The 57,671-nt window shown below is 53.4% G+C and carries 54 protein-coding genes and 1 riboswitch (2 of these 55 running past the window's edge); of the genes, 41 read left to right on the top strand and 13 right to left on the bottom strand.

What is annotated here, in order from left to right; genetic code table 11:
- Together QMG93_RS02060 and QMG93_RS02055 are read left to right on the top strand one after the other, a co-directional pair.
- On the top strand, nucleotides 1–2,099 hold the end of the coding sequence (locus tag QMG93_RS02060) for an invasin domain 3-containing protein (RefSeq protein WP_281933226.1). Its footprint begins 2,521 nt before the window's first position; the window shows 2,099 of its 4,620 coding nt (coding positions 2,522–4,620); its start codon lies off the left edge, out of view; its stop codon occupies nucleotides 2,097–2,099.
- A gap of 147 nt (nucleotides 2,100–2,246) precedes the next feature.
- A complete protein-coding gene (locus QMG93_RS02055; RefSeq protein WP_281933225.1) occupies nucleotides 2,247–6,896 on the top strand; it encodes a helix-turn-helix transcriptional regulator in 4,650 nt (1,549 codons plus the stop codon).
- 71 nt (nucleotides 6,897–6,967) lie between these two features.
- On the opposite strand, the gene QMG93_RS02050 is transcribed toward QMG93_RS02055, so the two are convergent.
- A complete protein-coding gene (locus QMG93_RS02050) occupies nucleotides 6,968–7,591 on the bottom strand; it encodes an ester cyclase (protein ID WP_281933224.1) in 624 nt (207 codons plus the stop codon).
- Nucleotides 7,592–7,875: 284 nt separating this feature from the next.
- Between QMG93_RS02050 and QMG93_RS02045 the strand changes: the two genes are divergently transcribed.
- From QMG93_RS02045 to QMG93_RS02025, 5 genes are all read left to right on the top strand, one after another.
- Entirely contained in the window at nucleotides 7,876–8,613 is a 738-nt protein-coding gene (locus QMG93_RS02045; RefSeq protein ID WP_281933283.1) for an MBL fold metallo-hydrolase, read from the top strand.
- Between the two features lie 158 nt (nucleotides 8,614–8,771).
- The gene (locus tag QMG93_RS02040) at nucleotides 8,772–9,326 is read left to right on the top strand and encodes a MarR family winged helix-turn-helix transcriptional regulator (protein WP_281933223.1); all 555 of its coding nucleotides are present in this window, start codon (nucleotides 8,772–8,774) and stop codon (nucleotides 9,324–9,326) included.
- 61 nt (nucleotides 9,327–9,387) lie between these two features.
- The gene (locus QMG93_RS02035) at nucleotides 9,388–11,148 is read left to right on the top strand and encodes an ABC transporter ATP-binding protein (protein ID WP_281933222.1); all 1,761 of its coding nucleotides are present in this window, start codon (nucleotides 9,388–9,390) and stop codon (nucleotides 11,146–11,148) included.
- Between the two features lie 41 nt (nucleotides 11,149–11,189).
- Entirely contained in the window at nucleotides 11,190–12,404 is a 1,215-nt protein-coding gene (locus QMG93_RS02030; protein ID WP_281933221.1) for an MFS transporter, read from the top strand.
- Between the two features lie 59 nt (nucleotides 12,405–12,463).
- Nucleotides 12,464–12,602: riboswitch (cyclic di-AMP (ydaO/yuaA leader) on the top strand.
- A 219-nt stretch (nucleotides 12,603–12,821) separates the two neighbouring features.
- Nucleotides 12,822–13,997, top strand: coding sequence for a KamA family radical SAM protein (locus tag QMG93_RS02025; RefSeq protein WP_281933220.1), 1,176 nt, complete (start codon nucleotides 12,822–12,824; stop codon nucleotides 13,995–13,997).
- A 59-nt stretch (nucleotides 13,998–14,056) separates the two neighbouring features.
- Here QMG93_RS02025 and QMG93_RS02020 read toward each other — a convergent pair whose 3' ends face one another.
- Nucleotides 14,057–15,004: a DMT family transporter gene (locus tag QMG93_RS02020; protein WP_281933219.1), complete on the bottom strand. Its 948-nt coding sequence runs from the start codon at nucleotides 15,002–15,004 to the stop codon at nucleotides 14,057–14,059.
- Between the two features lie 158 nt (nucleotides 15,005–15,162).
- Here QMG93_RS02020 and QMG93_RS02015 point away from each other — a divergent pair, with 158 nt between their 5' ends.
- The 3 genes from QMG93_RS02015 (at nucleotide 15,163) to ant(6) (ending at nucleotide 18,279) form a co-directional block, all read left to right on the top strand.
- Nucleotides 15,163–16,503: a PLP-dependent aminotransferase family protein gene (locus tag QMG93_RS02015; protein ID WP_281933218.1), complete on the top strand. Its 1,341-nt coding sequence runs from the start codon at nucleotides 15,163–15,165 to the stop codon at nucleotides 16,501–16,503.
- Between the two features lie 102 nt (nucleotides 16,504–16,605).
- Nucleotides 16,606–17,412, top strand: a complete 807-nt coding sequence (locus tag QMG93_RS02010) for an oxalate:formate antiporter (RefSeq protein WP_281933217.1) — start codon at nucleotides 16,606–16,608, stop codon at nucleotides 17,410–17,412.
- Nucleotides 17,413–17,415: 3 nt separating this feature from the next.
- Nucleotides 17,416–18,279: an aminoglycoside 6-adenylyltransferase gene (gene ant(6) / locus QMG93_RS02005; protein WP_281933216.1), complete on the top strand. Its 864-nt coding sequence runs from the start codon at nucleotides 17,416–17,418 to the stop codon at nucleotides 18,277–18,279.
- A gap of 101 nt (nucleotides 18,280–18,380) precedes the next feature.
- Here ant(6) and QMG93_RS02000 read toward each other — a convergent pair whose 3' ends face one another.
- Both QMG93_RS02000 and QMG93_RS01995 read right to left on the bottom strand, forming a co-directional pair.
- Nucleotides 18,381–19,430, bottom strand: a complete 1,050-nt coding sequence (locus QMG93_RS02000; RefSeq protein WP_281933215.1) for a DUF4179 domain-containing protein — start codon at nucleotides 19,428–19,430, stop codon at nucleotides 18,381–18,383.
- Entirely contained in the window at nucleotides 19,423–19,926 is a 504-nt protein-coding gene (locus QMG93_RS01995; RefSeq protein WP_281933214.1) for an RNA polymerase sigma factor, read from the bottom strand. The genes QMG93_RS02000 and QMG93_RS01995 overlap by 8 nt, the downstream gene beginning before the upstream one ends.
- A 302-nt stretch (nucleotides 19,927–20,228) precedes the next feature.
- On the opposite strand from QMG93_RS01995, the gene QMG93_RS01990 reads away from it, so the two are divergent.
- The 26 genes from QMG93_RS01990 (at nucleotide 20,229) to QMG93_RS01870 (ending at nucleotide 44,328) form a co-directional block, all read left to right on the top strand.
- Nucleotides 20,229–20,954, top strand: a complete 726-nt coding sequence (locus QMG93_RS01990; protein WP_281933213.1) for a hypothetical protein — start codon at nucleotides 20,229–20,231, stop codon at nucleotides 20,952–20,954.
- Nucleotides 20,955–21,224: 270 nt separating this feature from the next.
- Nucleotides 21,225–21,311: a hypothetical protein gene (locus QMG93_RS35295; RefSeq protein ID WP_413789251.1), complete on the top strand. Its 87-nt coding sequence runs from the start codon at nucleotides 21,225–21,227 to the stop codon at nucleotides 21,309–21,311.
- Nucleotides 21,308–21,574, top strand: a complete 267-nt coding sequence (locus tag QMG93_RS01985; RefSeq protein WP_281933212.1) for a hypothetical protein — start codon at nucleotides 21,308–21,310, stop codon at nucleotides 21,572–21,574. The genes QMG93_RS35295 and QMG93_RS01985 overlap by 4 nt, the downstream gene beginning before the upstream one ends.
- A 598-nt stretch (nucleotides 21,575–22,172) precedes the next feature.
- Nucleotides 22,173–22,604: a hypothetical protein gene (locus tag QMG93_RS01980; RefSeq protein ID WP_281933211.1), complete on the top strand. Its 432-nt coding sequence runs from the start codon at nucleotides 22,173–22,175 to the stop codon at nucleotides 22,602–22,604.
- A gap of 1,397 nt (nucleotides 22,605–24,001) precedes the next feature.
- Nucleotides 24,002–25,081, top strand: coding sequence for an LLM class flavin-dependent oxidoreductase (locus QMG93_RS01975; RefSeq protein WP_281933210.1), 1,080 nt, complete (start codon nucleotides 24,002–24,004; stop codon nucleotides 25,079–25,081).
- A 172-nt stretch (nucleotides 25,082–25,253) separates the two neighbouring features.
- Nucleotides 25,254–25,853 carry a nitroreductase family protein gene (locus QMG93_RS01970; protein ID WP_281933209.1) on the top strand — a complete coding sequence of 200 codons (600 nt, stop codon included), beginning with the start codon at nucleotides 25,254–25,256 and terminating at the stop codon, nucleotides 25,851–25,853.
- A gap of 93 nt (nucleotides 25,854–25,946) precedes the next feature.
- Nucleotides 25,947–26,621 (top strand): ribose-5-phosphate isomerase RpiA, encoded by a 675-nt coding sequence (gene rpiA / locus QMG93_RS01965; protein ID WP_281933208.1) that lies wholly within the window; start codon nucleotides 25,947–25,949, stop codon nucleotides 26,619–26,621.
- A gap of 322 nt (nucleotides 26,622–26,943) precedes the next feature.
- The gene (locus QMG93_RS01960; protein WP_281933282.1) at nucleotides 26,944–27,342 is read left to right on the top strand and encodes a DoxX family protein; all 399 of its coding nucleotides are present in this window, start codon (nucleotides 26,944–26,946) and stop codon (nucleotides 27,340–27,342) included.
- A gap of 62 nt (nucleotides 27,343–27,404) precedes the next feature.
- Nucleotides 27,405–28,355 (top strand): ring-cleaving dioxygenase, encoded by a 951-nt coding sequence (locus QMG93_RS01955; protein WP_281933207.1) that lies wholly within the window; start codon nucleotides 27,405–27,407, stop codon nucleotides 28,353–28,355.
- Complete coding sequence (locus tag QMG93_RS01950) at nucleotides 28,352–28,963, top strand: alpha/beta hydrolase (protein WP_281933206.1); 612 nt, start codon at nucleotides 28,352–28,354, stop codon at nucleotides 28,961–28,963. The genes QMG93_RS01955 and QMG93_RS01950 overlap by 4 nt, the downstream gene beginning before the upstream one ends.
- Before the next feature lie 250 nt (nucleotides 28,964–29,213).
- Entirely contained in the window at nucleotides 29,214–30,173 is a 960-nt protein-coding gene (gene pfkA / locus QMG93_RS01945) for a 6-phosphofructokinase (protein ID WP_281933205.1), read from the top strand.
- Nucleotides 30,174–30,283: 110 nt separating this feature from the next.
- Nucleotides 30,284–31,588: an ABC transporter substrate-binding protein gene (locus tag QMG93_RS01940; RefSeq protein WP_281933204.1), complete on the top strand. Its 1,305-nt coding sequence runs from the start codon at nucleotides 30,284–30,286 to the stop codon at nucleotides 31,586–31,588.
- A 68-nt stretch (nucleotides 31,589–31,656) separates the two neighbouring features.
- Nucleotides 31,657–32,541 carry a carbohydrate ABC transporter permease gene (locus QMG93_RS01935; protein WP_281933203.1) on the top strand — a complete coding sequence of 295 codons (885 nt, stop codon included), beginning with the start codon at nucleotides 31,657–31,659 and terminating at the stop codon, nucleotides 32,539–32,541.
- A gap of 14 nt (nucleotides 32,542–32,555) precedes the next feature.
- Nucleotides 32,556–33,389 (top strand): carbohydrate ABC transporter permease, encoded by an 834-nt coding sequence (locus tag QMG93_RS01930; protein WP_281933202.1) that lies wholly within the window; start codon nucleotides 32,556–32,558, stop codon nucleotides 33,387–33,389.
- A 6-nt stretch (nucleotides 33,390–33,395) separates the two neighbouring features.
- Nucleotides 33,396–34,256 (top strand): sugar phosphate isomerase/epimerase family protein, encoded by an 861-nt coding sequence (locus QMG93_RS01925; RefSeq protein ID WP_281933201.1) that lies wholly within the window; start codon nucleotides 33,396–33,398, stop codon nucleotides 34,254–34,256.
- Complete coding sequence (locus QMG93_RS01920) at nucleotides 34,256–35,089, top strand: sugar phosphate isomerase/epimerase family protein (protein ID WP_281933200.1); 834 nt, start codon at nucleotides 34,256–34,258, stop codon at nucleotides 35,087–35,089. The genes QMG93_RS01925 and QMG93_RS01920 overlap by 1 nt, the downstream gene beginning before the upstream one ends.
- 44 nt (nucleotides 35,090–35,133) lie before the next feature.
- Nucleotides 35,134–36,147 (top strand): SIS domain-containing protein, encoded by a 1,014-nt coding sequence (locus tag QMG93_RS01915; RefSeq protein ID WP_281933199.1) that lies wholly within the window; start codon nucleotides 35,134–35,136, stop codon nucleotides 36,145–36,147.
- 32 nt (nucleotides 36,148–36,179) lie between these two features.
- Nucleotides 36,180–36,845: an HAD family hydrolase gene (locus QMG93_RS01910; protein WP_281933281.1), complete on the top strand. Its 666-nt coding sequence runs from the start codon at nucleotides 36,180–36,182 to the stop codon at nucleotides 36,843–36,845.
- A gap of 85 nt (nucleotides 36,846–36,930) precedes the next feature.
- Nucleotides 36,931–37,668, top strand: coding sequence for a GntR family transcriptional regulator (locus QMG93_RS01905; RefSeq protein WP_281933198.1), 738 nt, complete (start codon nucleotides 36,931–36,933; stop codon nucleotides 37,666–37,668).
- Between the two features lie 43 nt (nucleotides 37,669–37,711).
- Complete coding sequence (locus tag QMG93_RS01900) at nucleotides 37,712–38,551, top strand: PfkB family carbohydrate kinase (RefSeq protein WP_281933197.1); 840 nt, start codon at nucleotides 37,712–37,714, stop codon at nucleotides 38,549–38,551.
- A 54-nt stretch (nucleotides 38,552–38,605) separates the two neighbouring features.
- The gene (locus QMG93_RS01895) at nucleotides 38,606–39,439 is read left to right on the top strand and encodes a sugar phosphate isomerase/epimerase family protein (protein ID WP_281933196.1); all 834 of its coding nucleotides are present in this window, start codon (nucleotides 38,606–38,608) and stop codon (nucleotides 39,437–39,439) included.
- Nucleotides 39,440–39,718: 279 nt separating this feature from the next.
- Nucleotides 39,719–40,732, top strand: a complete 1,014-nt coding sequence (locus QMG93_RS01890; protein WP_281933195.1) for an SIS domain-containing protein — start codon at nucleotides 39,719–39,721, stop codon at nucleotides 40,730–40,732.
- A gap of 80 nt (nucleotides 40,733–40,812) precedes the next feature.
- Nucleotides 40,813–42,285: a Na+/H+ antiporter NhaC family protein gene (locus tag QMG93_RS01885; protein ID WP_281933194.1), complete on the top strand. Its 1,473-nt coding sequence runs from the start codon at nucleotides 40,813–40,815 to the stop codon at nucleotides 42,283–42,285.
- Between the two features lie 18 nt (nucleotides 42,286–42,303).
- On the top strand, nucleotides 42,304–42,687 hold the full coding sequence (locus QMG93_RS01880; protein WP_281933193.1) for a VOC family protein: 384 nt from the start codon (nucleotides 42,304–42,306) through the stop codon (nucleotides 42,685–42,687).
- A 156-nt stretch (nucleotides 42,688–42,843) separates the two neighbouring features.
- The gene (locus QMG93_RS01875) at nucleotides 42,844–43,620 is read left to right on the top strand and encodes a Cof-type HAD-IIB family hydrolase (RefSeq protein ID WP_281933280.1); all 777 of its coding nucleotides are present in this window, start codon (nucleotides 42,844–42,846) and stop codon (nucleotides 43,618–43,620) included.
- Nucleotides 43,621–43,725: 105 nt separating this feature from the next.
- The gene (locus tag QMG93_RS01870; protein ID WP_281933279.1) at nucleotides 43,726–44,328 is read left to right on the top strand and encodes a DJ-1/PfpI family protein; all 603 of its coding nucleotides are present in this window, start codon (nucleotides 43,726–43,728) and stop codon (nucleotides 44,326–44,328) included.
- A gap of 130 nt (nucleotides 44,329–44,458) precedes the next feature.
- Here the strand turns inward: QMG93_RS01870 and hcp are convergent, their stop codons facing one another.
- Complete coding sequence (hcp, locus tag QMG93_RS01865; protein WP_281933192.1) at nucleotides 44,459–45,754, bottom strand: hydroxylamine reductase; 1,296 nt, start codon at nucleotides 45,752–45,754, stop codon at nucleotides 44,459–44,461.
- Nucleotides 45,755–45,917: 163 nt separating this feature from the next.
- On the opposite strand from hcp, the gene QMG93_RS01860 reads away from it, so the two are divergent.
- Nucleotides 45,918–46,553 carry a LysE family translocator gene (locus tag QMG93_RS01860; RefSeq protein WP_281933191.1) on the top strand — a complete coding sequence of 212 codons (636 nt, stop codon included), beginning with the start codon at nucleotides 45,918–45,920 and terminating at the stop codon, nucleotides 46,551–46,553.
- A 196-nt stretch (nucleotides 46,554–46,749) separates the two neighbouring features.
- Here the strand turns inward: QMG93_RS01860 and QMG93_RS01855 are convergent, their stop codons facing one another.
- Together QMG93_RS01855 and QMG93_RS01850 are read right to left on the bottom strand one after the other, a co-directional pair.
- Nucleotides 46,750–47,727 carry a quinone oxidoreductase family protein gene (locus QMG93_RS01855; protein ID WP_281933190.1) on the bottom strand — a complete coding sequence of 326 codons (978 nt, stop codon included), beginning with the start codon at nucleotides 47,725–47,727 and terminating at the stop codon, nucleotides 46,750–46,752.
- Between the two features lie 100 nt (nucleotides 47,728–47,827).
- The gene (locus QMG93_RS01850) at nucleotides 47,828–48,718 is read right to left on the bottom strand and encodes a LysR family transcriptional regulator (RefSeq protein ID WP_216794850.1); all 891 of its coding nucleotides are present in this window, start codon (nucleotides 48,716–48,718) and stop codon (nucleotides 47,828–47,830) included.
- A gap of 135 nt (nucleotides 48,719–48,853) precedes the next feature.
- On the opposite strand from QMG93_RS01850, the gene QMG93_RS01845 reads away from it, so the two are divergent.
- A complete protein-coding gene (locus QMG93_RS01845; RefSeq protein ID WP_281933189.1) occupies nucleotides 48,854–49,921 on the top strand; it encodes a branched-chain amino acid aminotransferase in 1,068 nt (355 codons plus the stop codon).
- Between the two features lie 120 nt (nucleotides 49,922–50,041).
- Complete coding sequence (locus tag QMG93_RS01840; protein ID WP_281933188.1) at nucleotides 50,042–50,335, top strand: DUF6509 family protein; 294 nt, start codon at nucleotides 50,042–50,044, stop codon at nucleotides 50,333–50,335.
- A gap of 93 nt (nucleotides 50,336–50,428) precedes the next feature.
- On the opposite strand, the gene QMG93_RS01835 is transcribed toward QMG93_RS01840, so the two are convergent.
- Nucleotides 50,429–50,866: a JAB domain-containing protein gene (locus QMG93_RS01835; protein WP_281933187.1), complete on the bottom strand. Its 438-nt coding sequence runs from the start codon at nucleotides 50,864–50,866 to the stop codon at nucleotides 50,429–50,431.
- A gap of 274 nt (nucleotides 50,867–51,140) precedes the next feature.
- Between QMG93_RS01835 and QMG93_RS01830 the strand changes: the two genes are divergently transcribed.
- Nucleotides 51,141–51,521 (top strand): helix-turn-helix domain-containing protein, encoded by a 381-nt coding sequence (locus QMG93_RS01830; RefSeq protein WP_063182869.1) that lies wholly within the window; start codon nucleotides 51,141–51,143, stop codon nucleotides 51,519–51,521.
- Between the two features lie 130 nt (nucleotides 51,522–51,651).
- Here the strand turns inward: QMG93_RS01830 and QMG93_RS01825 are convergent, their stop codons facing one another.
- Genes QMG93_RS01825 through QMG93_RS01805 form a run of 5 tightly spaced genes read right to left on the bottom strand, consistent with a single transcriptional unit; the run spans nucleotide 51,652 to nucleotide 57,190 of the window.
- On the bottom strand, nucleotides 51,652–53,271 hold the full coding sequence (locus QMG93_RS01825) for a peptide ABC transporter substrate-binding protein (protein ID WP_281933186.1): 1,620 nt from the start codon (nucleotides 53,269–53,271) through the stop codon (nucleotides 51,652–51,654).
- Between the two features lie 47 nt (nucleotides 53,272–53,318).
- Nucleotides 53,319–54,278: an ABC transporter ATP-binding protein gene (locus tag QMG93_RS01820; protein WP_281933185.1), complete on the bottom strand. Its 960-nt coding sequence runs from the start codon at nucleotides 54,276–54,278 to the stop codon at nucleotides 53,319–53,321.
- Nucleotides 54,271–55,290: an ABC transporter ATP-binding protein gene (locus tag QMG93_RS01815; protein WP_281933184.1), complete on the bottom strand. Its 1,020-nt coding sequence runs from the start codon at nucleotides 55,288–55,290 to the stop codon at nucleotides 54,271–54,273. The genes QMG93_RS01820 and QMG93_RS01815 overlap by 8 nt, the downstream gene beginning before the upstream one ends.
- 12 nt (nucleotides 55,291–55,302) lie before the next feature.
- The gene (locus QMG93_RS01810; RefSeq protein ID WP_281933183.1) at nucleotides 55,303–56,259 is read right to left on the bottom strand and encodes an ABC transporter permease; all 957 of its coding nucleotides are present in this window, start codon (nucleotides 56,257–56,259) and stop codon (nucleotides 55,303–55,305) included.
- A 4-nt stretch (nucleotides 56,260–56,263) separates the two neighbouring features.
- Complete coding sequence (locus QMG93_RS01805; protein ID WP_281933182.1) at nucleotides 56,264–57,190, bottom strand: ABC transporter permease; 927 nt, start codon at nucleotides 57,188–57,190, stop codon at nucleotides 56,264–56,266.
- 385 nt (nucleotides 57,191–57,575) lie between these two features.
- Between QMG93_RS01805 and QMG93_RS01800 the strand changes: the two genes are divergently transcribed.
- A protein-coding gene (locus QMG93_RS01800) for a YiaA/YiaB family inner membrane protein (protein ID WP_281933181.1) crosses the window boundary here: on the top strand, nucleotides 57,576–57,671 show its 5' portion. The gene runs 369 nt beyond the window's last position; 96 of the gene's 465 nt are visible here — the first part of the coding sequence; its start codon is at nucleotides 57,576–57,578; its stop codon lies off the right edge, out of view.

Genomic DNA, 57,671 nt, shown 5'->3' with positions numbered 1-57,671 from the left:
GATCCGTTATCGATCATGTTTACGGGTTAACCGATCAGGACGGGCTGGCTACCTTTGCGGTGAGCAATACGGCGGCAGAGAACGTGACTTATTTCGCCAAGGATGAAGCAAGCGGTCTAGCGTTAGACCAAACCGTAAGCATTACGTTTACGTACGACCAGCCGCCGAATATCAAGCTGCAGGCGGACCCTGTCGCCCCAACCTTCGGGAGCGTGACCGTTACCGTAACGGCGTCGGTATACGGCCAGTTTAATCGCGTATCTTCGATCAAGTGGGCAGCAGGAAGCCGTGCCGTCTCGTATTTTGACAAGCAAGGCACGGAAATCACGGACCACCGTTTTACGGTACAAGAAAACGGGATGTATTCGGTCTATGTGGCAGATACGGCCGGCAATGCGAACGTCAGCTTGATCGAGGTGAAGAACATCGTTCCAATGAGCGGCAATGCGGATTTGGCCGGCTGGCAGCTCACAGGCTTGGGCGGGACGGTGAAATTCGATTTTAACCCGGGGATCGCGAATTATACGGTAGATGTCAGTCATGCGGTGTATGGTTTGAAAATGACGCTAACCCCCTCGGATGTGTATTCTGCCGTTTATGTGAACGGATCGCAGGTAACCGGCAATGGGATGACCAGCGAATATTCCCTTGTGACGGGGAAAAACACGTTCGAGGTCAAGGTCAAAGCGCAGAACGGCTCCGCTAAAACGTATACGCTTAGCGCGATTCGATCGGCGGCAAGCGCGGACTCCGGTTCGGGTGGCTCCGACTCCGGTTCCGATTCTGGTTCCGATTCCGGCTCAGGCTCAAGCTCTACGAGCCCTTCGATTGAGGCAAACCCACCTAGCCAGCCGGCACCAAGCAATTCGCTGGCGATTTGGATCAATAATCAAAAGGTGTCCGGGATTGCCACACTTCAAGTCGATGCCAACGGAGCGAAGTCTGTCGAGGCTGTACTGGACGCTGATACGCTAAAGAAGGTGCTTGATTCGCTATCCGCTGCGGCTAAAACGAATCTGGCGATTTCAATTGAGGATGAGGCGGGCAAAGTGACGCTGCGGATTCCCGGTAAAGCTGTTACCCTCCTCGCCGAGAAGGCGGATGCCCTTACTTTGAAAACCCGGCAGGGCCAATATCGCCTGCCTCTGGCTGAATTGATGCGTCAGAAGTCCGATTGGACGAACGATGCGGAAGCTCAGTTGACGATTGAGCTTGGCAAGGGCAAAGCGATATCGGGACTGCAGGATGCGGCGAATAAGGGCGGCTTCCAATTGGCCACTGATCCGGTTCATTTTACCGTTCAAGTGGTGCGCAACGGTGAGAAACGTGAGATTTCCAGCTTCAGCCGTTATGTGGAAAGAGTCCTTTACCTTCCTAAGGACTTCACTGGCAAGGCTTCAACGGTCGTCGTGTGGGACGGGAAGCTCGGTGCGCGCCCGGTGCCGACGAAATTTACTAAAGTCGACGGGCAGCAGGCCGCCGTCATCCACAGTCTCACGAACAGCGCTTACGTTCCGGTATCCAAAACGTCCAATTTAACGGATATTCAAGGGCACTGGGCGGCTGCTGAAATAGGCAGTATGAACAGCCGAATGATCGTCGATGGCGTAGATGAAAGCCGATTCGCTCCTGAAGCGGAGATTACCCGGGCCGAGCTCGCCGCATTGCTTGCAAGAGCGATGGGGCTTCCGAAAGCCGGAGATCAAGCGGGTTTCCTGGATGTAAGCGAAACGAGCTGGTACAGCGGGGCCGTAGCGGCTGTGAAAGCTTACGGCATCATGGATGGCTTCGGGGACGGCGCCTTCGGGCCTGACCGGAAGGTATCGCGGCAAGAGGCGATCGTGACGCTCGTTCGGGCGCTGCGGCTGGCCGATGCCGATTCGGCGGCAAGCCATGGCGCAGGGCAAGCGGATCTTACCGTTTACGCCGACCGCGATCAGATTGGCGGCTGGGCAAGCGACGCGATCCGGACCGCCATTCATGCGGGATTGGTGAACGGGTATGGAGATGAGCTGCGGCCGCAGAAGACATTAACTCGTGCCGAAACGGCGGTGCTCATTTACCGGATGCTGCTACAAGCGGGATTCATCGATGGGTAAGCAGATGAAGAGACGGGCCGGCGGGCCCGTCTTTTTATGCGTTTGGGCGTGCCCTTCCCCCTGCCTATCGGCAGACGAGGGGTTGACTTGCTTCTGCGGAGGTTTCTAAAATAAGGTTTATGAAGGAGTACGCTAGGGGTGTCGGACATGAATCCTAATCTGGAATTCCAAGTGATAGACATAGTGAGTGAAGACAGCCGCATGAGGCTGTACCGGGGGATTCTCTTAGATTACGATCCATTGAACCCTGTACTTATCCGAACGACCAAAAGCGAAGAAGGCGGTGCAGCCGAGCAAGGCCTTCTTCGTCGTGAATTTGAGATCACCGAAAGTTTACAATTGGACGGCATCGTGAAGCCGATCGCTTTGCGGACATTCGGGAGCTCGCTCGCTCTGGTGCTCGCGGACGACGGGAGAATCTCCTTGAGAGAGTACTTGAGCAGGAGCAGCGGCCTCGATCAAGGCACCTTTGTTCAACTGGCCAGCGCGATCGCTTCCATCGTCAAGGGGCTTCATCGACGCCATATTGTTCATCTGGATCTGCGGCCGGACCATATCTTGATTCATCCGGATACGCTGGACGTGTCTCTGACCGGCTTAGGCCATGCTCGACACTTGGTCATGGACAATCCGCTTCGTCCGGATGACTTGCATTTTTTCACCGATCGGCTCCCGTACATTTCCCCCGAGCATACCGGCAGAATGCCGCAGCAGGTTGACGAGCGAAGCGATCTGTATGCTTTAGGGGTCCTATTTTACGAGATGCTGACGGGGCAACTGCCGTATAAGGCTGCAGAGCCGCTGGAGTGGATTCACGCCCATTTGGCGCAAGCGCCGCTGCCGCTCATCCATCCGGGTCAGACCGTGGATTCGACAGTGACTACTATCGTGATGAAGCTGCTGGAAAAAAACGCAGAAAACCGCTATCCCCATTGCGATGCTTTACTAGCCGATCTGAACAAAATCGGAGAGATGTACGAGCCGTTTAGGATGAAAGACGGGCTGTACGGCAGGGAAGACGAGATATCGCTATTGTCCCAAGCTTTCCAATCGACCTGCTTTGGATCGACGGAAATCGTGTATGTCTCGGGTCCGGCGGGAATTGGAAAAACGAGTCTGTTGGAAGAAGTGTTTCTCCGGCAGAACACCCATTTGCGGGGAATGTTCTATATCACGGGGAAGTTCGAGCAAATTTCCAAGGAAAGCCCGTATTACCCGATTATTCAAGCTTTTCGCGGGCTGCTGCGCCATCTGCTGGGAGAAAGCTCGGAACGGGTCGAAGCATGGCGAAGCAAGCTTCGCGACGCCTTAAGCTCGAACGAAGCGATTATTGCTACGATCATCCCTGAAGTCAAGCTGCTGATTGGCGATTTCGCAGCCGCCGAAGAACTGTCCCCGGATGAAGCCAAAAAGCGATTTATTTATGCATTTCGCAAATTCGTTCAAGCTTTGGCTTCGAAAGAGCACCCGCTCGTGCTGTTTATCGACGACTTGCAGTGGGCCGATACCTCGTCGCTGCAGTTGATTCATTCGCTTCTGTGCGACCCGGAAAGCCAGTACTTGATGTTTGTCGGGGCTTATCGCGACGCAGGCCCGGGGCTGAAGAAGCTGCCGGGGTATGAGGAGGACGAAAGCATGACCGAAGAGGTCGCGGTCCGCCATATCCCTCTGCACGCGTTGACCATGGAACAAATGAATCCGATTGTGACGGACGCGCTACACTGCGATGCCGATGAAGCCCTGCCTCTTACTGAAGTGCTGTATCATGAATCCGGGGGCAATCCGTTTCATCTCAAGCAAATGTTTCAACGCTTCCAAGATGACGGGCTCTTGCGCTACAGTCGGGAAGACAGGCGCTGGCACTGGAGCTTGGGGCAAATTATCGAACGCCAGCCGTTCTTTACGGTTCATGAGCTGATGGAGCATAAGCTGCTTCGGATCTCCGGTGAGGCTCAGGAGCTGCTCCGGATTGCGGCATGCACAGGCAGCGAGTTTCACGCTTCTTTTATTGCGAAAGTTTCGGGGCGGTCGCTTGAGACCGTTGGTTCGGAGTTGTCTTCTGCTCTCGATGAAGGCTTAATTGCGTCGTCAAGTCCAGACCGCTATCGGTTCCTTCACGACAACTTCCAGAAAATGTTATACAGCCGGATGGATGACGAAACGCGGCAGCGTACGCATCTTTCGATCGGCAGATGGCTGAGGGACCTGAACGGTGAGCAGTCTGAAGACTTTTTCACGGTTGTCCACCATCTCAATATCGGTTCGGGCGTCATCGAAGACCGGCAAGAAACGGTTCAGCTGATGGAGATGAATCTCGTTGCCGGGAAACGGGCCAAGGCGTCGGCAGCCTTCGATATCGCATTGGTTTTCTTTAGAAAAGGGGCGGCCTTGCTCGGCGCCGGGGATTGGAACCGGCATTATGTACTGTGTTTCGAGCTGTGTGTGGAGCGGGCCGAATGCGAGTATTTGTGCGGGAACCATGAGGATACGGAACGGTTGGTCGGCCAGCTGCTGCTTCAAACGCGCAATCCCATCGAACGGGCCAGAGTATGGATGATTCGGATCACGCAGTGCATTAACTTGGGCAAATATCAAGAAGCTACGGTTCTCGGCTTGCAGGGCTTGAAAGAGTTCCGGATCGACATCGCGCCCGTCCCTTCGAAGGCCACCGTTTTCTCGGAGCTTTTGCGGGTGGAGCTATGGCTCCGGCGGCACAATAAACGGCTTGCCCGCTTGCCGGAAATGACGGATAAAGACCGAGTGGCTGCTATCCATATGATTTTTGCGATCATGGCTTCTACTTTTTTTACCAATAAAAACGTGTTTTTTCTGCTCCTATGCCAAGCGATACGATTGTTGTTGAAGTACGGGAATACCGCTGTTTCTGGCGCCATTTACTCGATGTACGGTATGTTTTTGGGAATTGCGCTAGGGAGGTATGAGAAAGGCTACGAGATGGCTAAGGTCGGTCTGGAGCTGTCCGAGCGCTACAACGTGACTTCGATCAAAGGGATCACGCATATGATTTTCGGAGGGGTGCTCTGCCAGTTCGTAGGAAGTGCGGACGAAGGAGACGTATATTTGGAAAAAGCGCTTCGTTTCGGCATGGAGTCGGGCGATTACGTGTATTCGAGCTATTCGATGGGGGCGCATATCAATTCCTTGTATACGAGAGCTCCGCTAGAGGCGTTGTCCAAGAAGATTACGGAATATTTGGCTGTGCTGGCGGAAACGAAGGATGAGTTTGTGCTGCAAAATTTTCACCTGTACCGGCAATTTATATTGGCGCTGCAAGGGGAAACGGCGGAGCCTTGTTCGTTTAACGATAAAGATTTTGAAGAAGAACGGTTCTTGAAGCACATTTATTCCGAGGAAACCTTCTCGACGACTTTGTTTCAATACAATACGTACAAGACGCAATTATGCTACTTCAACGGCAAGTTCGACGAAGCCGCGCAGTGGGCGCAGCAAGCGGAGAAATTTGCCGCGTACGCCACCCATCTGCCTCATCTGCCGGAATGTTTGTTCTATGAGGCGCTTGCGCTGCTGTCCGATCCCGGTATGCTGCGAAGCGGGAACAATAAGGTGAAACGCGTGAAACGAATTGTCCGCCGATTTAAAACCTGGGTAGGATGGAGTCCGGACAATTTCTCGTCGAAGCTATGTCTAATTGAAGCGGAATGGGCCAAAGTCGCAAAACGTTACGCGGCAGCCGAGGCGATGTATGACAAAGCGATTCGGGAAGCCAAGGAGCAGGGGAATATCCAAATGGAGAGCGTAGCCTATGAATTGGCGGCCAATTATTACGCAAGTCGGGGAAGAGCGAAGATCGCCTCCTTTTATTGGCAAGCAGCCGTGGAAGGCTACAAGCAGTGGGGAATCCGTGGAAAAGCCTGGCTATTGGAGGAGCGTCTTCACTCGCTGCGAGGAGCCGGGAAGGCCGAAAGCGTGCTATCCGACGAGCAGCCGTTCTTCAGCAGTCCTACGGCAGCGGAAGCTGCTCCGCGTGACCACGGCATCCGCCAGGAGGCGCATGCCGCGGAGCGGATGGATCTGGTCGCCATTCTCAAAGCGACGCAAGCCATCGCGGACAAGATGGATCTGGACGCTGTTCTGGTGGAAATTATGAGCACCTTGATGAACTATGCCGGAGCGCAAAAAGGCGCGCTGCTTACGGAATCCCATGGCGAGCTGGTTGTCCGGGTCTATGCGGAAGACCAAGTGAACATCTTGGGCACGCTTACGCCATTGGAGGATAACGAGCTATTGCCCGGCGGGATTGCGCGTTATGTCTCCAGAACGAAGGAATCGGTCCATTATACCGGGACGGAGGACAGCTGGCTGCTGCACAATCCGTACCTGCTGAAGCATCGCCCCAAATCCGCATTATGCATGCCGGTCACCGTTCATGGGGCGTCGGTCGGGGTGCTTTATCTTGAAAATACGCTTGTGGCAGGCGTGTTTTCCCCGGAACGGATCAGCATCTTTCATGCCATGGCCGCCCAGAGCTTATATATTTGCGAACTGTTGCGGTCGCTGGGCCAATTCGACAGCGAGCCGGAGAATGGGAAGGGGAGTTCAAGAACACCGCACCCGATGGAGGAGCCTCTTACAGAGCGCGAGATGGAGGTGCTCGCTTTGCTGGCTACGGGATTATCGAATAAAGAGATTGCGGAGCAGCTAGTTGTGGCGGTCGGTACGGTGAAGGTTCATGTGAAAAATATTTTCACAAAGCTCAAGGTTAACCGGCGAACCAAAGCGATCGCTCAGGCGAAGGAGCTGCAATTGCTTGATTGAATCGGCTTGTGCTTAATAAAGACTGGAAAATCCCTCGGCTTAATGCCGGCGGATTTCCCAGTCTTTTTGCATTAATTTTCGGGCACGACGCCAAGCTGCTGCATGAGCGTTAAATTGTCTTCTAAGTGCCAATCTTCAACGAGCTTCCCATCCTTAATGCGCAGCACATCGATCGCCATGAATTGAATAGGTTTGCCGGTCGGGGTTTTGCCCAAGAACTCGCCATTATGCGTGCCGGTGAAGGAAAGACGGGCGGTCACTTTGTCTCCGACGACCAATAAATCTTCAATTTTGCACTGCAAGTCGGGAACGGCTTTACGAAAATTGCGGGAGGCGAAGGACAAGCCATCCGGCCCTTGAGGCCGTCCCTTGGGCAGCGTGTTGTCAGTAAAGCCGGATGCGACCGCTTGCGAAAGGAACTCCTCATTGCCGGTGTTCCAGAACGCGTAGAAGCGCTGCGCGGTTTGTACCATCGCCGTAGCTTCTTTGGCATCCAACGATGGGTCGATCGTCATCGTAACCGGCTGAGGGAGATCCTTCAACAGCTGAATGTCTTTTTTGGCCGGCGCTTCGGCGGCTTTCGATTCATAATCGGCCGGTTTCGAAATGTTCCCGCACGCCGCCGTCAGCAGCACGGTACCGAGTATGATCGCCATACCGGCGATCGATGAAATTGATTTTTTTGATACTGACATGATAGTTCCTCCAAATCATAAATTGATGTGCAACGGTGAATCGCGTGAATAAAGTGACGGACTCTACAGCGATATTATATATACATAAACTTCATTTAGGGAAGTAGTGATATTAATTTCATATAGTTTCCTAAAATGAATTAATGTGATGTGACTGGATTTTCGGGGGGATTTATATTACCGTCATGACAAGAAGAAAGTGACAACGAAAAGGACAATCTGGTAAGATAAACCTGCATTGTTGGCCAGAGGGGAACATAAAAATGCTGAATCTGGAGGTAGGTATGAACCATTGTCATTTGCTCGATATCGAGTTTGAGTACGGCGGACAAAAGCAAACGATTACCCCGGTGCTGCTTCAAGACGAAGAAGATGTCATTCTCGTCGACTGCGGGTATCCGCACTTTGTGCCTCTTCTTGAACAAGCGGTCATCCGCTGCGGACTTCGGCTCGATTCGATCACCAAGCTGATTGTGACGCATCACGATATGGACCATATGGGTCCGCTGGCCGCGTTGAAGCGGGCTTTTCCACGTATCGAGATTATCGCGCACGAGGTGGAAGCGCCGTATATCGCAGGGACGAAGAAGTCGCTCAGGCTGGAGCAGGCCGAATCGACGCTTGACGTCTTGCCGGAAGAAGCGAAGCCGCAAGCGGAGCAGTTTATTCGCTTCCTGCGGTCGATCGAGCCGACTGCCGTCGATCGGACGGTCGCCGATCAGGAGCAGCTGCCGTGGTGCGGCGGGATCGAGATCGTGCACACACCCGGTCATATGCCCGGGCATATTTCGCTGTATCTTCCCGCGAGTCGGACGCTGATCGCCGGGGACGCCGTCGTCATCGAGCAGGGGAAGCTGGACATCGCGAATCCGCAATTCACGTTAGATTTGGAGGAGGCCGTCCGTTCCGTGCAGCGATTGCTTGATTACGACGTAGAGCGACTTATTTGCTATCATGGCGGATGCTTCCACGGCGATGTGAAGCAGGCGCTGCGGCAGCTTGTTCACGAATATACGTCTTAGCGGGGCCACGCGCCCCGGCTTTCCAGCCGGTAAGGACGGTTCGAGCAACGCCGCAGTGACATAGCCGAAAGAATAAGGCTTGCAGGACGGTGTAAAATAAGCTATAGTCATAGTTAGATAATCTAACTATTAGGAAAGCAACGGTGAAAGGTGAGGGCATGGAACGAAAAACAGGGAATGAATGCACGGCGGATCAACAGCTGCCTGCGCTGGGAATCGGCCCTTATTTGGAGCTTATGGACAAAACGACAGCTCAAGATGCGGACCGCAAATCGATTCGCATGGGACTGGTCATGCTGTGGCTTAGCGACAACATCCTCGACGTGATGGACGTCGATTTGGCTCCATTCGGCATTACCGAGAGCAAGCTGGATATGTTATTGCTGCTTATGCTGCATGAAGGCAGAGAGCTTATTACACCTTCCGGCATCGCAGACCGACTTGGAATCCGCCGGGCTTCCGTCACGGCGCTATTGGATTGGCTGGAAAAGCGCGGCTGGGTTTCCCGCGAACAAAGCGCCAAGGATCGCCGCATGATTCATGTCAGCATTACGCCGGAAGGCCGGGCCTTGGTGAACCAAGTACTGCCGACCTTTTGGTCGACCTGCGGCTCGTTGCTTGACGATCTGGACACCGAGGAACGCAAGGTGTTTGAGAAGATCCTGAGCAAGCTGCATCAGAGCATCGAGAAAAAGGTGGGCGTAGGGAGATAATTTTTTTTGGAATAATAGTTAGATAGTCTTACTATATTGAAAAGGAAATTCGGGTGATGCCATGAAGGGGCGAAAACAGTTTGCGGAAATGGTCAAGGAGCTGTTCGCGCAAGCAAGCGGGCAATGGCCTTTGATCTCGCTCGCGGCGGCAGCGATTGTTGCGATTTCCGTTCTTGAATTTTGGATTCCTCAATTCACCAAAGTCGTCATCGATCAGCTCATACCCAACCGGCGATACGATGCGCTGCTTGAGATGGGAGGCTATATTCTCGGCGCCGCGTTATTGCTGGGAGCTTTTCGTTTTTGCAGCAGCTATATGATGACGCTCGTTAGCCAAAGGGCCATTCTGCGGCTGCGGAATAAGCTGTACCGGCATACCTTGAGCCTGGACTTGAAGTTTTTCGAGCGCAATCGTACCGGCGATCTCATGACCAGGCTCACCGCTGATGTCAACCAGCTGCAGGAATTGGTGTCTGCCGACACGTTATCCATCGCGGCCGATTTTTTCACCTTTATCGCAGTTTGCGGTTATTTGCTTTATGTCGATTGGGAGCTGGCGCTTCTGCTGATGAGCACGTTCCCCTTCCTGTTCTATACGTCGCGGTTTTTCAGCGGCCGCATCAAGTCGGCTTATCGGACGGTACGCCAGTCTTCTGCTGAACTGAGCAATCATCTTCAGGATACGCTGTCCGGAATCCGGATGATTAAATCCTTCGCGAACGAGCACGAGGAGGCACAGAGGTTCGCCGGGTGGAGCGAGCAGAACCGGACCGCTACAGTGGCGGCTTCACGGCTGTCGGCTTTGTTCTCTCCGATCATCGACGTGCTGAATTCCATCGGAATGGTCTTCGTGCTGCTGTTCGGGGCTTGGCAGGCGATGCGCGGACGGCTTACCGTCGGCGACATCGTAGCCTTCCTCGCTTATCTGCGTCTGCTGCAGGGTCCGATTCGGTCCTTCAGCCGCATGGTGAGCCGAATTCAACAATCGGCCGCGGCTTGCGAACGAATTCACGAAGTGTTGAAGACCGTGCCGGAGATTCGCAACAAAGACAATGCGGTCGCTTTACCGGCGATCCGGGGGGATATTTTCTTCGATGACGTGGATTTCGCGTATGAAGCGAATGTGCCGGTTCTGCAAAATTTTCATTTGAGAATCCGCGCCAACCAAGTGACGGCGCTGGTCGGCTCGTCCGGCTCGGGCAAATCGACCGTCGCTCATTTGATCGCCCGTTTATACGATGTGCAGAAAGGGGTGATCTTCATCGACGGTCATCCGCTGGACGAAGTCACCCTTGAGTCGCTTCGCCGGCAAATCGGCATCGTATCCCAGGATGTAATCCTGCTGAACGGGACCATCCGGGACAATATCGCCTACGGCAAGCCGGACGCGTCTTCCGAAGAGATTGAAGCGGCGGCAAGAGCGGCGAATGCGCGGGAGTTTATCGAGGCTTTTCCCCACGGATACGATACGTTGATCGGGGAAAGGGGTGTCAAGCTGTCGGGGGGTCAGAAGCAGCGGCTGTCGATTGCCCGGGCGCTGCTGAAAAATCCGCGCTTGATCATTTTGGATGAAGCGACGGCCGCGCTCGACACGGAATCCGAGCAGTGGATTCAAAAGGCGCTTTCCCGGCTGCTTCCCGGGCGCACCTGCCTGGTTATCGCGCACCGCCTGTCCACGATTCGGCATGCGGACCGGATTGTCGTTTTGGAGAAAGGGCAGGTGGTGGAAACAGGCACACACGAAGCCTTGCTTCGCCGTTCGGGCCGCTACAAGACCTTATACGATATGCAGTTTCCGCAAACGTCCGTCGAGACGGCTTGATCCTAATTTATTTGAAAATCGAAATTCGAAAGAGGTGCTTTATGTTGCAAATGGCCAATTCATCCCTTCCCAAGCGAAACTATTCATTAATGACGGCGGTGCTGTGCTGGTCCGGCATGGCGGTAATGTCCAGCCTGTACGTCACCATTCCGCTGATATCCTTGTTCGCCGATCTGTTCGGTATCACGCCTACACAGGCGGCTGCGGCGGGAAGCGTATTTTCTCTCGGTTTTGCGATCGGTTGCCTGATCTATGGTGCGTTGTCGGACAAATACGGCCGCAAAAAGGTCATCGTGATCGGACTCATGGCGTTAACGCTCATCTCCTTGCTGCTCGGCGTGATCGATAGCTTCTTCTGGATCATCGTGCTGAGGGGCTTGCAAGGCGCTGCGGCAGCCACGTTCTCGCCGGTGGCCCTTGCTTATGCGGTGGAAATGTTCCCTGCGGAAAAACGGGTGACGACGATCGGGTTTATCAGCACGGGCTTCCTGGTTGCCGGAATCGTAGGGCAGGTCGTCAGCGGTTTAATCAGCCAGCAATACGGGTGGAACGCGGTATTTTATGTTCTCGCAGGTGCCTATGTCGTGACTGCGTTTCTCGTTATTCGATTCCTGCCGAAAGGGGAAATTCAACAGGCGCACGCCAACATCTGGGAGCCTCTGAAGCAAATCGGCAGCGTATTTTCGCAAAAAAATCTTCTTCTCAGCTATGCTATCGCTCTGGTGCTGCTCATGTCGTTTGTCAGCATGTACACGGTGTTAGGCAGCTACTTGAGCGGACCGGACTTCGGATTGACGAGGCAGGAAATTTTGTATGTGCGCTCCATCGGCGTGATCGGCATGCTGCTGTCTCCTTTGTCCGGGCGCTTAGCCAAACGTTATGGCGTTCGCGCCGTTCTGCGCGGCGGACTGCTGCTGGCGATGGCGGGCCTCGCTTCGTTGGGGCTGATGTCCAGCCTGCCGCTGCTGGTTATGCTGAGCTTGGTCTTTGTGGCGGGCATTGCGCTCTCCGTCCCGGCGCTCGTATCGCTTGTCGGCCAATTGGGAGGCAAATCGCGCGGGATTGCGGTTTCGGTCTACACGTTCATTTTATTTGCCGGAACAAGCCTGGGCCCCATCCTCTCCATTCGTTTTATGGAAACCGGCAGCTATGTGCTGACCTTTGTGCTGCTGGCGCTCATTCTCGGGATCGGATTGCTGGCCGCATTGCTGATTCGCCGGGAAACGCCTGAGGAACCCGCGGCAGTTAGGCAATAAGGGGGAAATATTTCCCGATCCGTTCCTAACGGTTGACGAACGAAACTTTCGTTGTGTATCATGAAAATACGCTTAATTTCCAACTTCTCCGAGTTGGAAAGCGGGGGAACCATTTTTGTGGGGCGAATCGCCTTGTGCGCGTAGGGAACCATCTTTCCCGAGTCCGTCAGCTAACCTCGTCAGCAGTAGATGGGTCCATGCTTTTCGTGCAGCTTTATTGCATGAATGACCCGTTGTGCGGGTCTTTCGATACGGATAGACCCGCGACAGTCAGCCAAGCTGTGGCACGTTGTGCCCAGAGATGCGCTGCTGTACGGGTCTTTTTGCTTTATTCGCCCATCTGCGGAAAAAGGGAACAAGGAGGTGGCCTGCGGTACTGCTGGTGTAGTTACATCCATGACAAGGAGGGTAAAAGCCATGGCACAGCCGAAATATATCACCGATATGGATAAGATTCCCCAGATCCCGCTTCAGGAGCGGGAGAAGCTTAAACCCATTACGGAGAAATTCGTGTTTCGTGTGAACGATTATTACTTGAGCCTCATTAATTGGAACGACCCGAACGATCCAATTAAAAAACTTGTCATCCCGAACGAGGGCGAGCTGCTGGAATACGGCCGGTGGGACGCTTCCGACGAGGATACGAATTATGTCGTTCCCGGCTGCCAGCATAAATACCGGACGACGGCTTTGCTGCTCGTATCGGAAGTGTGCGGCGCTTACTGCAGGTACTGCTTCCGCAAGCGATTATTCCGCAACGATGTAAAAGAAGCGATGTCCGATGTCGAAGAAGGAATCGCTTACATCGCCCGGCATCCCGAAATTAACAACGTGCTCCTGACCGGCGGGGATAGCCTGATCCTGTCGACGGCACGCTTGGGCAACATATTAAGCAAGCTGCGGGCCATCGAGCACGTGAAGATCATCCGGCTCGGCTCCAAGCTGCCCGTGTTCAATCCGATGCGCATCTACGAGGACGAAGCGCTGCTGGACCTCATTCGCACCTTCTCCTCCGCAGATAAGCGCATCTATGTCATGGCGCACATCAATCATCCCCGCGAAATTACGGAAGAGGCCAAAAGAGGATTCGAGGCGCTGCATCGCGCCGGGGCCATCGTCGTGAACCAGACGCCGGTGCTGAAGGGGATTAACGACGATCCGGCGGTACTCGGAGAGCTCTTGGACAAGCTTTCCTGGGCCGGCGTTACGCCTTATTATTTCTTCGTCAACCGCCCGGTGGCCGGCAACAGCGAGTTTGTTCTGCCTCTGAAGCAGGTATACGCTATTGTCGAGCAAGCGAAAGCCTTGACTTCCGGTCTGGGAAAAAGGGTACGTCTGTCGATGAGCCATACGTCCGGAAAAATCGAAATTTTGGCGATCGAGAACGGTAAGGCTTACTTGAAGTACCACCAATCGCGGGACGGAGAATACGGTAAATTTATGGTGCTGGATTGTCCGGAGGAGGCCGCTTGGTTCGACGATTTGCCGGGGAACGAGCGTTACTGGCGTAAGCCGGAGAAGAAGACGGACGCCGTCGTTTCCGTGAACGAGCTGCCCGAGCTGCCCGCGGCTCGCCGGGCGATCCCAAGTTAAACTAGCGAAAACAGCCAATCCTCCGATCAGGGGGCTGGCTGTTTTTTTGGCATATTGCGTCATGCTTCCGCACGTTTCGTACGAATCCCTTGCGGCGCGGTCTTTTTCCGCCCCAAGAGGTTCGTTCCGAGGACCCCGGCAATAATCAGGACCGACCCGATCAGATGGTACACCGTCACCTCTTCCCCAAGAAACAGAGCCCCGGACGCGATCGAAACGATGGTCGCCAGATTGCTGAACACGCTCATTTTCGAAGCTTCCATTTTGGACAAAATGTAGTTCGCCATCAGGGCCGTGGCAAGCGAGGACACCACGCCCAAATAAAAGATCGAGACGAGAAAGGTTCCGTTAGCCAGCGGCGCGACGAATTGGTCAAGCGTCCCGGCGGATGCGTGGCTGGCAAGCGACACGATCAGAAACACGACGAAGCCGACACCGAGCATAAAATACGTGATTTCCGCAGGGCTGAACTGCTTCGAGAGCGAACGGGCCAGTACGCTGTATCCGGCAAAAGCGACGCACGTCAGGAACAGCAGGAAGATCCCGGTCATGTTCGACAAGTCGATGCGGCTTCCTTTCATGACAAAGATAAAGACGACGCCGAAGACCGACAGGAAAATCGACAGCTTCTGCAGCAAGGTCGTCGCTTCCTTCAAAAATACCGCGGCGAGCACCATCGTCACGACCGGGGTGAACGCGTACAGAATGCCGCCCTCGGCCGAGGTGGCGTGCTGCAGCCCGAACGCTTGCAGCGTGAAGAAGCCGAGCGGATACATCGTGGCCAGCAGCAGCGCCTTCCGGAGCGGCTTGCCGCGGTAGGTCAGCTTCACCCAGCCCAGCGCAACCGGGATTGACATGACCGCAAACGACGCGGCAAAACGGAACGTCAGCGTGTCGAGCGGGTGGGCGTGATCGAGCGCTATTTTGGTAAACAGAAACGAGAATCCGATAATCGCCGCATTCAGTATGGCGAATACATAAGCAAGCTTTAATCCTTTTTGGTTCATGGGGACAACCTTCTCTCCTGGACAGTCGGGTGCGCGTTCGCTAACCCGTTACTTATAAGGTAAGGCCAATGGGGAAGCCGGACAATGTCATTTTGCTGCAACTGTACCGATACAGTTGATCGGATTCGTGTATAATAAGGGGAGCAAGGGGGCGGATTATGAAAAAGTTTGTCGCGATCTTATCCGATATGGAGCATAAAATCCGGGAAGGGCACTTCGGTCCCGGCCGGAAGCTGCCGTCCGTCCGCAGCGCGGCGGAAGAGTACGGCTGCAGCATCAGCACGATTATTCGAGCCTATGCCGAGCTGGAGAAGCGCCACGCGATCTATTCGGTCCCGCAGAGCGGCTATTACGTAGTCGAGAAGTCGGGAGACTGGCGAAGCGGCACGGTCAGCGAGACGATCGATTTTACTTCGGCGTCGCCGGATTTGGACGTGTTTCCGTATTTGGATTTCCAGCATTGCCTGAACAAGGCGATTGATACGTACAAATACCATCTGTTTACTTACGGCGATTCGCACGGGCTGGAAACGCTGCGCCAGACGCTTGTTTCCCATTTGGCCGGCGATCAGGTGTTTGCCAAGGCGGAGCGGATTCTCGTCAGCTCAGGCGTGCAGCAGGCGCTGGAAATTTTGGCAAAGATGCCGTTTCCGAACGGAAAGACGACCATTCTGGTCGAGCAGCCGAGCTACGATTTGTATTTGCGCTTTTTGGAGGCAGAGGGCATTCCGGTTCGCGGCATCGCGCGGACGGCGAAGGGGATCGATTTGCAGGAGCTGGATGAGCAGTTCCGCAGCGGCGGCATCAAGTTTTTTTACACGATGTCGAGATACCACAATCCGCTCGGCACCTCGTACAGCGCAGAGGAGCGGAAGGCGATCGCCCGGCTGGCCGGCAAATACGACGTGTACGTCGTGGAGGACGATTATATGGCGGACCTCGGCGCCGAGCGGTTCGACCCGATTCACGCTTATGACCGGAGCTCGCACGTCGTTTATTTGAAAAGCTTCTCCAAAATCATTTTTCCCGGCCTGAGGCTCGGAGCCGTCGTGCTGCCGGAGCGGCTGCTGAAGACGTACCATAAGTACAAAAATTACCCCGACACCTCGCTGCTCTCCCAGGCGGCGCTCGAAATTTATATCAAGAACGGCATGTATGAGCGGCACAAGCACAAAATCTACGGCTTGTACGAGGAGCGGATGCGCGAGTTGAACGAGGCACTGCGGCGGCATAACGAAGCGGGGCTGATCGAAGCCGCGGATGTCCGCTACGGCGTCTATGTCCAGTTCAAGCTGCCGAAGACGGTCAATATTGAGCGTCTGATGAAGCGGCTTGCAGAGAGGAAGGTCAGCGTCGTTTCCGGCAAGCCGTTTTATTTGGCGGATTACGCGGAGCGGGAGAAGTTCATCCGCATCAGCGTTTCGCGGGCGCAGCGGGAGCGGATCGACGAGGGGATCCGGGCGATTGTCCAGGAAGTGCGGCGGGGGAACGGGTGGTAGAGCGATTGGGACGGAGCTGCATGACAAGTTGATTTTGACAAGAGGTTTGCAAAGTGATATTCTGGCGTAATGCCCAATTTACTGGTAGGAGTGTTTTGAATCATGCTTCTCCGATATGAACATTTTATCGAGACCGTTAAAATGAAATTGATCGAAGATCATCGCATCATCGGGCTCCTTGGGGGCGGTTCCATGATAACGGGTGCCATGGATGAGTACAGTGATTTGGATCTTATCGTGGTATATCATCCCGATTATCGGGACGAAATCATGCAGCAACGCATACATATGGCGGAGAGCCTGGGTACCGTGCTGTCGGTTTTAACCGGCGAACATGTCGGAGAGCCGAAGCTGGTCATCTGCCTATATGATGGTTCCGTGCCGCTCCATGTCGATTACAAGTTTTTGATGCCCAAGGAGCTGGAAGAACGAATTGAGGACCCTGTCATTCTTTGGGAAAGGGGGACGGAAATCCGGGCTATACTTCGCAGTACGGTGCCTTGCTATCCGCACCCCGATCCTCAATGGATCGAAGACCGGTTTTGGATATGGATTCATAGCGGAGCAGCGAAACTGGGGAGAGGTGAGTTGTTTGAAGTGATCGATATTCTTTGCTGCATACGCAGCGCTGTACTGGGGCCGTTGATTTTGGCCGAAAACGGACGGCTCCCCAATGGTACGAGAAGAATCGAGCAATTCGCGGTCCGCGCGGTTGAGGAGTTGCAACAAACCGTGCCTTCTTATCATTTGGAAAGTTGTTACCAAGCCTTGCAATCGTCTATTCTTTTATATCGACGTCTTCGTCTTTCTTCCGATCGTTTGGTGCATCGAACGAAAGCCGAGCAAGTTGCCGTTGCCTATCTCGATAACGTTTACGCATCAGCCGACTCTACGAAAATGGAGGATTAAATCGTGAAAGATGAACAAGAAATGATGGAGATTCTTGTCGGTCTGGCCGCAAATGATAGCAGAATCCGATTGGTTACATTGGAAGGTTCCCGTACGAACCCCAATATTCCCTCCGATCCGTTTCAAGATTTTGATATTGCTTATTTTGTAACAGATATGGATTCTTTTAAAGCAGACGATCAATGGCTAACAAACTTCGGAAAACCGGCTATGATGCAAAAACCCGAAGCTATGGAACTCTTTCCATCCGAATTAGGCAATTGGTTTTCGTACATTATTCTATTCGAAGACGGCAATAAGCTGGACCTTACCCTTATTCCGCTAAACGAAGTAGACGATTATTTTGAACAAAGCGACGGCTTGGTGAAGATCTTGCTCGATAAGGACGGGATCGTTAAACATGAAGTCATCGCAAACGATCGTCAATATTGGATCAAAAAACCGACCGAAAAAGAGTTCGATGATTGCTGCAACGAATTTTGGATGACATCAACTTATGTGGTGAAAGGGCTGGCAAGAAAGGAAATACTTTTCGCAGTCGATCACTTGAATGAAATTGTTCGGCCTAATTTGTTAAGAATGATGTCCTGGGAAATCGGCTCCAAACTTGGCTATTCCTTTAGCGTAGGGAAGAATTACAAATTTATCGACCGTTACCTCCCGGCGGATAGTTGGGAAGATTTGCTTGCTACCTGCTCCGGTAATAGTTACCCCAATATGTGGAAATCGCTATTCATCTGTTACGAGTTGTTCAGAAAATACTCTAGGGCTGTAGCGGAGACTCTGGCATATCCATATCCGGACTACGATAAGGTCATCACCCTGTATACGGAAAATATTTATCGATACCACAATGAGGCAGGATAAATAAATATTCAATGCAAATGAGCTTCCGGTGAGGAAGCTTATTTGCATATGCGGCCAAGCACGCATGAGAGTATTTGACGCTTACTTTAGTGTAATGGAGATTAGTCTTTAATCGGAATTTCTTTATCAAAAAATACGACAGACGCGATTTCCTTATCATTGATAAGATTTTTGAAAGATTTGGTCGTGATCATTTGACCAGTCATTAAATCCTTTATAGTTGAACCGGTTAAAAGGTTTGTCGTTTCTGAGGTGCCGTCTTTGTAGTTTATCGTGATTGGGAAGTGATCCAAATAGGCACCTTCACCATCTTCTTGCCTCAAACCGAGAGTGAAATTGTTAATTTCCTCCAAATAATTGCTGTCAACCTTTAAAGTCATTGAAATGGGCGAGATCGAGATTGTCTTGAATACGGCCTTATACCCATACAGGGTGATGTCTTGATCCATCTGATAAAGACGAGAAGTATCCTTGAAATCCAGCTTAAGCGTTGTTCCCCAATAACCCGGTATAACCGTTTCAAAATTGTTCGTAAGCGGATTGATTGCTTGTAAATTTTCGACTGAGAAATCAACGGTTTTGCCTGCTATGGAATTGTCGGTCCCGATACTCATAACCAAGCTAATTTTATTGTCATTCGGATTGCCATCGTCTAGCACTTGGTACCCGTAACTACTCCATAATTTATCACGTCCCGCCTCATCATAGGTAAGATGGGGAAGCTCAAAACGGTATCGTGCCGCATTTAACACCGTGCCTTTCGGAGCCGTAAAGTCCATTAGGATATAGGTCGTATTACTGTCGCCGATCGCTTGCTTAATGGTAAGCGTTCCATTTTCGTTTTCCACTTGCTTGTTAATCACATAAGCGCCATTTGACAAATATTGTGCCTGCTCCTGATTTACCGGCTTCAGAAATTTTAAAAATGCTTCATCCAATCCCATATATGCCGCTGCCAAAGCTGTTGAAGTTAAACAGCCAATCAGTATGGCACACAGAATCGCAGGTCTCCAACGTTTCACGGGAGCAAGCTCTCTCCGTCTTTTATTTTCATTCTGGCTCTGTACTAAAATGTTCTGTAACATTTTTTCTTTTTGCTCCGTGTTTGGCGCAAATGCTTCAAATAGCCGATTAATATGCTTGTCACTCAAGATAATTCCCTCCCAGGTCAAGTTTAAGGAGTTTTCGGCCTCTGGATAAATGCGTTTGGATCGTGCTTTCCTTGTGTCCTAACATCTCTGATATTTCTCTTACCGAGTACTCCTCGAAATAGTAAAGATACAACACAGTTTTATATTTTTCGGGCAGTGAAAGCAGTCTGGCAAGCACCTTCCCTGACGACTCATGACCATCCCAAGAAGGAACTTCCGGTAAAGTGTCCAAAGCCACACGGCGGATTCTCCACCAATTTTTTAAAATGTCCTTGCAGTGATTTTGGGTAGTTACCGTCAACCACGCTTTTTCATGCTCATGATCGTTAAAAACCATTTGAGATTGGATGAGCTTTATAAATACAGATTGAACAGCGTCTTCTGCATCAACAGGGTTTTTCAAATAGATATAGCACAACCTATAAACTAGATCTGCATGCCGTTGATAGAGTTCAGCCAATTCTTTATCCGTACGCGCTAAAGAATTGCTTTCCATGTTTTCGCCTCCTACATACAACACGATCGGTAACTCGAAAATATCTCGTTTCCGGTTAAATTTTTTTATTTCACCTAATGGTAATATTCGTGTAATCGCTTTTCATGCCATCCATCCTATGTAAAACGAAAACAGCTAGATCTATCAAGAGTGGTTGAAGGGTATGGAAGGATCGAATTTTCCTACAAGTAAACATCAATCTGATTATTTTAACAAATGTAAATTTGTTGTTTTATTGTTATGGAATATTGTGGTAATTTTGTTTAAAACAAAAAGAATCGGAACACTTCTATGAGCTTGTCGTGGAGAATGTCAAAGATAGCTTTTCCGAGATGCTGGCGATGAGTCATTACCGGTTATTTATGGTCACGCAAGGTACGGATGCGGAAAAGAGTTGGAAGGCCATTATCCGTTTTGATCCGTTTAGAAAACGATTGCTGGAGAATTATCGATTAGATGCGTTATTTCAACTAGCTCGAACTTGTTATTCGTTGAAAAAGTGGAATGAGGTTGAAGAATATGCGAGCGAGATGGTGGAGCTGAGCATGATTCAATGCGGAGATAGAGAGGTAACGCCCAAACGGCATCCCGTTTATTATTACGGTATGGGGCTTTTGTATAGAGGAGCTGTGCTTGAAAGGCAAGGGTTATATGAGCAGTCGAAAAAATATATACGAAGCTATGCTGATCTGGAATGGTTCGAACCCCTCGATGCATCTGGTCAGAAAGAAGTGGAGCAGTTTAAGATTTGGGGGAAAGCGAATTTATACACGCTTGAAATGTTAACTGGAAACGAGAGCATGGTTAATGAATATGCCGATTATTTGGAGAGCCTAAACCGGTTAAATGACATTGTGGCCGGGCTGATTGCTATCGTAAAGTCAGCGAATACATATGGGTTCAATGTTGATCATGTGTTGTTGCGCTTTTCCGGCTCCATTGCACGGTTCGATTTATTTAACCATGATCCGATTCTCTCGGATCGACATCTTCAATATCAAATATCGCTATCACAAAGCTATTTATGAGTTTAATAAAGAGCGCTACGAAAGCGGGGTGAAAGAAACGTTACTCTGTATTTCCCTATGCTTGGATATGAAGCGATATGAGGACTTGGCCCGCTGCGTCTCTTTATTTGAAAAACATCGAAAATATGCATCAGAAGAACAAGTCCAGTGTTATGAATCCATCAGGCTTTGGGCTGATTAACCGCAAAAGATGCCAGATCCGGCTATCCATAGAATTGCGGGAATTGGTACGACTAGTTGAGAAAAAAAGGTTCGTTTTCCGACAAGGAGGTGGTGCAGCGCAGCCAGCGTTTAGATCGGTATATTCTGATGGCTCAAAAGTCTTCTTCTAAGCTGAAGCTGAAGGTGTGTGGATGATGCAGTATGAAAAGTTATTGGTCGGGGAAAGTGAGGAGCGGATTGTTTACCTTGCCCGGATCGGCGCAATCTTTGAACGGTTATACGGAATTAAGGATTTACATGACGCGGTATACAGGGCATCGACAGGTGCCGGGTTTGCTGCCCGAAGGCTGGCGGAGCTTGGTTATAGCGAGGAGCAGGTTGAGAAACTTTTACGCGAGCGATTGTTAACGGCCCTGATTACAGGAAGGTCATTGCCGACAACTATTGGTACAAGCTAGTACGCTGTATTTAAGCGTTGAAGGCGCACTAATGCTGAGTGCCAGCGAGTGTGTTTATTTCAACTTCTTGACTAGGTAAACAACAAGATAACCTAGCGCCAATATCCCTACACCTATCAAGCAAATGATTACACCTTTTAATTCTAAGGTTCTTGTGAATAAATATAAAGCAAAAATCCCCAGTAAAAACGAAGAAATCAAATTAATAATCATATTTCTCATTAATACCAACACTCCTTTTATGTAAGATACTTTATTACAATTTACACTAATTTTTAAATATGGTATATTCAATTGTGTTTTATAGCAATTCATTGAAATAAAGGAAAAATATATTAAAACTATTGTCGGCATTCATAGCAACAATTATGCTAGTGCTTCTGATTACCAGTTCAGCACTTGCAGCACAAGAAACGAAAGAAACACAAGAAACAAAGGCAGGAAATTTTGGGGTAACGGAGGAGTTAATTCGCAAGGCAGATCCTTACGTAAAATTGGTGTCAAAGAAATTTATCCTTAGCGAAAATGCTTCCAATACCCTAACAAAAAACAAGAAATCGAAATCGTAAAAAAGGCGCTAGAACAAGCAAATGCTCAGGTGGAGAAAATCCCTGCTACTCAACATCTTACTGTCACAGAGCGAAACAGTTTAAAAGCATCATCTCAATCAGTTAAATCTGGCATTGGCACCCAATCCATTAATACATCTGCGTATCGGGATTATGAACTTCTATGGTGGGGATACCGTATTTTTTTATCTCACCAATTAACAGAAGATATTAAAGCTAAAGCACTTTATTATGGCGGAATATCCGCAATATCTGGCGGAGCATTATCTGGTATTTTTGCAGCACTTGGTGTGCCAACTTGGATAGCAAGTATAATCGTAGGGGTATTTGTAGTTAAAGGTGCTCAGATCGTTTATGCGGATAATGGAAATGGAGTTTATATAGATACATTTTGGAGTATACCTGGTATCCCTGGTGGCGGTGGTTTAAATTTCTTATTGTCTAAAGTGTATGCCGCTTGAACCTATAAATCCGATTTTCAGCTTTGAACGGCGATTTTGATTTCGTGGAACAATTTAAAAAGACGGCTCCTGTTCGCAATCCTGCGGCAAGGGCCGATCTTTGTTTTTCTCGGAATTTCTGCAGTAGGGGCTATCGTTTACTGTTTTTTGGGCGATCATACATTATTTCAGTGATAAAGACGTTTCAATTGGAGCCCGTCTTGTAGGCGGTGTTGTTTGGTTCTTAGGGGCTTTAATTATTTCATCGTTTAAAAAGGAGGGCTAAGAATACATGAATATCATCATGAAATACATACTTTTTTTCATAGCCAACTGTGTACTAACTTACTACTACATTTTCCCTGAACCAAGCTATGCGAAGTCTTTATTGTACTCTGTTCTCATGACACTTTTTGTTGCTATGTTAGATGCGATAAAGAAAAAGCCAAAACCATGATTGTTTGAAACCATGCAGAAAATGGCCCTTGTTCAATTTATGGCAAGAGCAGTTTTTTGTTTTCTTTCATTCTGGGAGCTATTACTATAAGAAAGTTGCAGGCTTTTTTCTCTATTTACGGAAAGAGAAAATCATAAGGATAATAGCAACTCCAATTAATATGAAAAGCATCAGCACCAAAGTAATATTGTACCAATAAACAAACAATAAGATTTCTCCTTTCTATTTTTTGTTTCCAAATAAATTTCGCCTTGGGCGATTTTTTTGTGGAACAAATTGCGGCAAGAGTTACGCATACCAGTAATGCATATGTATGTAGATCCCTCACGACACTGAACTACGGGCAGAAGGAATGCCAAACGTGGGTATAAATGTTAATTCATTCACCCTGCCCGTTAGCACAGCGAGGCTGCTGATCTGATGTGGTTTCTAGTATAAAGTGGGAACTGGAGGGCATGAAACAGATCTGATCAATCTTGGATCTATTCCATAATAAGACCAGAAAAGCCCATTCCAACGATAGCCTGAAACTTCACCATACTCAACCCGAGTCGGGTAAAACCAGAAGCTGTCACCATTCCATAACCAGACATAGGTGTATTGAAATACGCAGTCAATAATATAAGAGGTAGCAGGTTCTTCTGGGACAAATGGAGGAGGGGGGGACGTAGGCATATAGGCCATTTGACTTCACTCCTTATGAAGGGGGATTGAGTGTTTCTGTAAGTGATAAGGCATCTTATGCAGGAGCCCACCCGTTTGCTAATTGCTCGAATCACCCCAACTTGCAGGCTGAGGGCGATTTTCCGTAATGGAAGCAACCGAGGCACGCTGGAAAGCTATGATATTTATACATAGTAAATTAATCGGAATAATAAGAAAAAATCATTGTAGGTTCACCGGGCGTATGGTAACATTTTCATAAACTAAAGACTTCGTTGCAGCGAAGGAGGTCGCGTGAATGAAATTTGTTTTGTCCAGCCTTGTGATGAATCTCCCCAACGCCGTGACGGGGGAAGTTTTGACGGCGCAGCAAAAATTTCAGAACGTGCTGAAGCAAGCGATGCTCGCGGAGGAGCTCGGTTTTGATGCTTACGGTGTGGGCGAGCGGCATGGCGCCCCGTTCCTGTCCTCCTCGCCGCCGGTGATCCTGAGCGCTATCGCGGCCAGAACCTCGCGAATCCGCCTATTGACCACCGTGACCGTCTTGAGCGTGCTCGACCCGGTGCGTGTGGCCGAAGACTACGCTACGCTTGACCACCTCTGCGGCGGTCGGCTGGAGCTGATCATCGGCAAGGGCAACGATCCCCGCCACTATCCGCTCTTCGGCATCACCGAGGAGGAGCAGTGGGCATCGCTGTCGGAACGGTATGCTCTGCTCAAGCGATTATGGAATGAAGAGAACGTCACCTGGCAGGGGCGATATCGCCCGTCGCTGGACAACGTGACCACACAGCCCAGACCTCTCCAGCAGCCTATTCCCGTATGGCACGGCAGCGCATCCAGCACGATTTCCACAGAATTGGCCGCAAAATACGGCGAGCCGATCTTCTCGTCCAATACATTTCATCTCCAAGCCAAGTATAAAGCGCTAATCGATCATTACCGCGAACGGTGGGCCTATTATGGCCGCGATCCGAAGGACGCCGTCGTCGGTGCAGGCGCAGGCAGCTTGTATTTGGCTAATACCTCCGAGGAAGCGGTCAGACGCTTTCGCCCTTACTACGACGCTTTTACCACCACAGCAGCGGCCCAGCATAACCAATCGCCCTTCCGGGATCTGGAGGATAACATCAAGAACGGCCCCGTTCTGGTCGGCAGCGCTGACTTCGTGATAGAGAAGATTCTGAATTACCATCGGGCCTACGGACATCAAGTACTCAGTATCAGTGTCGACGGATTGACGGAAGCGGAGCAGCGCGAGCAGATGGAACGGTTCGCGGCGGATGTAGCCCCGGTGCTGCGGCGCGAGATTCCAAGTACCGTCTGGGAAAGCGAACCGGCGACGCAGCGGGACATCGTTTCCGTTCAGAAGGCATAGAGCCGACAGCGGAAGCGGTGTTGCGGTAGGTAGGGGATTGCGGTTTACGGATGCGGCAGAACGGTTAATGAAGCTTATCGAGACAAAAACAACGAATAAAGGCGATAGGTTTTCGGGAAGCTTGTAAGAGGTGTAAAGCTAATACCCAATTCGCGACAGGAGATGTGGAACAGTGGCAAATGAATTTCTAACCTTGGCGAAGAAAAGGCGGACCATCTACACATTAAGCAAAGAATCGACCGTTCCGGACGATAAAATCCGGGAAATCGTCTATGAAGCGGTGAAGCACACGCCTTCCTCCTTCAACTCGCAAAGCGCGCGGGCCGTTGCTTTGTTCGGAAAGCATCACGATAAGCTGTGGGAGATTACAACGCAGGTGTTGAAGGCGATTGTGCCCGAAGACCAGTTTGCTTCGACCCAGAAGCGTATGGACGGGTTCCGCGCCGCCTACGGCACTATTCTGTACTTCGAAGATATGGCCGTGATCGAAGCGCTGCAAGCTCAATTCCCCACCTATCAGGAGCGTTTTCCGACCTGGGCCCAGCAGTCGTCGGGCATGCTCCAGTATGTCATCTGGACCGCGCTGGCGAACGAAGGCTTGGGGGCATCGCTGCAGCATTATAACCCACTGATCGACGATAAGGTCAGAGCGGAATGGAGCCTGCCGGAAACGTGGGAGCTTATTGCCCAGATGCCGTTCGGTAAGCCTACGGCGCCTCCTGGCGACAAGGAGTTTAAACCGCTGGAGGAGCGTGTTAAAATTTATACTTAAAGAACCTGCCAGCAGCAACCGACCGGTGTGGAGGTTACGTCCTGCCGGTCTACCGGCTGCCGGGGGAAAGTCTGCACGATCGGGGGCGCTAAGATGGATGCGAAACAAGCAGCCGGCGAGAAAGCGGCGGAATACATAAGCGATGGGATGAGAATCGGTCTTGGAACCGGTTCGACGGTATATTGGACTATTCTCAGGCTCGGCGAGCTGGTTAAGGAAGGGCTGCAGATCGAGGCTGTGCCGACATCCGTCCAGACCGAGAAGCTGGCACGCGAAGCGGGGGTTCCTCTTCTTCCGCTTGCCCAGTTGCAAGCACCGTTGGATCTGACCGTGGACGGTGCGGACGAGGTTAGTCCGAAGGATGAGCTGATCAAGGGCGGGGGAGGAGCTTTGCTGCGGGAGAAAATGATTGCGTCATTTTCGGACCGCTTCATTGTCGTCGTCGATCATTCCAAATGCGTACCCGAATTGGGCCAATTTCCGCTTCCCGTTGAAGTCGTGCCGTTCGGTTGGGAGATGACAAGCAAGCAGCTGAGGCAAATGGGCTGCGCACCGGTTCTGCGGATAAGGGACGGGGCTCCCTTCGTGACGGATAACGGAAATTACGTGATCGACTGCCAGTTTGGGTCGATTCCGAATCCCGGCGAATTGACTGTGGAGCTGAACAAGCTGCCCGGAGTCGTGGAGAACGGGTTGTTCGTCAACATGGCGGATCTGATCGTGGTAGGGCATCCCGACGGGACGGTCAGAACGAAGTCCGGAACCTGATTTTTTTCTAAATTGACTATTGACATAGATCACAAAATGATTTATCTTTAAATCAAGATAATTAAATTAAAGATATCAGCAAGGAGGAATTCAGGGGTGCATTAACGATAGCGTACGAAAGGGTGGAGCGATTGGGGGAAGCATAGGCCGTGCTTTTGGGAAGTAGGGTGGCTTGCTTAGCGTGAAGGCGTGAAGCAGAGTAATTGGTCCTATATGTGGCACCGAGATGTTGTAAGCTATGCGGTAATATTTTTGTAAGGAAGCTACGTTAAATATCTTAAAATTAAGAATAACAAATTAAAAATAATGGAGGATGATGATGATGTTGGCATTGGGATTGTTGTTGGTTCGTTTGGTGGTTGGGCTGCTGTTTATCGGGCACGGGGTGCAGAAGCTGTTCGGCTGGTTCGGCGGCTACGGTCCGAAGGGAACCGGCGGGTGGATGGAGTCGGTCGGCATCAAGCCGGGCGTCGTCATGGCGGTATTGGCCGGACTGATGGAATTGCTCGGAGGCGTCCTTTTTGCAGTCGGTCTGCTTACCCCGCTGGCTGCGGTGCTGATCGCCGCGACCATGCTTGGTGCGATCGTGAAGGTACACGGTCCGAACGGCCTCTGGTCTACCGCCAACGGGTACGAATACCAACTCGTGCTGCTGGTTGTCGCTATCGGCGTGGCATTGACGGGCGCCGGCGCTTATTCGCTGGATGCATTGCTTAAATAATTTGGCACGAATCATGAGATGACTAAGTCATGAAATAACCTAAAATAGAGGAGGATTTTCTTATGACATTACAAACATCCGGTATTCATCATATTACGGCTTTTGCAAGAGATCCGCAGGCCAACGTTGATTTTTATGCAGGCATTCTGGGGCTGCGTCTGGTGAAGAAAACGATCAACTTCGACGCTCCCGAGGTATATCATCTGTACTTCGGCAACGAAGCGGGAAGCCCGGGAACGATCATAACGTTCTTCCCGTGGCCGAACTCGCGTAAAGGCCGGGTCGGCGGCGGTCAAGTCGGCATAACGACGTATGCCGTCCCTGCGGGCGCTCTCGGGTACTGGGAGGACCGTCTCGCAAGCTTCGGGATTACCGTAACGAGAGCAAACCGCTTCTCGGAGACGTTCCTGCAATTCGAAGATAATGAAGGGCTGCGGCTGGAGCTGGTTGAACGGGAGGAAGGCCCGAACAGCGGCTGGTCGTTTGGCGGGATTCCGATTGACAAAGCGATCAAGGGCTTCGGAGGCGCCGTGCTATTCAGCACCGACCCGAACAAAACAACGGACGCGCTGGTACATCTGCTTGGCTTGGAGAAGGTCGCGGAAGACGGCGAGTATGCTCGCTTCCGGTCCGCCGGGGAGCTCGGCAACGTGATCGATGTCCCGCTCGCGGCTGTGAGCCGGGGCAGCGAAGGTGCGGGCACTATTCATCATATCGCGTGGCGCGCGGCGGATTTCGAGCAGCATGCCCAGTGGCAGGGCGAAGTTCAGAGCTACGGCTATCGCCCGACGTCCATCATCGACCGCCAATATTTCAATGCGCTCTATTTCCGCGAGGCCGGGGGCATTCTGTTCGAGATCGCAACCGATCCGCCGGGCTTCGCCCGTGACGAACCTGCCGAAACGCTGGGCGAGAAATTAATGCTGCCCGAGTGGTATGAACCCCATCGTGCCGCGATTGAGGCGAATCTGCTGCCGATTCAAGTGAGGGCATTGGAGGGGAAACGTTCATGAAGCACATTTTCGAAAAGGGCCGCCACGAAGAAGCGCCGACCTTGGTGCTCTTCCATGGTACGGGGGGGACTGAGCGGGACCTGCTGCCGCTGGCGAAGCGCATATCGCCGGATTCCTCCGTACTCAGCCTGCGGGGCAATGTGCTGGAGAACGGGATGCCCCGATTCTTCCGCCGGCTTGCCGAAGGCGTGTTCGACGAAGAGGATCTTGTCTTCCGCACGCAGGAAGTCAACGAGTTTCTGGATCAGGCCGCCGCGCAATACGGATTTGACCGCAGCCGCCTCGTCGCGGTAGGCTATTCGAACGGAGCGAACATTGCAGGCAGTCTGCTGTTTCATTACCGGAACGCCCTGCAAGGCGCCATCCTGCATCATCCCATGGTTCCGCGAAGAGGCATCGAGCTCCCGGATCTGTCTGGTATCCCGGTCTTCATCGGAGCGGGGACGAACGATCCGATCTGTTCGGCTCAGGAAACCGAAGAGCTGGAGGGGCTGCTTAGCGGAGCGGGGGCAACGGTGACGGTCCATTGGGAGCGGTACGGCCATCAGCTTACGCCGATGGAAGCCGATGCGGCCGCAGCTTGGTTCGAAGCGCAATTCGGACTGTAAACGAAACGGACGAAACGAGCGAAACGAAAGCGCAGCAAGCAAAGGTGTCACAATACAATACAGCGGGCCTTGGCTGTCGGAAAGCAGGATTGAACCTTGCTTTTCGGCGGCCGGAGGCCTTTTTTCATGCATGCCGATCGATCCTTCGCATGGCCTCGGAAGAAAAGACTTGCGGGAACGGAGGAAGTCATGTAATATTGGTATATACCATTAAAACGCTTACAGGAAATTGGATATAGGGGGGATACGGATGAGAAAAATAGCCGTGTTAACAAGCGGCGGAGACTCTCCGGGCATGAACGTCGCCATCCGGGCCGTCGTTCGGGAAGGCATCCGTCTCGGTTGCGAAGTATTCGGGGTATACGGAGGCTACGAGGGGCTGATCGAAGGGCGAATCAAGAGGCTGTCCGAGCGCGATGTGGGGGGAATCATTCATCGCGGCGGAACGATGCTGCAGACCAGCCGGTCGGAACGATTCCGCACCGAGGAAGGCAGAGCCCGGGCGGTCAGGCAGCTTCAAGCTTCCGGAATCGAAAGCGTTGTCGTGATCGGCGGGAACGGCTCGTTCGAAGGAGCGAAGAAGCTGGAGGCGGAAGGCGTCGCTACGGTCTGCATTCCGGGAACGATCGACAACGACATGCCGGGAACGGAGATGACCCTGGGCTTCGATACGGCGGTCAATACGGTGGTGGAAGCCGCGGACCGGATTCGGGACACCTCGTTCTCTCATGACCGGATCGGCCTGATCGAGGTGATGGGACGCAACAGCGGAAGCATCGCCCTATGGGCCGGAGTCGCCTGCGGCGCCGAATATGTGATCGTTCCGGAGATCGAATTTAGAATCGAGGATCTGATCCGGAAATTGCAGGCTTCGATCCGGGACGGCAAGCGGCACAGCATCATACTTTCGGCGGAAGGCGTCGGATCGGGCGCGGACATTGCAAGCCGCATCAAAGCGATGGCGGGCTACGACGTCCGGACCACCGTGCTCGGCCACCTTCAACGAGGCGGAAGTCCGACGGCGGCGGACCGGGTGCTCGGAAGCCGCTGGGGCGTCGAGGCCGTTCATCTGCTAACCCGCGGCGAACGGGGCAGGCTGCTTGGCATCGTAAGCAATAAAATCGTGGCGCACCGTTACGACGATCCGATTCGACAAGAGAATCACAACGACGTGTCGCTGGCAGCGATTCTGCAAAATTTATCGATCTGAAAAGGACAACAACAGGTTGGCACGCTTCTTGTCGGCATCTTGACTGCAAGAGAGCCGAAGCTTCAAATAAATGGTATATACCATATAACAAAATGGCGGGAGTGACTGCGATGAACAAAACCATTAGCATGGCTACAACGGCAACCCTGTGCTTGGCGCTTACGATGACGGCTTGCTCCAATTCCAACTCCGACGAAGGAGGCGGCAAGGCGGCCGGCGACGGCAAGCAAATTACGCTGAAGGTGCTGCGATCCTGGCCGCAGCCCGTTTACAGCGGTTATTTCGACGAAGTGATCAAGGAATACGAGCAAAGCCATCCGAACATCAAGATTCAGGCGGAAGCCATTTATGACGAGACGTTGAAGGATAAAATGAAAGTCATCCTGGGAGGCAGCGACGTACCGGATATTTTCTTCTCCTGGGGCAGCGAATATGCCCAAAAATATATTCGGGCCGGCGTGGTCAAGGATGTAAGCTCCTATCTGGAGAACGATCCGGCGTGGAAAAACAGCTTCATTCCTTCGGCGTTGAAGTCTTATCAATATGAAGGGAAGACCTATGGCATTCCGCTGCGTCTGTTAGGCAAATTTTTCGTCTACAATAAAGAAATTTTCGCCAAGCATCATTTGCAGGAGCCTAAAACGTACGACGAATTCATGAAACTATGCGAGACCCTGAAAAACGCGGGCGTGACGCCGATCGCTTACGGCCAGCAAGATATTTGGGCATCGATCCACTACGAGACGGCGTTCAATCTCATGATGGTCAATCCGGAGGTCCGCGCGAAGGACTACAATTACAAAACCGGCGAATGGACGAATCCCGGCTATGTGGATGCGCTTAAAAAATTCAAGGAGCTGCAAGACAAAGGCTACTTTAATTCGAACGTCAATACGACCCCGGCCGATATGGCGCTCCAATCGTTCCTGGCTGGCAAAAGCGCGATGTACTACTCCTACTCCGAAGAATTCCCGCAAATGGTCGAGGCGATGGGAGATAACTGGGACGTGTTCCCGATGCCGCCGATAGAAGGGGAGGACGGCGATCTGAAGTCCATTGTCGGAGGGGCGGACGGCTTCGTCGTCTCGTCCGAGTCCAAGCATCCGGACGAGGCCATTGATTTCCTGAAGTTTTTGACCAGCAAGGCGAATGCGGAAAAAATGGTCAAGATGAACACATGGCAAAGCTCCGTCATCGGCGCAGTGAACAAAGACACTTCCTTCCCGCAAAACGTGAAAGCCATGCAGCTGCTGCTGGATCACGGAGTGAACGAATGGCTCGATGTGCAGATCAATTCCAAGCTGGTCGACGTGTACTGGACCTCGGCCGCTCCGCTGATGGAAGGCTTTAAGTCCCCCGAGGACATCATGAAGGAAGTTCAGCAGGTCGCCAAGGAAGTCAAAGATCTAAAATGACCGGAAGTCCCCGTCAAAGGGTTGCTGAATCGGTAGCCCCTTGATCTTCCCGAAAGGAGAAAAGGCACATGAATGTTTTCCGAAATCGCAGGCTGGCAAGCTTGTACGCCTTACCGGCTTTGGTGTTTGTAAGCGTTTTTGTTCTCGCTCCGATCGCCTTGAATCTTTATTATAGCCTGTTCAGCTTCAATGCCTTTTCCCCGAATAAGACCTTTATCGGCTTCGATAACTTTAGGCGTTTGTTCGCCGATCCCGTATTTTATACGGCGGTTCGGAACAATTCGCTGTATGCCGTCATTTCTTTCGTGTTTCAGGTCGGCGCGGCACTCGTGATTGCCGCGATCCTGGAGCATAAGCTGTTTCAGAAGATGCAGCCTTTTTTCCGCACCGTATTTTTTATCCCATCCGTGATCTCGTTCGTGGTAATCGGCTTGCTGTGGCAATTTATCTATAACCCCGATACGGGCATCATCAACTTGGGCTTGAAGGCGCTGGGGCTGCATGCCTTGGCACAGCCTTGGCTGGGAGACAGCGACCTGGCCATCTATGCGGCGATCTGGGTGTCCCAATGGCAGTATATCGGCTATAACGTGATGCTATTTTTGATCGCGATGCATAATATCCCGAAGGATTTCTACGAAGCCGCCGATCTCGACGGGGCGGGCCCCGTCCGAAGCTTTTTTGCCGTGACGCTCCCTAGCGTCAAAGAGATGATTCTGGTCGCGTCGATGATTACGGTGCTGGGCGCATACAAGCTGTTCGACGAAATTTACATTTTGACCTCGGGCGGTCCCGGCCGCTCCACGGAGGTCCTGGGCACCATGCTGTACCGCGCGGCTTTCCGGAACGACGAGATGGGCTACGCCGCTTCGATTGCGACGGTCGTCTTCGTGATTACGATGCTCCTGTCCCTATGTCAAATCAAACTGTCCGGTACGGCCAAAGACGACTAGGAGGCGAAAGGAACGTGCACAAAACAATAAAAAGCCGTATTTTCTTCGGATTGCTGCTCGCCTTTTTCGTCCTGTACGCCATAAGCGTGATTTATCCGATCCTGTGGATGATGATGAACGGCTTCAAAAACAATCAGGAGTTTTTTGCCAACAGCTGGATTTTGCCGAAACAGTGGAAATTCAGCAATTTCCAAGTCGCCTGGGAGTCGGGGGTGGGACGGTATTTTTTCAACAGCGTCTTCGTTACCACGGTGTCCGTGCTGCTGGCCGTGCTGATCAGCACGCTGGCGGCTTACGCGATCTCCCGGTTTCAGTTTAAAGGCAGGCATGTCATCTTTTTGATTATTTTAAGCGGACTGATGATGGCTCCCCAAGCAAGCATCGTCTCTTTATATCAAATCTTAAAATTGTTTCATCTGTACAACACGTATTGGGGGCTCATTATTCCATATGCGGCCTTTCAGATTCCTTTCTCCGTCTTCTTGATCCGCTCTTACTTCCTTTCGATCCCGCGGGATGTGGAGGAGGCGACCTTTCTGGACGGAGGGAATTCGTGGAAGCTTCTGTGGAGCGTCATTATTCCGATGAGCCGGCCGATTATCATCTCTGCGGCTTTGCTTGCGACGATCGTCATCTGGAATGAATTTATGTTCGCGATCACGTTCCTCGAAAACGGCAACCAATGGACGATTCCGGTCGGCATCCTGAACCTGAAAGGCAGACTGACCGCCGGCTTCGGCATGCAGTTGGCCGCGTTATCGATGGCGGCGCTGCCGATGATCCTTGTATTTATTCTGTTCCAACGGCAATTCGTCCGCGGATTGTCGGCCGGAAGCGTAAAGGGGTGATCGGGCGTGGGAACCGTGACGATGTCTCAAATTGCGCCGATGAATATTCACTATGTGCTGTATCCGCTGGATTACTTTCTCGATAAGCTGGTTTCGCTGGAGCTGCAGGCCGTCGAATTATGGGGCGGCTCGCCGCACGTGCCGATTGAAGACTTGAAGCTGTCCGATGTAAGCCGCCTCCGGCGCGGAATCGAAGCCCGCGGGCTTGCCATCGCTTGCTTCACGCCGGAAACGTGCGTCTATCCGATCAACCTTGCGGCCGAAGACGAGGCTTTGCGCCGGCGGAGTATAGCCTACGCGCTCAAAAGCTTGGATATCGCGTCCGAGCTCGGCACCGGTCTGATGCAAATCGTGGCGGGGAGAGGGTATTACGATAAACCGACGGACGACGCCTGGAAAAGGTCCAGAGACGCTATCGAGCTCATCGTCAGGAAGGCGGAGACGCTTGGAATACATTTGACGATGGAGCCGTTGCTGTACCATGAGTCGAACCTCGTTCACAATCTGCAAACCGCTAAACGGATGATGCAAGACATCGGATCGCCGTATTTGGGCTGCAATGTAGATACGGTGCCCATGGTCGTCGCAGGCGACTCGCTGGCAGCTTATTTTACCGAATTGGCGGGACGCGTGAACCATATCCATCTTTGCGACGGCAGTCCGCAGGGGCACGTGCCGCTCGGGTCGGGGAACCTGCCGATCGCCGCGTTCCTGAAGGAGCTGGACGAACGGGGATATCAAGGGTACATCGGCCTGGAGACGTGCGGAGTCAAGCACTACTTGGATCCCGACCGGCATTTGGAGCAATCGATCGGCACGATCCGGAAGGCGTTGGGCCTGCAGGGGCCGGAAGGGGGAAAGGCCTGATGGTGATGGGAACGATTCCGCTGACGCGGTTCGCGGGAATGAACGAGCATTTTCTGCTGTATACACTGGATTATTTTCTGGATGCCATGGTCGAGCTCGGACTCGAACATATCGAGCTGTGGGGAGGCTCGCCGCATCTGTATGTGGAGGATGTAACGCTGCGCCAGGTCGGCGGCATTCGAAGAGAAATCGAACGGAGAGGCTTGAACGTCATCTGCTTCACGCCCGAGCAGTGCGTGTATCCGGTTAATATTGCCGCCAGGGAGAAGGATATCCGCGACCGCAGTCTCCGTTACTTTACGAAAGCGCTGGAGGCCGCCGCGGAGCTCGGGTCGGGCCTGTTCCAGATCGTGCCCGGTTGGGGCTACCGCAAAGAACCGGTTGGGGAGGCGTGGGAACGCTCGCGTGACTCGCTGCAGCAGCTTTCCCGCAAGGCGGAGGAGCTGGGGATTACGATGGTGCTGGAGCAGTTGGAGCCTTTCGAATCCAATCTGGTGACGAACACAAAGACGCAGGCCCGAATGCTGCAGGAGGTCGGCTCCGACCGGCTGAAGGCGGTCGTCGATACTTGTCCGATGCATGCGGCGGGGGAAACGTTCGACGATTGCTTTCAAGCGCTGGGGAACGATCTGCGCCATATTCATTTTATCGATAGCGATCATCTGACCTGGGGGGACGGCCGTCTTCCCCTGCGCGATTATTTGAATCAGCTCTCGAAGCATGGCTATCCGGGGTACCTGACTCTCGAAATTTGTGCGGAAAGGTACTTGCTCGATCCGATCAGGCCTTTAAAAAAGGGGCTGCAGGCGGTTCGCGAGGCGCTCGGGCAATAAGGCTGCTGCTCTCGGAAATTCAATTCCCAGGAGGGGTCATCCACATGTTCAATTTTGATAGAGACCGTTATCAGAGAATCCAGAGCGGTGCCGTGGCTTGCCGGGACCAAATCAATCAAGCCCTGGAGGAGGTCACCGCGCGCGGCTTTACGAATTTGTTTCTGATCGGCTCCGGCGGCGCGGGAATCTTGATGTCACCCGTCGAATACGTGCTTCGGACTCACTCGACGCTTCCGGTGTATCGGGAAATTGCTGCGGAGTTCGTGACGATGGATCATAAGCATTTTAGCGAGCGGTCGCTTGTCGTTCTGGCTTCCTTGTCCGGCACGACCCAGGAAACCGTCGAAGCGGCACAATATTGCAAGGATCGGGGCGCAGCGACGATCAGCTTTACGGGCAAAGCCGGGACTCCGTTAGCCGGGCTGACCGACTACAGCATCGTCAATTTCGCCGAGGACGATACGTCCTGCGAATCTTTTTTCATCCAATTTTACTTGTTGGCTTTCCGGATTATGTATAATAGAGGGGAGTTTCCCGATTATGACCGCCTGGTCGCGGAGTGGGAGCGGCTCCCCGAGGCGCTGCTTGACGTGAAGGAACGAACGGAGGCGCGCGCGAAGGCTTTTGCCGAACGCTACCGGAACGAAGACTATCATATGATGGTCGGCTCCGGGAATACCTGGGGCGAGGCGTATTATTACGCGATGTGTATTCTGGAGGAAATGCAGTGGATCAAAACAAGACCGGTCCATGCTTCCGATTTCTTTCACGGCGCGCTCGAATTGATCGAGAAGGATATGAGTCTGATCCTGCTCAAAGGGGAGGATGAGACCCGTCCGCTGATGGACCGGGTGGAGCGTTTCGCCAAGAGCTATACGGACGAGCTGACCGTCTTCGATACGGCGGACTACGAGTTGGCGGGCATCTCGCCGGCCTACCGGAAATATGTGTCCCCTGTCGTCGCGGCGGCCTTGCTCGAACGCGTAAGCTGTCATTTGGAGCACGTCCGCAACCACCCTTTAACGACCAGAAGGTACTACAGGCGGGTTCAATATTGAGGGAACGACAGAACCGGCGGGAGTGAGCAACTATTATTAAAGCAATTGTATTTGATTTCGACGGTTTAATCGTGGATACGGAATCCGCATGGTTCGACTGCTATGCCGAGGTGTTAGGCGGGTACGACATCCCCTTTCCGACGGAAGTATTCGCGGCTTGCGTCGGGTCGCACGGAGGCCAGATCGAGGCCTATATCCGGCAAATGGCCGAAGGACGGACGGATATCTCCGAAGTGAGGAAAGCGGCGGCCAAGCTGCATGCCGTGAAGATGGAGACGGTCACGCTGCGCGACGGGGTCGCGGAATATATCGAAGCGGCCCGACGGTTGGGGCTGAAAGTGGGACTGGCTTCCAGCTCCGATCGGGCGTGGGTGGAATCGTTTCTGCGCAGATTCGGCTTGCTCGATTCGTTCGAGGTCATCAAGACCAAAGACGACGTCGCGAACGTGAAGCCGGACCCCGAGCTGTATCTCAAGGCGATCCAGGCGCTGGGAATCGAGGCGCATGAAGCTCTGGCCTTCGAGGATTCCGCCAACGGAGCCGCCGCCGCGAAAGCGGCCGGGTTATGGTGCGTCATCGTTCCGAATCCGGTTACCGAGCAGTTGGCCTTTGGCAACGTGGACGGCCGTCTTCGTTCCATGACTGACCGGCCGCTGGAGGACGTCATTGGAGAATTGCAGGCTTCGCCGCTTCCTTGACCGTTTTTACGGTCATCTGCTATGCTGGAATTGGCCGTCCATGGGGACGGTAATTCGCTAATCGAGCGCGTGACAGGGGTTCCATATGAATAAAGCAGGAGACCATATCCCGTTTTACCAGCAAATTAAAAATTTGTTCATTCAAGAAATCGAAAGCGGGAAATGGAAGCAAGGCGACAAGCTTCCTTCGGAGCGTGAGTTAGCCGCGCAGTATCAGATCAGCCGGATGACCGCCCGTCATGCGATTTCTATTTTGGAGCGGGAGGGCTTCGTGGAACGGGTCGTCGGATCGGGCACGTTCGTGACGAACCGGCGCATTCAATTGGATTTCGTCGAATTTACCAGCTTCTCCAAAAATATATTGAGCAAAGGGCTTCGGCCTTCGACGAATACGATCTACAAGCGCAAGGAGCCGGCCAACGGCTTCGTGGCCAAGATGCTCGGGATTTCGGAAGAAGAGGAGATCTGGTCGATCAAACGGGTCCGCTATGCCGACGAAATTCCCGTCTCCATCGAGCTTTCGTATATTCCTTACGCGTACTGCCCGGGAATCGAAGCGCACATGAATTTGGAGGACATCTCCTTGTACGAGGTGCTGGAGGAGCATTACGGGATCAAGCTCGTGCGTGCGGATCAGACGATGCGGATTTCCCTTAGCGACGAAGCGGAAAGCAAGCTGCTGCGCGTCGGCAACGATAGCCCGTGCATTCTGGTCGAGGCGCAGGCCTTCGATAAGAACGACAAATTAATCGAGTTCTCGCAGGCGCTGACCCGCGGGGATATCGTCCGGTTCTTTTCGAAGCTGAATGTGAAAAACAACTAATTTTTTTGCGCTTAGTGGTATATACCAAAGGAGGAGGCAATCCATGAACGTACTGGGCTTAGGCGATAACGTCGTCGATAAATACGTATATAAAAGCACGATGTATCCGGGCGGCAATGCGGTGAATTTCAGCGTATACGCTAAACAATTGGGAGCGCAGGCGGGGTATCTTGGCATTTTCGGCACCGACGAGGAAGGCCGTCATGTACACCGGGTGCTGAGCGAGCTTGGCGTCGATACGTCCCGCTGCCGTTCGGCGGAAGGCGAGAACGGCTGCTCGCTCATCGAATTGATCGACGGGGACCGGGTGATGGTCGGATGGAACAAAGGCGGTGTCCAGCAGGAGCATCCGCTCGTATTCGATGATTCGGACTATGCCTATATGAAGCAATTTCAATGGATTCATACCAGCATTTACAGCGGCATCGAGTCCCAACTGCCGGAGCTTCGGGCGCTGGGCGTTCCCTTGTCCTTCGACTGCTCCGACGAGTGGGACGACGACTACTTGAAGCGGGTATGCCCGCATGTCGATCTGTGCCTGTTATCGTGCGGGGCGATGGAGGAGGACGCCGTCCGGGAGAAGCTGGCGTTCGTCGCCGCGGAGTACGGCTGCACGGGTGTCCTGGGGACGATGGGCAGCCGGGGCGCGCTGCTTTATTACAACGGCGCGTTTTATTTGCAAAAGCCTCATTTCGTGCAGCCGGTCGATACGCTGGGTGCGGGCGATTCGTTCTTTACCGCCTTTGTGCTCGCGCTGTTGACGGAAGGGGAATGGAACAAGGCCCCGGAGGCGTCCGTCCGGAAGGCGCTCGACGCGGGCGCGGCGTTTGCCGCCAAAACATGTCTGGTCGAAGGAGCCTTCGGCTACGGGAAGCCTTATTAAAACCCGGAGTGCTTGGGAATAGTGGTATATACCATAAGGACTGGGGGAACGACTATGGCTCATCTTCGGTTCGCGCAGATCGCAGGGATGAACCTGCATTACCGGATGTATTCGTTGGCCTATTTCTTCGATTCGATGGACAAGCACGGGGTATCCCATATCGAGCTGTGGGGAGGCTCGCCACATTTGTATTCGGACACGGCGACGGATGCGCAGGTGAAGCGGATCCGCCAAGAGCTGAACCGCCGGCGGCTCGGCTTGGTCTGCTATACGCCCGAGCAGATCATGTATCCGTTCAATATCGCGGCCCAGGACGAAGCGGCCCGCCGCGCGGGCATCGCTTATTTCGGCAAAAACATCGAGATCGCCTCGGCTCTCGAAGCTGAGTATATGCTGATCACCTCCGGCTGGGGCTATTATAACGAGCCGCGGGAAGAAGCCTGGAAGCGGTCGTGCGAGGCGCTGCGGACGCTGGCGGACAAAGCTCAGGGTCAGGGCGTCACGCTGCTGCTGGAGGTATTGCAGCCGATGGAATCGAATCTGGTGACCGATCTGGCTTCGCTGCGGCGGATGCTGAACGAGGTCGGCTCCGGTGCGATGACTGGTCTGATCGATACGGTGGCGATGGCGGTTGCCGGCGAAACGATCGGCGATTACTTCCGGGCGCTGGGAGGCGTTCCGCACGTTCATTTGATTGACGGCACGCCTTCGGGCCATCTCGCGTTAGGGGATGGGCATCTGCCGGTGGAAGCATACCTCAAGCAGTTGGCGGAGCATGGCTACGCAGGGTATTTGACCCTGGAGCTGGCGGATTCCGCCTATTTGACGGACCCGGACGCCGCCTTCGGCCGGTCGGTCGACAGGCTTCGCCCGCTGCTTTCGCCTTAATCTTCGAAGGAGCGGCTATGCGCGGAAGTGCGGTGTGTGCCGGCCGGGACGGGGAATGGCCCACAACCGGCCCACATCCCGCACGGGCTCGGGTTTAAAACCTAAAAATTAGAGCGTTTGCATTGACAAGAATTGAAAAGCAAGCTAATATTTTATTATTGGTATATACCATTATAGATGTAAACGACTGTTGGGTGACTTGTTTGCACTCAAAATGGTATATACCACTAAGTTCGCTAATCGTGTAAACCAAACCCTTAATCAGGAGGAATGAGTCACATGTTAAACTTTGATCGTCAGCGGTTCGTCGGCATTATGAAAGGGGCAATCGGCCTCCGGAGCCAGATCGAACAAGCGATGGATGAAATTACGAAAAAACAGATCGACAACGTCTTTCTGGTCGGCAGCGGCGGAACGATCGCCATTAAGTATCCGTTCGAATATATCATCAAAACGCATTCCAGCATTCCCGTTTATGCGGAGATTGCTGCGGAGCTGCTGGTGGAAGGACACAAACAGCTGACGGACAAGTCTCTAGTCATCACCTCCTCCTTGTCGGGAACAACGCAGGAAACCGTCGATGCCGCCAACTTTTGCAGAGAGAAAGGCGCGACGGTGATCGGAATCGTCGGCGATGCGACGACGCCGCTGGCGCAGGCCAGCGACTACGTCTTCGCCAACGCGGCGGCCAACGATACGCTCGTCGAGTCGTTCCATTTGCAGCTGCTGCTGATCGTGCTGAAGTTCCTGAACAACCGGGGAGAATTCGACAACTACGCTCTGTTCGCCGACCAACTGGCCTCGGTTCCCGAAGCGCTAGCGGCGATCAAGGAGAAGGAAGACGCAAGAGCGGAAGCCTTCGCGAAAAAATATAAGGACGAGAAGTATCATATGCTCGTCGGCTCCGGCAACCTGTGGGGCTGGACGTATCTGTACGCCATGTGCGTACTGGAAGAGATGCAGTGGATTCACGCGAAATCCATCCATGCCGCTGAGTTTTTCCACGGGACGATCGAATTGGTCGAAAAAGATATGAGCATTATACTCTTTAAGGGAGAAGATGCCACTCGTCCGTTGATGGAGCGGGTCGAACGGTTCGTCACGCAATACTCGGATGAAGTTACGATCTTCGACGCGAAGGATTACGCGCTGGACGGAATCCATCCGGAATTCCGCGAGTTCCTGTCGACCGTAACAATTGCAACGGTGATGGAGCGCGTCAGCGCCCATCTGGAAGTGCAGCGGAACCATCCGCTGACGACCCGCCGTTATTACCGCGTCGTCAAGTATTAAGAAGACGAAGAGTGGAATGAAGCTCCGGCTTCATTCCTTTCTTTCTTGCAACGGACATCCTTAATTACGGGAGTATGGCGATGAAAAACAAGAATACGTACATCTATGCCGGAATACTGGCCGTGTTCGTCGCCGTTGCTCTCGGTGCTCCGGCGAACCCGGGAACGTACGGGGCCTGGTCCTTGATTCCGCCGGTCGTTATGTTCGCCTTCATTCTGCTGACCCAGAAGGTGCTGGAAGGGTTTGTATGGGGAGGCTTGCTGGCGGTCTTTATGAAATATAAGTGGGGCTTCCTGCTTACCTATAACGAAAAGCTGCTGAAGCAGGTGACGACCGAAGGAAACCTGTGGCTGATCCTGGTCCTGCTGACGATCGGCAGCATTGTAGCTATTCTGGACAAAAGCGGCCTGTCCCGGCAATTCGGTCTGTGGGCCGGAAGCAGGGCCAAGAGCGGCAAGACGGCTTTACTCATCAATTACTTGATGGGCTTCTTCCTATCGTTCGATCTTTATCTAAGCTCCTCGACCGTAGGCGCCTGCATGACGCCGGTGAACGACAAATACAAGACGCCGCGAGAAAAGACGGCGTACGTTACGCTTTCCACCGCCATTACGCTGACTCATTTGTATCCGATCGGAACGGGCGCGATCTTTATCGCGGGGTTATTGGTCACGAACGGTTACGCGGCGGAGGGGGAAGGCATCCGGGTGTTTACCGGGCTGGTGCCGCTGCTGTTTTTCCCCTTGGCTTTTTTATTGGTCACGCTTCTGAATGTGACTGGGGTTTTGCCGAATATCGGCCCGATGAAACAAGCTTACGCAAACCGCGATGACGCCGAATTGAAAGCGGCTTCGCTCAGAGAAGAACAGGAACCGGAACGAGCGGTAGCAGAGCATGCTTCGGACAGGAGCCAAGGCGATCTCGCCGGTAAACCGTCGCCTCATCTCATTTATTTTTTCATACCCATTGTTGTCTTTATCGCTTCAACGATTTATTTCAAGTCGAACACCCAACTGGGAGCGTTCATCACGATTCTCGCCACCGGCCTCATTTACGTAGCCCGGGGCATCTTTACCGCCGAAACGTATATTGCAACCGTACTAGATGGCATGAAAAATATGCTGGAGCTCGCCGTGATTATGGCTGCGGCTTTCGTGCTGGCGGACTCCATTACCGATATCGGCTTTACCAATTATGTTGTCGGAATTGTATCCGTTTTCGTCATTCCGAAATGGCTGCCGCTTATCATTTTCCTTGTATTCTCGGCTACGGAATTTTTGGTGACATTGAACTGGAGCCTGTATATTATGGCGATTCCCGTCCTTCTTCAATTGTCGGCCTCCGTGGGAGCCAACACGCCTTTAACCTTGGCGGCCTTGTTGTCGGCCGGCATCTGGGGCGCTTCCACGTGCATTACGTCCGATATCGGGCTGCTGACGGCGTATTCAACGAAAACGACGGTGTACCGGCATTTCAAAACAAAGCTGCCTTATTCCCTGATGGCCTTTGTTCTTTCTGCAATCGCTTACCTGATCGGCGGACTATTTTTCTGAGAAAGGCGGATAACCTTTATGTCCAACAACAACTCTTTATTTACCGGCATTCCGGGGATTTTCGTACCCGTCCGGGATTTGAACCGGTCCGCAGCCTGGTACAGTACGGTATTGGGGCTGCGGGAATTCCAGCGCGGCGACATCACGGTCGAGTTTAAGGTCAGTGACGGCGGGCCTGTACTGGTGCTGTTCCAAGCGGAACAAGACGTTCCCGTTCGCTTTCCGAGCAACCGGCATATCGACGGCAACTTTTTTATTTTCAAAACGCCCGATGCGGAGGCCGCTCACCGTCGGCTGATCGATCACGGCGTCTCCGTTACCGATATTTTACTCTACGAGGGCGTGCAGAAATATTTTTTCTTCGAAGATCCGGACGGCAACCGTCTGTCTGTAGAAGATTAACCACGGATGAATGGTATATACCATAATGGGAAGGAACAAAGCTCTGGCTTTGTTCCTTTTCTAGGTTCTTGTCATATTCGGCGCGGGTGCTATACTTGGTTTTTAGACCTGATTTAGAGATCATCCATTCATCGAGGAATAGGGGACATGACGGCAATGGCGTACAAAATCGTATTTTTTGATATCGATGGGACATTGGTTAACGAGAACAAAGAGGTTCCCCCGGATACGGTCGAAGCCATCCGGGCGCTCAAAGCGAGCGGGGTGGAGCCGGTCATCGCTACGGGGCGGGCTCCTTACTTTATCAAATCGTTGGCCGATCAATTGGGGATCGAATCGTTCGTTTGTTTGAACGGCGCTTATGCCGTTTACCGGGGAAAGCCCGTCTACAAACGGGTCATTCCGAAGGAAAGCATCGAGGCTTTGGTTACCCTGGCGGCGAAGCACGGAAACTCGCTCGTCTTTGAAGGGGAGCATGCGTATTGCTCCGACCGGGCGGAGCATCCTTTTGTGACGGAATCGGTCTTGTCTTTAAAAGTAGAGCTTCCCGGACATGACCCGGAGTTTTGGAAGGCCAATGACATTCTCCAGATGTTTCTCCACTGCGAGAGCCATGAGGAGCACTTGTATCAAGGGGAGGTGCCGGAGCTCAAGCTGATTCGCTGGCATCCCAAAGCGATGGACGTGTTGCCGGCCGGCGGGTCGAAGGCGCAGGGGATCGCGGCGATGCTGGAGCGGCTCGGAATCACGCCTGCCGAGGCGGTAGCGTTCGGAGACGGCTTGAACGACAAGGAGATGCTGGAATTCGTGGGCCTGGGCATCGCGATGGGGAATTCGCATCAGGAGCTGCTTCCTTATGCCGACTATGTCACCAGCCATGTGGATGAAGGCGGCATCCGCAACGGATTGGCGAAAGCGGGATTGATCGCTTAAGAGAAGGGCGTGCGCGCAACCCCTTTAATGGTACAATGGGCTTGGAGAATGCGCTGTGGAAGCAGCAGGCGGCGCGTGCGGCGAGAGGGGGGAGCGTGGCTCTTGATGGACATTCAAATCGTTTTGTTCGACGGGTTCGGGGAGCTCGTCGCGCTGGCCCCGTTCGAGGTGTTGAAGCGGGGCATCGAAGCGGGAGCGGGGTTCCGGGTAGAGCTCGTCGCGAGCGAGCCGAAAAGTGAGGTCGTCACTTCCTACGGGATCAAAGTAGCGGTGAACGATCATTTGCGGATCGGCAGCAGGCCCGATGTCCTCATTGTCCCAGGCGGAGGCTGGAATCATAAGGCGGAACAAGGCGCGCGGAAAGAAGCGGAGCGGGGAGACCTGCCCCGGTTGATCCGGGAGCTGCACGCCGCTGGAACGGTCGTGGCCGGAGTATGTACGGGCGGCATGCTGCTCGCCGAAGCGGGCATTTTGAAGCAAAAGCAAGCCGCCATGCATTACTTGGCCAAGGATGAGCTGAAGCGCTACGAGGCGGACGTCCTGGACTACCGGATCGTCGATCACGGGGACGTTATCACGGCCAGAGGGGTGACTTCCGGCGTGGATCTGGCGCTGTGGATCATCGAGCGATTCGCCGGGGCTTCGATCGCGGCCGCCGTCGAACATCGGATGGAGTATGAGCGGCGCGGCGTCGTTTGGAGGGCCTAGTTGACGGATGGTAAACGGGAAAAAGGGCGCGAACGCCTTGAACGGATGTCCAGACGCCTGCGCCCGCTTTTAATCTCCTGCTCCGTACGTGCAGCAGGGTGCCGCCGGAGCTTCATTATGCCTGGCTTCCTTAGTGAGAAAGCGAAAGCATTTCTTTCATATCGTCTTGAGCGTTGCCGATCAGCTTCAGTCCGAACGTATCGACAAGCACGTTCATGACGCCCGGATTGATGAATTCCGGCGGCTTCGGGCCGATGCGAATATCTTTGATGCCGAGGCTGAACAGGCCGAGAAGGATCGCGACCGCCTTTTGCTCGAACCAGGAAAGCACGATGCTGACCGGCAGGTCGTTCACGCTGCATCCGAAGGCGTCGGCGAGCGCCAGGGCGATTTTGACCGTGGAGCCGGAGTTGTTGCACTGGCCCAAATCGATGTAGCGTGGGATGCCCGTATCGGCCACGGTGCCGTAATCGACGTCGTTGAAGCGGAATTTTCCACAGGATGTGGTCAGAATTACGGTATCGTTAGGCAGCGAGGTGGCGAGCTCGCGGTAATATTCGCCGCCGCTTCCCGGAGCGTCGCAGCCGGCGATGACGAAGAAGCGTTTGATTTTGCCCGCTTTGACCGCTTGAATGATCTCCGGAGCCAAGCCGATCACAGTCTCGTGATGGTAGCCGGTCATGAGCGTCTGATCCGACTCGATCCGGGCTTCCGGCAGCGACAAGGCTTTCTCGATCAGCGGGGTGAAATCGTCGTTGACGATTTTTGTAACCCCTTCCAGGCCTGCGATATCATAGGAGAAGAACCGGTCGGCGTAGGTGCCCTTGATTGGCATGACGCAGTTCGTTGTCGCCAGGATGGCGCCCGGGAACTGCTCGAACAGGCGGCGCTGGTCGTACCAGGCTTTTCCGATGTTGCCCTTCAAGTGGGAGTACTGCTTCAGCTTCGGATAACCATGGGCAGGCAGCATCTCGGAGTGCGTGTAAATGTTGATCCCTTTTCCTTCGGTTTGCTTGAGCAGCTCCTCCAAAGCGTACAAGTTATGCCCGGTAACGACGATGGCATGCCCTTCGATGCTGTTCTGTGGCACGGCTACGGGCTGCGGGATGCCGAAGTGCGTCGTATGCGCCCGGTCCAGCACATCCATGATCCGGACGGCCGCCGAGCCGACCTTCATGGACATGTCGATATGCTCCTGCAGGTTGAAGTTGGAGTTCGTCAGCGTCATGTACAACGCCTCGTGCGTAATCCGGTCGACCTCCGGGTCGGAATAGCCGAGCTGTCTTGCATGTGTGGCATAAGCGGCAATGCCTTTCAAAGCGAAAATCATCGTATCCTGCAAGCTTGCAATCGTTTCATCTTTGCCGCATACGCCGATCACCTTACAGCCGCCTGTCGGGGTCTGTTCACATTGATAACAGAACATCGCGAATCCCTCCGTTACGTTTGATTTGCTATGTAAAAAGCGTAACACGAGGAAGCACGGCAAAGTGTGATTGGAAGCACATCAATCATGGCAAAGTCGCAACATCCGAGTCCGCCGCGGGCGGTAACCTACACTACTTATTTACGTAAAGGAGCGTACGAGCGTGTTTGGCATTCATCATTATTTCTTGTTTGTAATCGCTGGAATATTGCTTATCATGACCCCAGGCTCGGATACGATGTACATCATTGCCAGAAGCGTGGCGCAGGGCAGAAGAGCGGGCATCTGGTCCACCATGGGGATTGCGGCCGGTACGCTTATCCACACGCTGCTCGCGGCGTTGGGGCTATCTTTTCTTTTGGCGAAATCGCTATTACTGTTTACGGTCATCAAAATGATCGGGGTCGCCTACCTGATCTATCTCGGGATTACGATGATTTTGTCGAAGTCCTCCGCCATTGCACCGGACGCCGGATCGGTGGAGCTGATGAGCACGCGCAAAATTTTTGTCCAGGGCATGATTACAAATGTAACCAATCCGAAGGTAGCGTTGTTCTTTATCGCCTTCCTTCCCCAGTTTGTGGACAATCAGGCCCAGAGTCCGGTGCCGTTCGCGATTCTTGGCGCGACGTTTATTTTCATCGGCATGCTGTGGAGCAGTCTCCTTTCTTATCTCGCAGCGTTCGCGACGGGAAAGCTAAGGAAGAATCCCAAGATCGGCCTCTGGCTGAACCGGATCACCGGCGGCGTGTTCATCCTGATGGGAGCCAACCTGTTCCGCGCCAAAATTTCCAACTGACCGCATAGCACAAAAAGATCGTCTTCGGCCGCAAAGGTTGGCGGAAGACGATCTTTTTTATGGTTAGGGCAAGTGCAATTTTTCACGATTTGTGGATAACGTGGATAATATGTGTATAAGTTTGTGGATAAGCAAGTGTTGCGCCGCGCGTCAGGTGATTTAGGTTTGTAAGCCGTATGCTTAGCTGCAAACAGTATTAGCTTCTGACGTCGAGCAGCACTTTCCCCGTGCTCTGCCGGCTTTCCACCCACTCGTGGGCTTTGGCGGCTTCGGCCAATGGAAAGCGTGCGCCGATCTTGATCGTCAGACGCCCGTCGGCCAAGTACGGCAGCACCCGCTCGGCGACGCCGCGCAGCAGGTGGGGACGCTTGCTCCGGGTCGTGCCCAGGCTGAACCCGAGGACAGAACGGCAGCTTGCATGCAGGTCCGAGGTCTTGATGTTCCCCGCAGGACCGCCCGAATTGCCGAAATGGACCAGACGGCCGTAGGGAGCCAGGCAGAGCAGGCTTTGCTCCGTCACGGTGCCGGCTATCGAGTCCAGAACGACGTTTACGCCTTCCCCGTTCGTCAGGTCGTTGACCTGCGCTGCAAAATCCCCCTGCGCGTAAGAGAGCACATGATCCGCGCCCGCCTCCAAAGCGATGCCCGCCTTGCTCTCGCTGCCGACGGTTCCGATCACCTTCCCCGCGCCCAAGAGCTTCGCCAGTTGGATAGCCGTCGTGCCGACGCCGCCTGCCGCCGCGTGAACGAGGACGGTTTCGCCCGGCTCCAGTCTGGCAATGTCCGCGAGCAGCTTATACGAAAGGAACGAAACGATCGGACAGGCGGCCGCCGTGTCGAAGCTGAGGCTGTCCGGGATGGCGAACGTCAGATTTTCGTCCGCTGCGATATATTCGGCATAGGAGCCGTTATGTGGAAAAGCGATGACGCGCTGTCCGACCTGCAGCTGCCGGACCTCGGACCCGACTTGCTCGATCGTCCCCGCCGCATCCAATCCCGGGATGAACGGAAGGGTCCCGCCCTTTTTCCCGTATCTCGATTTGATATCGGCAAAATTGACGCTGGTCGTCTCCACGCGGATCAACACTTGATTCGGACCGATACCCGGCTTATCAACGTCCGTGTAGCTCATATGCTCCGGACCGCCGAATTGCGTTACCTGAATGGCTTTCATGGCTTGCTTCCTCCTCTGTGAGCAGATGACAAGGAAGACTTCGCCGGACCACGGGAAAATTCCTTTTTTTGGGCTGGGTGGGGCAAAGGCAGTCAGGCGGCTACTCCAGAAAATGATCGATAAAGCGGCGGGCGGCTCTGGACAAATAACGGTTGTTCAGCCACAGAATACCGACGTCGGATTGAAAATCGGCATCGGCCAGCGGAAGCGTCCGGATCGACGGGAGAGGGAACGCCGTCATGACGGACTTGGGCAGCACTGTCGCCCCGAGGCCGGCCGCGACCATCGCGATGATGACCGCGACGCTGGAGCACTCGCAGATGATGCGCGGCTCGAAGCCGTGACGGCGGCACTCGGTGACCACCCGGTCGTGCATGCCGGTCGTCCGGTCCGTTTTGAGCGTCAGAAACGGGAAGTCCGCCAGCTCCTGCATGCGGATCGTCTCCTGCGCCGGGTCCGGCAGCCACTTGCCGGGGATGACGACGACGAACGGATCGGACGGCAGCGGCCGTACCGCATACGACTGCGACTCGGAGGAAGCTTCGAAAGGAAGCCGGGCGACGATCAGCTCGACACTCCGCTTCTCCAATTGCTCCCCGAGGAGGAAATGATCGCCCTCCCAGATGCGGAAGGTCACCTCCGGGTACTTCTCCCGGAACGTCTCGATGCGCTGGGGCAGAAGAGAGATGCACGAGACGACGGCGCCGATGGACAGCACGCCTTGGACGCCCTCGTCCAGCTCCTTTACTTCCTGCATCGATTCGTTGAACTGATGCAGCAGGCTTTCCGCCTTCTGCCGCAGCAGCTCTCCCGCATGCGTCAGCCGAAGCCTTTTGCCGTCACGGTCGAACAAGGTTACCCCGAGCTCCTCCTCCATCAGCTTGAGCTGCCGGCTGAGCGGGGGCTGCTCCATGTTCAGCGCCTTGGCCGCGCGCGTAATTTGCCCTTCCTTCACAATCGCCAAAAAGTATCTCAGCTGACGCAAATCCATCCCCGGACCGCTCCCTTCATTCATACCTTCAAGGTATCGTTCTCCAATAAAACAGATATTTTCAATATATCGGAAGAACTGATACCATTCAACTAATACAATAAGAAATAAACCTTTGAAGAGGAGATGCGAAGAATGACCCTTAATATCGAAGTGGAGCTGACCAAGGCCCCAAAACTAAAGCCCGATGTAAGCCGTGTCGGGTTTGGAACCGTATTCACGGACCACATGTTTATGCTGGATTATGAGGAAGGCCGCGGATGGCATTCTCCCCGCGTCGTGCCGTACCAGTCGATTAGCATGGACCCGGCGGCGAAAGTGTTTCATTACGGCCAGACGGTATTCGAAGGGCTGAAAGCGTACCGTACTGCGGACGGACGCATTCTGGTATTCCGCCCGGATCAAAACTTCAAGCGCTTGAATCATTCGAACGACCGGATGAGCATTCCGCACCTGGACGTGGAGCTGGCGCTGGAAGGGCTGAAGAAGCTGGTCCAAACAGATCGGGACTGGGTACCGGAAACCGAGGGTACTTCGCTGTATATTCGTCCGTTCATCATTGCGACGGAGCCCGTACTGGGTGTTGCCGCTTCGAAACGGTATATCTTCATGATCATCATGTCGCCGGTCGGAGCGTACTATGCCGAAGGCATCCGTCCGGTCAAAATCCATGTCGAGTCGGAATTCGTCCGCGCCGTCCCTGGCGGAACCGGCAGCGCGAAGACGGCCGGAAACTATGCAGCCAGCCTCAAGGCGCAGGAGGAAGCCGCGCAGGAAGGGTATTCGCAGGTGCTGTGGCTCGACGGCGTGCATAAGAAATACGTAGAAGAAGTCGGAAGCATGAACGTCTTCTTCAAGGTCAACGGGAAGATCATCACTCCGCCGCTGAACGGCAGTATTCTGAAAGGAATCACGCGGGACTCGATGATTCAATTGCTGCAAAGCTGGGGCGTTCCAGTCGAAGAGCGGCTGATTAGCATCGAGGAGCTGTACGAAGCGCACCGGGCTGGTACGCTTGAGGAGGTATTCGGTACGGGAACGGCAGCGGTCATCTCCCCGGTCGGCGAGTTGAACTGGCGCGGCGAGAAGCTGATCATCAACGGCGGCGAGACCGGCGAATTGTCCGCGAAGCTGTACGAGACGCTCACCGGCATCCAGGGCGGGAAGCTCGAAGATAAGCTCGGCTGGATGGTGCAGGTGTAATTTCGGGACGGCATGAACGGGTCATGATTCATTTCTCGGCGGCCTAAAGCCTTTCTCTGAATTTCGTGTATAATATAAAGGTTCGGAATAAAGGTTCGGCGGTTGAGAAAGGATGATACCATGTTCACTATTACCGGTTACAGCGTAGAGCTCGTGAAAGACCCATTCGGCATTTTGTCCGGCAAACGCTATGAGTTTATACTGGATATCGAAGTGGAAGAGGATGACGAGCTGTACTCCGAGCAGGGGTTATATGTCCGGGTCATTTACGGCGTGGATGGGGACCAGGCCAGCATCGTGAAGCACGAAATTTTCGAGCGGACGACGGAGCAGTTGCTTGATTTTGAATTGGAAGACGACGAGCTGGAAGCGGTCAAAGCTTTCTGCAAGGAGCACGTCGGGGAAGCGGAGTAAGAAATGCAGGGGAAAAGCGCGCGGCGTAACGACGTCGGCGCTTTTTCTTTTGCGTTACGGCATGGGAACGGTGGAATGATTGGAGGTAGTGGGCTACATGAGCCCGTTCTCCCTCAGGCTGAAATGCTGGCCGTCCGCGACGATGATATGATCGAGCAGTTCAATCCCAATAATTTCACCGGCACTTTTCACCCGTGCAGTAAACTCGATATCATCCTGAGATGGGGTTGTGTCTCCGCTCGGATGGGCATGGGCCAGTATAATACAGGCGCTATTGCTTAAAATGGCTGATTTGAAGATTTCTCTGGGTGTGACCAGTGCCGCGTCAAGGCTTCCGATAGAGACCACCTCCAGAGCGGTTATTGTGTTTCTGGAGCTGAGGCATAGAAGCAGGCAATATTCGCGATCGACATCTCTTAAGTACTCGGTCACGAGTTTATAAGCATCGTTCGGGCACCTGATCTTATTGGTTTCAAAGCGATAAGTCGATTCACGAACCATGCGCAGGCTGATGACGTTAAGTCGTTTCATTGTATGGTCCTGTATATAACAATGTTTTTTTGTCAAAGCATATAGAGAATCCTGCCCACTCCCATGTTGTTGAAGCAATTGGCCTTGTATATAGCATAAAATGATTCCTCCTACGAACCTATGTATATCCAAAAGTCTACTTTTGTAATCATAATTCCCAGTTCTTCTTTTTCATTATACAAACTTATAAGTTGTTTTTCAATACTTTTAGTTACTTTAATTATCTTCCTTGGCTAATGATCCTCATCTAACCTCGAAATAAGAGGTGACAACCATGCCAAATAGAACCAAGACGGATTTTCAAATACTGGTTGGATTAAAAATAAGAGCGATTCGGAAAAGTAAGGGACTTTCACAGAAGGAAGTTGGTGATAGAGCCGAGTTAATAGATACCTACGTTGGAAGCGTCGAACGAGGGGAACGTAACGTGTCGCTGCAATCGTTAGACAAAATTGCTGTGGCCCTAGGCGTTTCCCCGGAAGAACTGTTTCAGTTCCATGATCTTGATGTGGAAGAGAACCTGCACGAGAAGAAACAAATCGTGGAAGCGCACAAAGCACTAATGTTGACTCGTAACATACGCGAGATTAAGATGGTCCATCGAATCGCGAAAGACATACTGGATACTATTGATGCGGAGAAAAGTAACGAATAAATTGATCATCAAATAAAAATCCGCCTCCCTGTCGGCGAGCTTATACAGCTTTCCGGTAAGGGAGGCGGACTGTCATGAGGTCGAATAGGTTAAGGATTTAGAAAAAAGCTCAGACCCCGCTTCTCGGCAATTACGAAATCTTCTTCGCCCAGCGCAGGTTCGGCTCCTGATTCGGCACGAACGGAATCTCGAAGTTTTTCGACTTCAAGTAGTTTTTCGAAGAGAAGTAAATCGGAATGACCGGAAGATCTTGCATAAATAGATCTTCGGCTTGATGCAAAATTTCAAAACGCTTGTTCTCGTCCTGCTCGGTCTTGCCCTGCGTCAGAAGCTCGTCATACTTCGGATTGACCCACTTCGTCTGGTTGTTCGGGCTACCTCCCAAATACAGGTCCAGCAGCGCGAGCGGGTCCAGGAACGTTCCGGACCAAGACATCCGGGCGATCTGGAAATTGCTTTGCTTGAACGTATCGATGTACGTTTTCCATTCCTGGTTTTCCAGCTTGACGTCGACGTCGAGGTTTTCTTTAAACATCGCCTGCAGTGCCTCCGCGATTTTCTTATGGCCGTCCTGCGTATTGTACTTCAGCGTCACTGGCGGCAGCGTCGCCCAGTTTTCTTCCTTCAGGCCTTCGGCCAGCAGCTTTTTCGCTTCGGTGGTATCGAATTTCAAGTACGGAGGCCGTTCCTCGCGGAAATCTTTGCCGGCAGGCGTCTTGATCCCCTCGGCTACGAGTCCGTACGCCGGCTTTTGTCCGCCTTTGGATACGTTGTTCACAATCGCCTCGCGGTCGATCGCAAGAGCGAAAGCGCGGCGGATTTTCGCATTGGTGAACGGCTTCTGCGTCACGTTAAACGTGTACACGTACGTCGAGAAGTCCGATTGCAAAGAGAAGTCCTTATTCGACTTTTCTTGCGCCAGCACGTCGATAGGAAGCGTATCGATCAAATCCAGCTCGCCGGACTTAAACATTTGGTAATACGTGTTCTGATCGCCGATCATTTTGTAGTTGATCGTTTGCATCGTCACGTCGTCTTTGTTCCAGTAATTGTCGTTTTTCTCCAGAACGAGGCTGGTGTTGTGCTCCCATTTGGAGGCGGTATAGGCGCCGTTCGAGACGATATCCTTCGCTTCGGCCGCCCAGTTTTTGTTTGCGTCCACCGTCGGCTGATACACCGGCAGGAACACCGGATTGACGGCAACCTTTGGGAAAAACTTGGTCGGCGCGTTCAGCTCGACCACGAACGTCTTGTCGTCCTTGGCGGTTGCTTTGACTTGATCGACGGTGCCTTTGCCCTTGTTATACTCCTCGGCACCTTTGATGTAGTACAGGTAGAAGGCGTTGGTCGCCGCTGTTTGCGGATTCAGCACGCGTTTCCAGGAGTACTCGAAATCCTTGGCCGTGACGGGCTTGCCGTTGGACCATTTCAGGTTGTCGCGCAGCGTGAAGGTGTACGTCTTGCCGTCGGGCGAGATGTCGACCTTGGCGGCGCTGCCCGGAACGACTTCGCCTTGTTTGTCAAAGGTATACAAGCCTTCGAACAGCGAATTGATGACCTTGAACGACGTGTTGTCCGTCGCAATCGCCGGGTCGAGCGTATACGGCTCCCCGGACAGGTTCGCGCGAATTTCTTGCTTGAGGCCTGCGCCGCCTTCGGGCTTCGCCGCATCCTGCGTGTTGCTGCAGCCGGCCAGCGCCGGTAAGGCGGCGATAAGAAGCGCGGCGGCGGTTAATGCGAATTTTTTCATGTCTCCCATTCTCCTTTTATCCGAATCTAAAAAGCTATGTATGAGGTTCAACCTTCAACCAAATGGCAAGCGACCCAGTGATCTTCTTTCACCTCTCTCCATGCGGGAAGCTCGCTTGCGCAAAGTTCTCGGGCGGCGGGACATCTCGTATGGAACGGGCAGCCGCCCGGAGGCTGAAGAGGACTCGGCGGATCGCCTCGCAGCACGATTCGCTCCCGCGTCCCCCGCTGCGACGGATCGGCGACGGGGATGGCCGACATGAGCGCTTGCGTATACGGATGAAGCGGCTCGCGGAACAGCTCGTCGCTGGCGGCCAGCTCCATCATTTTGCCTAAATACATCACGCCGATGCGGTTGCTGATATGCTGAACCATGTGCAGGTCATGGGCGATGAACAGATAGGTCAAGCCCTCCTCCCGCTGCAGATCCTCCAGCAGGTTGACAACCTGCGCCTGGATGGACACATCCAGCGCGGAGATCGGCTCGTCCGCCACGATGAAGCTCGGCTCGACGGCCAGCGCCCGCGCAATGCCGATGCGCTGCCGTTGGCCGCCGCTGAACTCGTGCGGGAACCGCTGGGCGTGCTCGGCACGCAGGCCGACCTTCTCCAGAAGCTGCACGATGCGCTCCTGCCGCGCTTTGCCCCGCGCCAAGCGGTAGGCGTCGATGCCCTCGGCGATGATGTCGCCGACCTTCATCTTCGGGTTCAGCGAGGCGTGCGGGTCCTGGAAAATCATCTGCGCCCGCCGGTCGAACGCCCTCCGCTCTTCGCGCGTGTGGCCCGCAAGGGGCTTGCCCTCGAAGCGGACCTGCCCCGCGGTCGCCTCGTAGAGGCCGACGATCGTCCGGCCTAGCGTCGACTTGCCGCTGCCGCTCTCGCCGACTAGGCCCAGCGTCTCGCCCTGGCGGATGGCGAAGGAAATGCCGTCCACCGACCTGACGACCTGATTCGCGCCGGACTTAAAATGCTTCTTGACGTCTAGGACTTCCACCAAATAGTCAGACATGCGTTGCCCTCCCCGCTGCCACAAGCTCCCGGACGCCGTCCGCCCGGCTGTCGTTCAGCCAGCACCGCGCCGTATGCGTGTCCGACAGCTTCTCCTCCGCGGGCGATTGCTCGACGCAAATCTCCATCGCGTACGGACAACGAGCCGCAAAGGGACATCCCTTCGGCGGATCGAACAAATCGGGCGGCGCGCCTTCGATGGGGATCAATCTTTGCTTTTGTCCCGTATGCGGCTTCGGGATCGATTGCAGCAGCCCCCACGTGTACGGATGCTTCGGCTGCGAGAAAATGTCGTGCACCGTGCCGCTTTCGACGACCAGGCCCGCGTACATGACGACGACGCGGTGCGCCATCTCGGCGACGACCCCGAGGTCGTGCGTGATCATGATGATCGACGTCCGGAGTCGATTTTGCAGGCTTTGCAGCAGCTCCAGAATTTGCGCCTGGATCGTTACATCCAGCGCCGTCGTCGGCTCGTCGGCGATCAGCAGCGCCGGATTGCAGGCCAGCGCGATCGCAATGACCACGCGCTGCCGCATGCCGCCGCTGAATTCGTGCGGATACTGCCGAAGCCGCTTCTCCGGGTCCGGGATGCCGACCAGCCGCAGCAGCTCGACCGCACGTTCCGCCGCCTGCGGCTTGGTCAGCCTCTCGTGCCGCAGCAGTCCGTCCGAAATCTGTTGTCCGATGCGCATAGTCGGATTTAAGGAAGTCATCGGGTCCTGGGGGATCATCGCGATCTCTTTGCCCCTTATGCTTTTCCATTGGCGGGCCGACAGGCCGTTCAGCTTCCGTCCTTGGAATACGACCTCTCCTTGCGTCATTTTCCCCGGTGGAGAGATCATGCCCATGATCGCCTGCGCCGTCACCGTCTTGCCGCTGCCGCTTTCTCCGACGACCGCGAGCGTTTCCCCGGAGGCGACCTCGTAGGACACGTCGCGAACGGCCTGCACGGAGCCTCCGTACGTCCGGAATGAAACTTTTAACTGACTGACTCTTAAGACGGGGTCCATCCGGCCGCCTCCTTAGCTTCGATTTTTCGGGTCGACGGCATCTTGTAGTCCGTCGCCGAGCGTGTTGAAAGCCAGCATCGTGATCGAGATCATGAGCCCGGGGAAGAAAATACGCCACCATTGTCCGCTAAGTACGACGCTGAGCGCGTCATTCGCCATCGTGCCCCAGCTGGCCGACGGTGCCTGAACGCCGAGTCCGAGGAAGCTGAGAAACGATTCGGCAAAAATCGCATTCGGAATCGTAAACGTCAGGTTGACGATCATGACGCCGATCGCGTTCGGCAGCAGATGCTTGCGCACAATATGAAAATGCGAGGTGCCGAGCTTGCGCGCCGCCAACACGTATTCATGCTGCTTGAGCTGGAGAATCTGCCCCCGGACGAGCCGGGCCATCCCAATCCAGCCGGTGACGGTGAGGGCGATAATGATCGTGCCGAGCCCCGGCGGCATGACCACCATGAGCAGAATGACGACCAGCAGGTACGGAATGCCGTACAAAATCTCCACGATCCGCATCAAAAGGTTATCGATCCGGTCGCCGAGCGCGCTTCTTCCGGCCATATATCCGGCGACCCCGCCGATCGCGACGCCGATGACCAGATCGATCAAGGCGGCGATGACGCCGATCAGCAGCGACACCCGCGCCCCGTGCCATGTTCGGGCCCACATATCGCGGCCGAGATCGTCCGTGCCGAACCAGTGCTTGCCGGAGATCGGCAGGTTCCCTTCCGTGAGCGACTGCTTGCTCGGGCTGTACGGCACAAGCTGCGGGCCGATGATCGCCAGCGTGACGAGCACAAGCAGCAGCGTCAGGCCGAGCAGAGCCAGCTTGTTTTTCGCCAGCTTGAGAAACACCTCGCGCCAGTAGCCGAGGCTCGGACGCTGCGTCTGCGGCTCGAAGCGTCTGCGGTCCACTGGGCGGAACAAACGGTCCTGCGCTTCGTCTGGCGCTAATACCGGGTCGTTCATCCATCTACTCTCCCTTACTCGTCAGCTTGATTCTCGGGTCGATGACCCGATAGGACAGATCGATCAGGAACAAGGTAACGACCAGCACGAAGCTGTAAAACATCGTCGTCCCCATAATGACCGGATAATCGCGGTTAAAGATGCTGTCCACAAAATATTTGCCCAGCCCCGGAATAGCGAAAATTTTCTCCACCACGAACGTGCCTGTAATCAGCGACGCAAACAGCGGCCCGATAAACGTAAGCACCGGGAGCAGAGCGTTGCGCAGCCCGTATTTGATCACGACCGTCCAGTCCGACAGCCCCTTCGCTTCGGCGAGCCGCATGTAGTTCTGGCCGAGCACCTCCAGCATGCTGGCCCGGACGAACCGCGCGATAATTGCGAGGGGCGCCAGCGACAGCGCAATCGACGGCAGAATGCTGTGCTGCCACGTTCCCCACGAGGCGACAGGCAGCCAGTGCAGATTGACCGCGATGTACTTAATGAGCAGCGGAGCCAAAATAAAGCTCGGCACCGAAATACCGATAATGGCCACGAACATCGACAAATAATCGAGCAGCTTGTTGTGATGCAGCGCCGAGACGATACCCAAGGCTACCCCGACCGTAAGAGCGATCAGCATCGACTGGAGGCCGAGCAAAGCGGACGGACCGATGCCCCGGGCAATCAGCGTGTTCACGCTGCTCGATTTGGACTGGATCGACGGACCGAGGTCCAGTTGAATCAGGTTTTGCAAATACAGCACATATTGCCGGAAAATCGGCTGGTCCAGATGGTACTTGGCCCGCAGGTTCGCCAGCACATCCGGCGGCAGCATCTGCGAATCGGCCGCGAACGGATCGCCCGGAATCAGATGCATCAGAAAAAAGGTTAAAGTCGCGATCACCCACAACGTAACGACCATGGTTACGATCCGCCGGACCACATACATGGTAAAGCCCCCCTGCCTGCTCATTCTGCCTTCATGCATTTTATTAATAAATCTAACGGATTACTAGGAATTAATTCATTATTCTTACTTGAATACTTGGTTATTGAGCATGGTATTGATATTATTGGAAATAAAATTTCTTGTCAACCACTTTTGATCGTCTTATTGCTAGATTTCATAAGCTTTTTACAATTTATATTCAACCCTTGGATAATTCAGAAAATGTAATCGTTTGCTTTTTGAAAATTAACGAAGTACTAGATGAAAATAAGACTTTTCACATAGTAACCGGTAAGTTAATATATCTGTAAAAGGCAACCAATTCTAACGACGAACTAAAGATTCGCGTATTAGTCGTTCGTAACCTCAAGAGGAGTGTCCGCCCATGTACCCAAAATATCAAAAACGTAACACCGCAGCTTTTACCGCAGCTTCTTACTTTGCACTGGCCGCAGGCATATTTCTATATTGCCTCGGCATC

It is taken from the genome of Paenibacillus tyrphae, assembly GCF_027925525.1.
GTDB lineage: Bacteria > Bacillota > Bacilli > Paenibacillales > NBRC-103111 > Paenibacillus_G > Paenibacillus_G tyrfis_B.
Note: the sequence above shows the minus strand (reverse complement) of the source record. Positions and strands in the feature narration are given on the sequence as shown.

Coding starts and splice junctions, on each gene's coding strand:
- QMG93_RS02055 (WP_281933225.1), top strand. CDS start 2,247: ATGAATCCTAATCTGGAATTCCAAGTGATAGACATAGTGAGTGAAGAC.
- QMG93_RS02050 (WP_281933224.1), bottom strand. CDS start 7,591: ATGTCAGTATCAAAAAAATCAATTTCATCGATCGCCGGTATGGCGATC.
- QMG93_RS02045 (WP_281933283.1), top strand. CDS start 7,876: ATGAACCATTGTCATTTGCTCGATATCGAGTTTGAGTACGGCGGACAA.
- QMG93_RS02040 (WP_281933223.1), top strand. CDS start 8,772: ATGGAACGAAAAACAGGGAATGAATGCACGGCGGATCAACAGCTGCCT.
- QMG93_RS02035 (WP_281933222.1), top strand. CDS start 9,388: ATGAAGGGGCGAAAACAGTTTGCGGAAATGGTCAAGGAGCTGTTCGCG.
- QMG93_RS02030 (WP_281933221.1), top strand. CDS start 11,190: ATGTTGCAAATGGCCAATTCATCCCTTCCCAAGCGAAACTATTCATTA.
- QMG93_RS02025 (WP_281933220.1), top strand. CDS start 12,822: ATGGCACAGCCGAAATATATCACCGATATGGATAAGATTCCCCAGATC.
- QMG93_RS02020 (WP_281933219.1), bottom strand. CDS start 15,004: ATGAACCAAAAAGGATTAAAGCTTGCTTATGTATTCGCCATACTGAAT.
- QMG93_RS02015 (WP_281933218.1), top strand. CDS start 15,163: ATGAAAAAGTTTGTCGCGATCTTATCCGATATGGAGCATAAAATCCGG.
- QMG93_RS02010 (WP_281933217.1), top strand. CDS start 16,606: ATGCTTCTCCGATATGAACATTTTATCGAGACCGTTAAAATGAAATTG.
- QMG93_RS01995 (WP_281933214.1), bottom strand. CDS start 19,926: ATGGAAAGCAATTCTTTAGCGCGTACGGATAAAGAATTGGCTGAACTC.
- QMG93_RS01985 (WP_281933212.1), top strand. CDS start 21,308: ATGATGCAGTATGAAAAGTTATTGGTCGGGGAAAGTGAGGAGCGGATT.
- QMG93_RS01975 (WP_281933210.1), top strand. CDS start 24,002: ATGAAATTTGTTTTGTCCAGCCTTGTGATGAATCTCCCCAACGCCGTG.
- rpiA (WP_281933208.1), top strand. CDS start 25,947: ATGGATGCGAAACAAGCAGCCGGCGAGAAAGCGGCGGAATACATAAGC.
- QMG93_RS01960 (WP_281933282.1), top strand. CDS start 26,944: ATGTTGGCATTGGGATTGTTGTTGGTTCGTTTGGTGGTTGGGCTGCTG.
- QMG93_RS01955 (WP_281933207.1), top strand. CDS start 27,405: ATGACATTACAAACATCCGGTATTCATCATATTACGGCTTTTGCAAGA.
- QMG93_RS01950 (WP_281933206.1), top strand. CDS start 28,352: ATGAAGCACATTTTCGAAAAGGGCCGCCACGAAGAAGCGCCGACCTTG.
- pfkA (WP_281933205.1), top strand. CDS start 29,214: ATGAGAAAAATAGCCGTGTTAACAAGCGGCGGAGACTCTCCGGGCATG.
- QMG93_RS01940 (WP_281933204.1), top strand. CDS start 30,284: ATGAACAAAACCATTAGCATGGCTACAACGGCAACCCTGTGCTTGGCG.
- QMG93_RS01935 (WP_281933203.1), top strand. CDS start 31,657: ATGAATGTTTTCCGAAATCGCAGGCTGGCAAGCTTGTACGCCTTACCG.
- QMG93_RS01920 (WP_281933200.1), top strand. CDS start 34,256: ATGGTGATGGGAACGATTCCGCTGACGCGGTTCGCGGGAATGAACGAG.
- QMG93_RS01915 (WP_281933199.1), top strand. CDS start 35,134: ATGTTCAATTTTGATAGAGACCGTTATCAGAGAATCCAGAGCGGTGCC.
- QMG93_RS01905 (WP_281933198.1), top strand. CDS start 36,931: ATGAATAAAGCAGGAGACCATATCCCGTTTTACCAGCAAATTAAAAAT.
- QMG93_RS01900 (WP_281933197.1), top strand. CDS start 37,712: ATGAACGTACTGGGCTTAGGCGATAACGTCGTCGATAAATACGTATAT.
- QMG93_RS01895 (WP_281933196.1), top strand. CDS start 38,606: ATGGCTCATCTTCGGTTCGCGCAGATCGCAGGGATGAACCTGCATTAC.
- QMG93_RS01890 (WP_281933195.1), top strand. CDS start 39,719: ATGTTAAACTTTGATCGTCAGCGGTTCGTCGGCATTATGAAAGGGGCA.
- QMG93_RS01885 (WP_281933194.1), top strand. CDS start 40,813: ATGAAAAACAAGAATACGTACATCTATGCCGGAATACTGGCCGTGTTC.
- QMG93_RS01880 (WP_281933193.1), top strand. CDS start 42,304: ATGTCCAACAACAACTCTTTATTTACCGGCATTCCGGGGATTTTCGTA.
- QMG93_RS01875 (WP_281933280.1), top strand. CDS start 42,844: ATGGCGTACAAAATCGTATTTTTTGATATCGATGGGACATTGGTTAAC.
- QMG93_RS01870 (WP_281933279.1), top strand. CDS start 43,726: ATGGACATTCAAATCGTTTTGTTCGACGGGTTCGGGGAGCTCGTCGCG.
- hcp (WP_281933192.1), bottom strand. CDS start 45,754: ATGTTCTGTTATCAATGTGAACAGACCCCGACAGGCGGCTGTAAGGTG.
- QMG93_RS01855 (WP_281933190.1), bottom strand. CDS start 47,727: ATGAAAGCCATTCAGGTAACGCAATTCGGCGGTCCGGAGCATATGAGC.
- QMG93_RS01850 (WP_216794850.1), bottom strand. CDS start 48,718: ATGGATTTGCGTCAGCTGAGATACTTTTTGGCGATTGTGAAGGAAGGG.
- QMG93_RS01845 (WP_281933189.1), top strand. CDS start 48,854: ATGACCCTTAATATCGAAGTGGAGCTGACCAAGGCCCCAAAACTAAAG.
- QMG93_RS01840 (WP_281933188.1), top strand. CDS start 50,042: ATGTTCACTATTACCGGTTACAGCGTAGAGCTCGTGAAAGACCCATTC.
- QMG93_RS01835 (WP_281933187.1), bottom strand. CDS start 50,866: ATGAAACGACTTAACGTCATCAGCCTGCGCATGGTTCGTGAATCGACT.
- QMG93_RS01830 (WP_063182869.1), top strand. CDS start 51,141: ATGCCAAATAGAACCAAGACGGATTTTCAAATACTGGTTGGATTAAAA.
- QMG93_RS01825 (WP_281933186.1), bottom strand. CDS start 53,271: ATGAAAAAATTCGCATTAACCGCCGCCGCGCTTCTTATCGCCGCCTTA.
- QMG93_RS01820 (WP_281933185.1), bottom strand. CDS start 54,278: ATGTCTGACTATTTGGTGGAAGTCCTAGACGTCAAGAAGCATTTTAAG.
- QMG93_RS01815 (WP_281933184.1), bottom strand. CDS start 55,290: ATGGACCCCGTCTTAAGAGTCAGTCAGTTAAAAGTTTCATTCCGGACG.
- QMG93_RS01810 (WP_281933183.1), bottom strand. CDS start 56,259: ATGAACGACCCGGTATTAGCGCCAGACGAAGCGCAGGACCGTTTGTTC.
- QMG93_RS01805 (WP_281933182.1), bottom strand. CDS start 57,190: ATGTATGTGGTCCGGCGGATCGTAACCATGGTCGTTACGTTGTGGGTG.